General features: G+C 72.0%; 57 protein-coding genes, 3 pseudogenes and 1 riboswitch (2 of these 61 cut by a window edge). Of the genes and pseudogenes, 24 read left to right on the top strand and 36 right to left on the bottom strand.

Going from position 1 to position 54,261, the window contains the following annotated elements; all coding sequences use genetic code 11:
• From fxsT to AB0E91_RS00520, 9 genes are all read right to left on the bottom strand, one after another.
• Nucleotides 1-813, bottom strand: partial view of an FxSxx-COOH system tetratricopeptide repeat protein gene (gene fxsT, locus AB0E91_RS00480; protein ID WP_361772923.1) — the start only. The gene continues 3,084 nt to the left of window position 1, outside the view; only the first 813 of its 3,897 coding nucleotides appear in the window; it begins with the start codon at nt 811-813; the stop codon falls past the left edge of the window.
• On the bottom strand, nt 810-1,787 hold the full coding sequence (locus AB0E91_RS00485; protein WP_361772926.1) for a hypothetical protein: 978 nt from the start codon (nt 1,785-1,787) through the stop codon (nt 810-812). Before AB0E91_RS00485 ends, fxsT begins: the two co-directional genes overlap by 4 nt.
• Nucleotides 1,784-2,827, bottom strand: coding sequence for a MoxR family ATPase (locus AB0E91_RS00490; protein ID WP_361772929.1), 1,044 nt, complete (start codon nt 2,825-2,827; stop codon nt 1,784-1,786). Before AB0E91_RS00490 ends, AB0E91_RS00485 begins: the two co-directional genes overlap by 4 nt.
• Entirely contained in the window at nt 2,827-4,071 is a 1,245-nt protein-coding gene (locus tag AB0E91_RS00495; protein WP_361772932.1) for a toll/interleukin-1 receptor domain-containing protein, read from the bottom strand. The genes AB0E91_RS00490 and AB0E91_RS00495 overlap by 1 nt, the downstream gene beginning before the upstream one ends.
• 22 nt (nt 4,072-4,093) lie before the next feature.
• Entirely contained in the window at nt 4,094-4,984 is an 891-nt protein-coding gene (locus tag AB0E91_RS00500) for a DUF4231 domain-containing protein (RefSeq protein WP_361772935.1), read from the bottom strand.
• A gap of 46 nt (nt 4,985-5,030) precedes the next feature.
• Nucleotides 5,031-6,287: an FxsB family cyclophane-forming radical SAM/SPASM peptide maturase gene (locus AB0E91_RS00505; RefSeq protein WP_361772938.1), complete on the bottom strand. Its 1,257-nt coding sequence runs from the start codon at nt 6,285-6,287 to the stop codon at nt 5,031-5,033.
• 1 nt (nt 6,288) lies between these two features.
• On the bottom strand, nt 6,289-6,492 hold the full coding sequence (locus tag AB0E91_RS00510) for a hypothetical protein (protein WP_361109909.1): 204 nt from the start codon (nt 6,490-6,492) through the stop codon (nt 6,289-6,291).
• A gap of 237 nt (nt 6,493-6,729) precedes the next feature.
• Nucleotides 6,730-7,152, bottom strand: coding sequence for an SRPBCC family protein (locus AB0E91_RS00515; RefSeq protein WP_361772941.1), 423 nt, complete (start codon nt 7,150-7,152; stop codon nt 6,730-6,732).
• Nucleotides 7,153-7,268: 116 nt separating this feature from the next.
• On the bottom strand, nt 7,269-8,279 hold the full coding sequence (locus AB0E91_RS00520) for an aldo/keto reductase (protein ID WP_361772944.1): 1,011 nt from the start codon (nt 8,277-8,279) through the stop codon (nt 7,269-7,271).
• 166 nt (nt 8,280-8,445) lie between these two features.
• On the opposite strand from AB0E91_RS00520, the gene AB0E91_RS00525 reads away from it, so the two are divergent.
• On the top strand, nt 8,446-9,462 hold the full coding sequence (locus AB0E91_RS00525; protein ID WP_361772947.1) for a LysR substrate-binding domain-containing protein: 1,017 nt from the start codon (nt 8,446-8,448) through the stop codon (nt 9,460-9,462).
• Nucleotides 9,463-9,477: 15 nt separating this feature from the next.
• Here AB0E91_RS00525 and AB0E91_RS00530 read toward each other — a convergent pair whose 3' ends face one another.
• Nucleotides 9,478-10,659 (bottom strand): hypothetical protein, encoded by a 1,182-nt coding sequence (locus AB0E91_RS00530; protein WP_361772950.1) that lies wholly within the window; start codon nt 10,657-10,659, stop codon nt 9,478-9,480.
• A 153-nt stretch (nt 10,660-10,812) separates the two neighbouring features.
• On the opposite strand from AB0E91_RS00530, the gene AB0E91_RS00535 reads away from it, so the two are divergent.
• On the top strand, nt 10,813-10,989 hold the full coding sequence (locus AB0E91_RS00535) for a hypothetical protein (RefSeq protein ID WP_361772953.1): 177 nt from the start codon (nt 10,813-10,815) through the stop codon (nt 10,987-10,989).
• A gap of 21 nt (nt 10,990-11,010) precedes the next feature.
• On the opposite strand, the gene AB0E91_RS00540 is transcribed toward AB0E91_RS00535, so the two are convergent.
• From AB0E91_RS00540 to AB0E91_RS00560, 5 genes are all read right to left on the bottom strand, one after another.
• On the bottom strand, nt 11,011-12,207 hold the full coding sequence (locus AB0E91_RS00540) for a histidine kinase (protein WP_361772956.1): 1,197 nt from the start codon (nt 12,205-12,207) through the stop codon (nt 11,011-11,013).
• Between the two features lie 37 nt (nt 12,208-12,244).
• Nucleotides 12,245-13,984: a cation acetate symporter gene (locus AB0E91_RS00545; protein ID WP_361772959.1), complete on the bottom strand. Its 1,740-nt coding sequence runs from the start codon at nt 13,982-13,984 to the stop codon at nt 12,245-12,247.
• Nucleotides 13,981-14,217 carry a hypothetical protein gene (locus AB0E91_RS00550; protein ID WP_361772962.1) on the bottom strand — a complete coding sequence of 79 codons (237 nt, stop codon included), beginning with the start codon at nt 14,215-14,217 and terminating at the stop codon, nt 13,981-13,983. Before AB0E91_RS00550 ends, AB0E91_RS00545 begins: the two co-directional genes overlap by 4 nt.
• 217 nt (nt 14,218-14,434) lie before the next feature.
• Nucleotides 14,435-15,289: a LytTR family DNA-binding domain-containing protein gene (locus AB0E91_RS00555; protein ID WP_361772965.1), complete on the bottom strand. Its 855-nt coding sequence runs from the start codon at nt 15,287-15,289 to the stop codon at nt 14,435-14,437.
• Nucleotides 15,290-15,462: 173 nt separating this feature from the next.
• Entirely contained in the window at nt 15,463-17,361 is a 1,899-nt protein-coding gene (locus AB0E91_RS00560) for an ABC transporter ATP-binding protein (protein ID WP_361775050.1), read from the bottom strand.
• Between the two features lie 251 nt (nt 17,362-17,612).
• Here AB0E91_RS00560 and AB0E91_RS00565 point away from each other — a divergent pair, with 251 nt between their 5' ends.
• The 3 genes from AB0E91_RS00565 to AB0E91_RS00575 all read left to right on the top strand — a co-directional run bounded on the left by AB0E91_RS00565 (nt 17,613) and on the right by AB0E91_RS00575 (nt 20,892).
• Nucleotides 17,613-18,590 carry a lysylphosphatidylglycerol synthase domain-containing protein gene (locus AB0E91_RS00565; protein WP_361775053.1) on the top strand — a complete coding sequence of 326 codons (978 nt, stop codon included), beginning with the start codon at nt 17,613-17,615 and terminating at the stop codon, nt 18,588-18,590.
• A 222-nt stretch (nt 18,591-18,812) separates the two neighbouring features.
• Nucleotides 18,813-19,577 (top strand): crotonase/enoyl-CoA hydratase family protein, encoded by a 765-nt coding sequence (locus AB0E91_RS00570; protein ID WP_361772968.1) that lies wholly within the window; start codon nt 18,813-18,815, stop codon nt 19,575-19,577.
• Between the two features lie 220 nt (nt 19,578-19,797).
• Nucleotides 19,798-20,892, top strand: coding sequence for a mechanosensitive ion channel family protein (locus AB0E91_RS00575; RefSeq protein WP_361775056.1), 1,095 nt, complete (start codon nt 19,798-19,800; stop codon nt 20,890-20,892).
• A 77-nt stretch (nt 20,893-20,969) separates the two neighbouring features.
• Here AB0E91_RS00575 and AB0E91_RS00580 read toward each other — a convergent pair whose 3' ends face one another.
• A complete protein-coding gene (locus AB0E91_RS00580) occupies nt 20,970-21,626 on the bottom strand; it encodes an HD domain-containing protein (RefSeq protein WP_361772971.1) in 657 nt (218 codons plus the stop codon).
• A gap of 59 nt (nt 21,627-21,685) precedes the next feature.
• Here AB0E91_RS00580 and AB0E91_RS00585 point away from each other — a divergent pair, with 59 nt between their 5' ends.
• The 5 genes from AB0E91_RS00585 (at nt 21,686) to AB0E91_RS00605 (ending at nt 27,975) form a co-directional block, all read left to right on the top strand.
• Nucleotides 21,686-22,105, top strand: coding sequence for a DUF4186 domain-containing protein (locus AB0E91_RS00585; protein ID WP_361772974.1), 420 nt, complete (start codon nt 21,686-21,688; stop codon nt 22,103-22,105).
• 89 nt (nt 22,106-22,194) lie between these two features.
• A complete protein-coding gene (locus AB0E91_RS00590) occupies nt 22,195-24,414 on the top strand; it encodes an NADP-dependent isocitrate dehydrogenase (RefSeq protein WP_361772977.1) in 2,220 nt (739 codons plus the stop codon).
• A gap of 224 nt (nt 24,415-24,638) precedes the next feature.
• Nucleotides 24,639-26,000 carry a bifunctional o-acetylhomoserine/o-acetylserine sulfhydrylase gene (locus AB0E91_RS00595; protein WP_361772980.1) on the top strand — a complete coding sequence of 454 codons (1,362 nt, stop codon included), beginning with the start codon at nt 24,639-24,641 and terminating at the stop codon, nt 25,998-26,000.
• On the top strand, nt 25,997-27,181 hold the full coding sequence (locus tag AB0E91_RS00600) for a homoserine O-acetyltransferase (RefSeq protein WP_361775059.1): 1,185 nt from the start codon (nt 25,997-25,999) through the stop codon (nt 27,179-27,181). The genes AB0E91_RS00595 and AB0E91_RS00600 overlap by 4 nt, the downstream gene beginning before the upstream one ends.
• Complete coding sequence (locus AB0E91_RS00605; RefSeq protein WP_361772983.1) at nt 27,178-27,975, top strand: N-formylglutamate amidohydrolase; 798 nt, start codon at nt 27,178-27,180, stop codon at nt 27,973-27,975. The genes AB0E91_RS00600 and AB0E91_RS00605 overlap by 4 nt, the downstream gene beginning before the upstream one ends.
• A gap of 47 nt (nt 27,976-28,022) precedes the next feature.
• Here the strand turns inward: AB0E91_RS00605 and AB0E91_RS00610 are convergent, their stop codons facing one another.
• From AB0E91_RS00610 to AB0E91_RS00650, 9 genes are all read right to left on the bottom strand, one after another.
• Nucleotides 28,023-29,399: an NtaA/DmoA family FMN-dependent monooxygenase gene (locus AB0E91_RS00610; RefSeq protein ID WP_361772986.1), complete on the bottom strand. Its 1,377-nt coding sequence runs from the start codon at nt 29,397-29,399 to the stop codon at nt 28,023-28,025.
• Nucleotides 29,400-29,424: 25 nt separating this feature from the next.
• Nucleotides 29,425-30,633, bottom strand: a complete 1,209-nt coding sequence (locus AB0E91_RS00615; protein WP_361772989.1) for an LLM class flavin-dependent oxidoreductase — start codon at nt 30,631-30,633, stop codon at nt 29,425-29,427.
• A gap of 159 nt (nt 30,634-30,792) precedes the next feature.
• Nucleotides 30,793-31,005, bottom strand: coding sequence for a putative leader peptide (locus tag AB0E91_RS00620; protein ID WP_361775062.1), 213 nt, complete (start codon nt 31,003-31,005; stop codon nt 30,793-30,795).
• Nucleotides 31,006-31,063: 58 nt separating this feature from the next.
• Nucleotides 31,064-32,086 (bottom strand): ABC transporter substrate-binding protein, encoded by a 1,023-nt coding sequence (locus AB0E91_RS00625; RefSeq protein ID WP_361772992.1) that lies wholly within the window; start codon nt 32,084-32,086, stop codon nt 31,064-31,066.
• An 86-nt stretch (nt 32,087-32,172) separates the two neighbouring features.
• Nucleotides 32,173-32,961: an amino acid ABC transporter ATP-binding protein gene (locus AB0E91_RS00630; protein ID WP_361772995.1), complete on the bottom strand. Its 789-nt coding sequence runs from the start codon at nt 32,959-32,961 to the stop codon at nt 32,173-32,175.
• Nucleotides 32,958-33,932 (bottom strand): amino acid ABC transporter permease, encoded by a 975-nt coding sequence (locus tag AB0E91_RS00635; protein ID WP_361772998.1) that lies wholly within the window; start codon nt 33,930-33,932, stop codon nt 32,958-32,960. Before AB0E91_RS00635 ends, AB0E91_RS00630 begins: the two co-directional genes overlap by 4 nt.
• Before the next feature lie 148 nt (nt 33,933-34,080).
• Nucleotides 34,081-34,227, bottom strand: coding sequence for a hypothetical protein (locus AB0E91_RS00640; protein ID WP_361773001.1), 147 nt, complete (start codon nt 34,225-34,227; stop codon nt 34,081-34,083).
• A 35-nt stretch (nt 34,228-34,262) separates the two neighbouring features.
• Nucleotides 34,263-34,372, bottom strand: a riboswitch (SAM riboswitch).
• Between the two features lie 77 nt (nt 34,373-34,449).
• Nucleotides 34,450-35,337 carry a glutathione S-transferase C-terminal domain-containing protein gene (locus AB0E91_RS00645; RefSeq protein ID WP_361775065.1) on the bottom strand — a complete coding sequence of 296 codons (888 nt, stop codon included), beginning with the start codon at nt 35,335-35,337 and terminating at the stop codon, nt 34,450-34,452.
• A 121-nt stretch (nt 35,338-35,458) separates the two neighbouring features.
• A complete protein-coding gene (locus AB0E91_RS00650) occupies nt 35,459-35,599 on the bottom strand; it encodes a putative leader peptide (RefSeq protein ID WP_361773004.1) in 141 nt (46 codons plus the stop codon).
• A gap of 167 nt (nt 35,600-35,766) precedes the next feature.
• On the opposite strand from AB0E91_RS00650, the gene AB0E91_RS00655 reads away from it, so the two are divergent.
• On the top strand, nt 35,767-36,384 hold the full coding sequence (locus AB0E91_RS00655; protein WP_361773007.1) for a LysE family translocator: 618 nt from the start codon (nt 35,767-35,769) through the stop codon (nt 36,382-36,384).
• A gap of 319 nt (nt 36,385-36,703) precedes the next feature.
• Here AB0E91_RS00655 and AB0E91_RS00660 read toward each other — a convergent pair whose 3' ends face one another.
• Nucleotides 36,704-37,057: a VOC family protein gene (locus AB0E91_RS00660; RefSeq protein ID WP_361773010.1), complete on the bottom strand. Its 354-nt coding sequence runs from the start codon at nt 37,055-37,057 to the stop codon at nt 36,704-36,706.
• A 120-nt stretch (nt 37,058-37,177) separates the two neighbouring features.
• On the opposite strand from AB0E91_RS00660, the pseudogene AB0E91_RS00665 reads away from it, so the two are divergent.
• Nucleotides 37,178-37,375, top strand: a pseudogene (locus AB0E91_RS00665) (IS481 family transposase); the annotation flags it as partial.
• Between the two features lie 287 nt (nt 37,376-37,662).
• Here AB0E91_RS00665 and AB0E91_RS00670 read toward each other — a convergent pair.
• Nucleotides 37,663-38,136, bottom strand: a complete 474-nt coding sequence (locus AB0E91_RS00670) for a hypothetical protein (protein ID WP_361773013.1) — start codon at nt 38,134-38,136, stop codon at nt 37,663-37,665.
• Nucleotides 38,137-38,279: 143 nt separating this feature from the next.
• Between AB0E91_RS00670 and AB0E91_RS00675 the strand changes: the two genes are divergently transcribed.
• Nucleotides 38,280-38,480, top strand: a complete 201-nt coding sequence (locus AB0E91_RS00675) for a transposase (protein WP_361773016.1) — start codon at nt 38,280-38,282, stop codon at nt 38,478-38,480.
• Between the two features lie 94 nt (nt 38,481-38,574).
• Here the strand turns inward: AB0E91_RS00675 and AB0E91_RS00680 are convergent, their stop codons facing one another.
• Nucleotides 38,575-38,889 carry a hypothetical protein gene (locus AB0E91_RS00680; RefSeq protein ID WP_361773019.1) on the bottom strand — a complete coding sequence of 105 codons (315 nt, stop codon included), beginning with the start codon at nt 38,887-38,889 and terminating at the stop codon, nt 38,575-38,577.
• A 399-nt stretch (nt 38,890-39,288) separates the two neighbouring features.
• Between AB0E91_RS00680 and AB0E91_RS00685 the strand changes: the two genes are divergently transcribed.
• From AB0E91_RS00685 to AB0E91_RS00695, 3 genes and pseudogenes are all read left to right on the top strand, one after another.
• Nucleotides 39,289-40,299, top strand: coding sequence for an aldo/keto reductase (locus AB0E91_RS00685; RefSeq protein ID WP_361773022.1), 1,011 nt, complete (start codon nt 39,289-39,291; stop codon nt 40,297-40,299).
• Nucleotides 40,300-40,450: 151 nt separating this feature from the next.
• A pseudogene (locus tag AB0E91_RS00690) lies at nt 40,451-40,706 on the top strand (IS5/IS1182 family transposase); the annotation flags it as partial.
• A 125-nt stretch (nt 40,707-40,831) separates the two neighbouring features.
• Nucleotides 40,832-41,454, top strand: a pseudogene (locus AB0E91_RS00695) (IS5 family transposase); the annotation flags it as partial.
• A gap of 51 nt (nt 41,455-41,505) precedes the next feature.
• On the opposite strand, the gene AB0E91_RS00700 reads toward AB0E91_RS00695, so the two are convergent.
• Nucleotides 41,506-41,964, bottom strand: a complete 459-nt coding sequence (locus AB0E91_RS00700; RefSeq protein ID WP_361773025.1) for an Lrp/AsnC family transcriptional regulator — start codon at nt 41,962-41,964, stop codon at nt 41,506-41,508.
• 171 nt (nt 41,965-42,135) lie between these two features.
• Here AB0E91_RS00700 and AB0E91_RS00705 point away from each other — a divergent pair, with 171 nt between their 5' ends.
• The 3 genes from AB0E91_RS00705 to AB0E91_RS00715 all read left to right on the top strand — a co-directional run bounded on the left by AB0E91_RS00705 (nt 42,136) and on the right by AB0E91_RS00715 (nt 44,057).
• Nucleotides 42,136-42,780 carry an AzlC family ABC transporter permease gene (locus AB0E91_RS00705; RefSeq protein ID WP_361775068.1) on the top strand — a complete coding sequence of 215 codons (645 nt, stop codon included), beginning with the start codon at nt 42,136-42,138 and terminating at the stop codon, nt 42,778-42,780.
• Nucleotides 42,773-43,102 carry an AzlD domain-containing protein gene (locus AB0E91_RS00710; protein WP_361773028.1) on the top strand — a complete coding sequence of 110 codons (330 nt, stop codon included), beginning with the start codon at nt 42,773-42,775 and terminating at the stop codon, nt 43,100-43,102. The genes AB0E91_RS00705 and AB0E91_RS00710 overlap by 8 nt, the downstream gene beginning before the upstream one ends.
• A gap of 97 nt (nt 43,103-43,199) precedes the next feature.
• On the top strand, nt 43,200-44,057 hold the full coding sequence (locus AB0E91_RS00715; RefSeq protein WP_361773031.1) for an alpha/beta hydrolase: 858 nt from the start codon (nt 43,200-43,202) through the stop codon (nt 44,055-44,057).
• 36 nt (nt 44,058-44,093) lie between these two features.
• Here the strand turns inward: AB0E91_RS00715 and AB0E91_RS00720 are convergent, their stop codons facing one another.
• The 5 genes from AB0E91_RS00720 to AB0E91_RS00740 form a co-directional block, all read right to left on the bottom strand.
• A complete protein-coding gene (locus AB0E91_RS00720) occupies nt 44,094-44,810 on the bottom strand; it encodes a GvpL/GvpF family gas vesicle protein (RefSeq protein ID WP_361773034.1) in 717 nt (238 codons plus the stop codon).
• 3 nt (nt 44,811-44,813) lie between these two features.
• Nucleotides 44,814-45,071 (bottom strand): hypothetical protein, encoded by a 258-nt coding sequence (locus AB0E91_RS00725; RefSeq protein WP_361773037.1) that lies wholly within the window; start codon nt 45,069-45,071, stop codon nt 44,814-44,816.
• A gap of 352 nt (nt 45,072-45,423) precedes the next feature.
• The gene (locus tag AB0E91_RS00730; RefSeq protein ID WP_361773040.1) at nt 45,424-46,341 is read right to left on the bottom strand and encodes an aminoglycoside phosphotransferase family protein; all 918 of its coding nucleotides are present in this window, start codon (nt 46,339-46,341) and stop codon (nt 45,424-45,426) included.
• A gap of 164 nt (nt 46,342-46,505) precedes the next feature.
• A complete protein-coding gene (locus AB0E91_RS00735; protein ID WP_361773043.1) occupies nt 46,506-48,680 on the bottom strand; it encodes a hypothetical protein in 2,175 nt (724 codons plus the stop codon).
• Nucleotides 48,681-48,793: 113 nt separating this feature from the next.
• Nucleotides 48,794-49,387 carry a TetR/AcrR family transcriptional regulator gene (locus AB0E91_RS00740; RefSeq protein WP_361773046.1) on the bottom strand — a complete coding sequence of 198 codons (594 nt, stop codon included), beginning with the start codon at nt 49,385-49,387 and terminating at the stop codon, nt 48,794-48,796.
• Between the two features lie 54 nt (nt 49,388-49,441).
• On the opposite strand from AB0E91_RS00740, the gene AB0E91_RS00745 reads away from it, so the two are divergent.
• Together AB0E91_RS00745 and AB0E91_RS00750 are read left to right on the top strand one after the other, a co-directional pair.
• Entirely contained in the window at nt 49,442-50,029 is a 588-nt protein-coding gene (locus tag AB0E91_RS00745; RefSeq protein ID WP_361773049.1) for a GNAT family protein, read from the top strand.
• Nucleotides 50,022-50,513: a YbaK/EbsC family protein gene (locus tag AB0E91_RS00750; RefSeq protein ID WP_361773052.1), complete on the top strand. Its 492-nt coding sequence runs from the start codon at nt 50,022-50,024 to the stop codon at nt 50,511-50,513. Before AB0E91_RS00745 ends, AB0E91_RS00750 begins: the two co-directional genes overlap by 8 nt.
• A 4-nt stretch (nt 50,514-50,517) precedes the next feature.
• On the opposite strand, the gene AB0E91_RS00755 is transcribed toward AB0E91_RS00750, so the two are convergent.
• Nucleotides 50,518-51,750, bottom strand: a complete 1,233-nt coding sequence (locus AB0E91_RS00755; protein WP_361773055.1) for an MFS transporter — start codon at nt 51,748-51,750, stop codon at nt 50,518-50,520.
• Between the two features lie 76 nt (nt 51,751-51,826).
• Between AB0E91_RS00755 and AB0E91_RS00760 the strand changes: the two genes are divergently transcribed.
• Complete coding sequence (locus tag AB0E91_RS00760; protein WP_361773058.1) at nt 51,827-52,243, top strand: cytidine deaminase; 417 nt, start codon at nt 51,827-51,829, stop codon at nt 52,241-52,243.
• 22 nt (nt 52,244-52,265) lie between these two features.
• Here AB0E91_RS00760 and AB0E91_RS00765 read toward each other — a convergent pair whose 3' ends face one another.
• Nucleotides 52,266-52,763, bottom strand: coding sequence for an inorganic diphosphatase (locus tag AB0E91_RS00765; RefSeq protein ID WP_361110006.1), 498 nt, complete (start codon nt 52,761-52,763; stop codon nt 52,266-52,268).
• Nucleotides 52,764-53,294: 531 nt separating this feature from the next.
• Between AB0E91_RS00765 and AB0E91_RS00770 the strand changes: the two genes are divergently transcribed.
• The gene (locus AB0E91_RS00770; protein WP_361773061.1) at nt 53,295-53,639 is read left to right on the top strand and encodes a hypothetical protein; all 345 of its coding nucleotides are present in this window, start codon (nt 53,295-53,297) and stop codon (nt 53,637-53,639) included.
• A gap of 507 nt (nt 53,640-54,146) precedes the next feature.
• On the top strand, nt 54,147-54,261 hold the start of the coding sequence (locus tag AB0E91_RS00775) for an inorganic diphosphatase (RefSeq protein ID WP_361773064.1). It continues 377 nt past the right edge of the window; 115 of the gene's 492 nt are visible here — the first part of the coding sequence; its start codon is at nt 54,147-54,149; the stop codon falls past the right edge of the window.

Below are 54,261 nucleotides of genomic sequence, written 5' to 3' on the forward strand. Positions count from 1 at the left end.
GGTGTGCAGCCGGCCCCCGGCGGGACCGACCCACTCCTCGACGGTGGCGTCGCGGCCAACGAGGATGGTCCGTACGGAGTTCGCGGTGACCAGTTCGACCACGCGCGGATCGGTGTCCGGCACCGTGATCGCGAACTGCCCGCTGTCGAAAGGGCTGTCGCTGAGCGTCAGTACGGGCCCGTTCCAGCCGAGGTGGAGCGCGGCCGTCGGCAGCCCGTGCGCGATGACGGCGACATCGGCGAGGGCCAGCCGGTCGGGCCGGGCGCCCTCGGGGGGTTCGGTGGCCAGGCGTACGGCGGAGAGGGTGAGCAACTGCCAAGCCGTGGTGGAGCGTTGGACCCGCTCGGGCAGCGTCTCCCAGGCCTCGGTGAACCAGCGGGCGACGCCGTCGCGTTCCTCCTCGACCAGCGCGCGCAGCGCGGGCCGCAGCGCCTCCTCGATCAGCGGGGCGGCGTCGGGGCGTCCGCTGACGGCCTGCCAGGTGGCGGCCTCCTGGGCGCGCATGGCCGGGGAGGCGCCCGCGCGGACCCGCTCGAAGGTGGGCCACAGCCGGTGGACGGGGTCGTCCTCGCCCGCCCGCGCCAGCCGTTCGGTGAGTTCGGCGCGCAGGTCCGCCAGGAGCGCGGGGTTCAGTACGACGTGGCCGAAGCCCGGGTGGGTGACCAGGTCGCCGAACCAGAGGTCGACCTCCGCCGACACGTCGAGTCCGGGCGCCACGCGCAGCCGTACGGCCCGCATCAGCTCCGGTTCGATCCGGGCGGCGATGCTGAGCAGCACCGCGAGGGTGCGGCCCGGCCGCTCGGCCGCGCTCAACGCCGGGCCCCCAGCGCCTTGCCGACGGTGGTGCCGCGGTCCCAGCTGAGCAGGGGCAGCAGCGAGCGCGCCCAGCGCGGCCAGTACCGCTCGGGCAGCGGGACCAGGGCCACGGGTTCGCAGCCGCGCTGGCGGATGGTGGTGACGGTGGCGCGCCATTCGCGTTCGGTGGCCCGCCAGGGGTTGAGCGGGGGGCCGCCCGCGCCGAGGTCGGAAAGGATCAGTACCCGCCCCCCGGGCCGGGGCGGGCGGTACGGCTGCTGCCAGGTGGACCTCGGTCCGGGGCCCGCGCCGCGCAGGGGCACGTCGGCGAAGCGCAGGACCTGGGTGCCCGCGACCCCGGCGAGCGCGCGGACGTGGGCGATCACGTCCTCCACGTCGCGGGCGAAGGGCTCCATGGCGCGGGAGGTGTCGGCGAGGATCTGCACACCGTGGCGGAGGGTGGACAGCGGCAGCCGGGGTATCGCGGTCAGCGGGCGGGCGCGGGAGAGTTCCTCGGTGGCGCGGTCCACGTCGAGTTCTCCCTCGGGGCTGACCCGGGAGAGGACCATGGTGAGCAGGGCTGCGGTGGAGCGGGGGGCGAGCAGCGGCAGGTGCGGGGGGCGCGGGGCGGGGTCGGCGCGGCCCCGGGGCGGGGGCAGGGCGGGGGTGGTCCAGCCGGGTGCGGGCGGGGCGCTCTCGTCGACGGGGACGAGGAAGGTGACGGTGCCGGCGCGGCCGCCCGTGTCGTCGCGGCCGAAGGGGGGCGGGTCGTCGTCCTCACGGGGCCGGTCGGGGTCGTCGTCCTCGCGGGCGGGGGCCTGCCAGCCGGGGGTGTCCTCGGGCGGCTCCACGTCCGCCGGGGGCCTGGCCTGTTGAGCCGGGGGGCCGCCGAGGCCGAGGAGGGCGGCGATGCGGGCGTAGTCCTCGGGGTCACGGGTGCCCAGGGCCCGGGCGGCGCGGGCCACGTCCGCGAGCCACGCCTCCCCGGTCATGCCGGGTCACCTGCCAGTTGCTGCGGCTTGACCAGGACGTTCCGGGTGAGCATCCGCCACTCGTCGGTGCCGGGGCGGATGCCGAGCGAGCGGCAGGCGCGCAGCGCGTCCAGGTACTCGGCGGTGCTCGGGCGGCGGACGTCCTGCTTGTCGACCTGCTCGCGGACCTCCATCAGCTTGTCGGCGACGGCCTCGGCCAGCTCCTCGTCGGCGGGGGTGACCTCGCCGGGCCAGTCGGCCATGTGCTTCCCGGCGATCCGCACGAGCATGTCCCGGTCGTGCTCGGGGAGGCGGTGGACCACACAGCGGCGCAGCAGGGCCTGGGGCAGTTCGCGTTCCTCGTTGGTGGTCAGCACCACCAGATGGCGGGACCACTGGGCGTGCTCGTCGGCGGCTTCGGCGCCACTGGCAGGAGCGGTCGCGGGCTGCTCGGTGTGGATCTCCTCGCCGATCTCCGAGACCACGAAACGGTGCGAACCCAGCGGCACCAGAAGGCTGTTGGGTACGTCCGGGTCGGCCTTGTCGATCTCGTCGATGAGGACGACCGCGTGATCGCGTTTGCGCCCGGCGTTGACCTTCTCGAAGGGGTCGGGGCAGGGGTCGGTGATCTCGGTGCCCTCGGCCCTGCCGCGCCTGCGGGCCGACTCGGGGGCGAGCGCCCACCACAGCACGCCGGGCTGCACGTAGCTCGCGTCGTCCGGGGTGCCGCCCCGGCGGGCCGCGACCTGGGCGTCGCCGAGCCTGCGGACGCTGTCGAAGCTCCACAGCAGTTCGCGGGGCTGGGTGCGATAGGTGACCACGTGCTCGTAGTACCGCCAGCCCAACTGCCGTGCGATGTAGGGCGCGAGGGAGGACTTTCCGGAGCCGGGCATCCCGCGCAGCAGCAGCGGGCGGCCGGTGGCGCGGGCGACCTTGACCGCGAAGTCCAGTTCGGGCGGCATCACATAGACGCGGCCGTCGCCCCGGTCGGGGGTGTCGAGCCATTCGGCGTCGCCCGGTGTCCCGGACTGCTCTCGCACGGCGGTCTGTTCCTGGCTCATCAGGCCCCCCAGCCGATCGAACCCACGTGCTTGCTCACCCGACGGATGACGGCATTGACCAGAGTCTCATGTCCCGGGCCGAACGGCGGGTCGAGAACCAGCACTTCGTCGGGACTTCCCGGCCAGCTCCCGCGCGCGTCCACCCCCCGCCCGGTGATGACGAGGACGTGCATCCACGGGATGTTCTCGTGCAGCCGCGAGATCACCCGGTGCACCACGGCCAGGTCGCAGCGCTTGGCGTCGAGGAGCAGATAGAAGCGGCCGAAGCTCTCCGGCTCCTCGGGGGTGCCGAGTTCGTCGTACGGCTCCAGGCCGATGGCCTGCTTGACGGCCCGCTCGCACTGGTCGAGCAGATAGTCCTCGGGGTCGTCGTCGCCGGGCGGCCGGCCCGCCGCCTCGGCGATGTAGTAGCTGCGGATGTCGACGCAGAACGCGCGGTCCAGATAGTGCTTGCCGATCAGGGTGTTGTCCACGTTGAGGATGACGACGCGGCGCACCACGCCGTCGGTGTCGCGCACGATGCGCCGGGCGTCGTCGCGGTCGACCCACACCGGCAGGATCATCTTCGCCAGATCGCCCGCGCGGCCGCGCTCCAGTCCGCCCATCAGGGCCGCCAGAACGGTGTTGTGCAACTGCACGATGTCGTGGGAGTCGAGCATCTGCGAGGCGATGAGGAGCGGGGCGAAGCCGGGGATCAGTTCGCCGAACTCGTCGTCCGGTACTTCCAGTTCGCGGGCGAGACGGGCGAAGACCGCGTGTTCGCCGATCTCCCGGAGCTGGATGCAGATGCTCTCCAGCCAGACGCTCATGGAGTCGTCCCAGACCTGCCGCACGTCCGGGAACCGTCCGACGAGCCGGGCGACCTCGTCCGCGCTGCCGGTGACGATCCGCTCCACGTCGTCGGTGGCGAGATAGCCGAGTGCGGACTCCTTCAGCTTCCCGGCGCTGATCCCGTCGACCAGGACGGTGACCAGGACCATGCCGGGGTACAGCGTCTTGCGCCAGTGCAGGATGTTGGTCTCGCGGCGCACCCAGGACGAGCGCAGGGCCGCCTCGTTGACGAGGACGAGGGCCGCGTCGCACTCGCCGAGGAACCTGGCGAGCTTCAACTGCCAGGGACGGCCGGTCTCTTGGATGCGTACGTCGAGGAGCACGGTGTGCTTGGCCTTGTCCAGGCCGGTGGCGAGGGCGTCGCGCAACTGGGCGGCCGGTTCATCCGTGTTGGTGCTGTGACTGATGAACACCCTGACCACCCTCGCCCCGCCTTCAGTCCGCGATCCACTTGGCCATCCAGCCCTCGTTCTGCACCGAGACGACGTGTTCCGTCCGCTCGGCCAGCCGGTCGGCGTCCGCGTCGGTGGCCGGATCGCGCTCGCGCCACCAGCGCAGCAGCGTGTCCAGCTCGCGCGCGGTCCTGTCGAACTCGATCTCCTGCGAGACGAAGCGCGCCGACGCGCCGTACGACACGACGCTCGCGGAGACTGCGGCGACGACAGGTATCCAGGCGGCCGCCTCCTCCGCGGCGAAGGCACCGGCGACGGCGCCGAGCAGTACGGAGATCCCGGCGAGCACCTGGCCCCAGCGTTCGACGAGCCGGGCCCTGGCGGCCATCTCCCGGGCCTTCGGGCGGTAGTAGTGCTCCAGTTGTCTGCGCAGGCGCTGCTCGGCGTAGTCCGCGATGCCGGCGACCGGGGGCAGCGGCCGGACGGCGGGCTCGATGCCCGCGAGGGCGCGGTCGAGTCCGCCGGCGTCGGCGAGGACGGCGTTCGTGCGGGTCCGCAGCTCCGTGTCGCGGGTCCCGGGGGCGCGGTACTGGGCCGCACGCGCGAGGTAGACGTAGACCTGGCTCTTCAGTTCCTCGGAGACCGAGCGCAGGGCCGTCCACTCGCGCACCCGGTCGGGGGAGGCGCCGACGGCGGCGAGCGGGGCGGCGCCCGCGGCGAGCAGCGCGAGGAAGGCGAGGACGCGGCCGGTGACCGGGAAGAACGGCATCAGCTGGGAGGTGGCGGCGCCGAGCACGGCCGCGGCGACCACGGCGCAGAGCGTGGCCGTGCGCGACCGCTCGATCGCCGCCTTGGCGCGGTTGGCCGCCCGCGACCAGACGTTCTGGGCCCGCCAGATCTCCTCGGCCGCGGCCGCTCCCCCGAGTGTGCTCACGACAGGATTCTGACGCGGCTTCACCTCCTATGCAATGGAAAGGGGTTCAATCGGGCAGGAGGGGACCGGAGCGGAGAACCGGTTCGATTCGTCCCGCGATGTGCCGGATGAGCAGGGCGAGATCGGCGCAGTAGACGGAAGGGTTGCGGAAGCCGCTGCCGGGGCGGTAGCGGTGGGCGTAGTGACCGCCGCCGCAGACCCGCATCAACGGGCAGCGCAGACATTCGTCGGAGAGTGCCTCCTCCCCCAACTGCCGTGCCACGATGCCGGGATGCTCCAGCACGTCGTCGAAGCTGTCGTCGAAGACGCTCAGGCCGGTCGAAGGGGCCCTGGAATAGGCGGCCTTGAGGGAGTCCACCTGCTCGATGGCGCCGTCCGTCTCCACCAGCACGGCGGCCACCGGGGAGAGTCCGACGGCCTCGGCGCTGCTCGGGAAGCCGACCAGCAGACCGATGATCTCGGTGAAGATCCTGATCCCGGTGCGGTGCCGGCCGCCGTCGAACCAGCGGTCGAAGACGCGGGCGAGCCACTGCCCGTAGGGCGCGGCACCGGCGCTGGAAGGACCCTTCCCCGGGGGTGGATGCGCCCAATTGGCGTGCGGCAGCAGCAGATCGAGGGCGGCGGGCCGGAACTCCATCAGGGAGTCGTAGATCTCGTCGGGGTCCTGGTCCAGGTCGATGGTGCACAGGATGCCCGCGTACGCCTCGGGGCGCTGGGCGAGCAGGGCGAGGCCCCGGGTGGCGGCGGGCCAGGCGGGGCGGCCCGCGTGGTCGACCCGCCGCTTGTTGTGCTCGGGGCGCCCGCCGTCGAGGCTGACGCCGATGCGGACTCCGGCGTCCGCGAGGCGCCGTACGGTGTCGGCGGTCAGCAGCGTGCCGTTGGTCTGCACGCCGACCCGGACCTCGCAGTCGGCCCCGGCGGCCGCGCGTACGGCGGACCGCACCTCGGAGACCTGCCGGAGCGCGGTGTCGACGCCACCCAACAGGGGTTCCCCGCCGTGCAGTTCGACCCGGATGTCGCGCAGTCCGTGGGCGGCGACGTGCTCACCGATCCGCTCGGCGCTGCGGGCCAGCACCTGCGGGGTGACCCTCGGGGGGCGGTCGCGCCAGGAGGCGTCGGCCGCGTTGTAGACGTAGCAGTACGAACAGAGGAGGTTGCAGCGGCTGTTGAGCTTCAGGACGAACTGGCGCAGCGGGACCGGGGCGGTTCCGGCGCGGCGGAGGGCGGGCACGTCCAGCAGTCGGTGCGGCCAGGGCGCCGAGGCGTGCGGGTCCGCCGTTTCCCCCTCCGGGTGATGGGCCACCTCAGGGACTGTCCTCGTAGTACGCGATCGGCCGGCCCGCCGTGCGCCGGTCGCGCTCCAGCAGTTGGCGCAGCACCTCGGTCAGCACCGGATGGTCCACGCCGTGCGGCAGCGGGCCGTGGCCGCCGCCCGCGCCGGAGCGGAACCGGACGGCCCGGTCGGGGCCGTCGGCCACCGGATGGTCGGCCGGCCGGTGATTCGACACTGCGCTCCCTCCACGAGAGGCCACGTGGACGTGGCTGTGCCGTGGCGCGCCTCGGGCGACACGGCGACGGGCCAATCGTAGAGCCCGACCGCCCGCCTTGGACCCCGCAACGGGCCTTCCACCGCAGGCGAGTCGGGGCCTTGGGCCGGGTGGGGCACGCGTGTGCGGGAGCGGTACGGCACCGGGGTGCGGACGCGACCGTCGTCCCGGTGCCGTACCGTCCCGCGACGGGCGGGGTCAGGCGCCGGTGCGCAGCGTCTGCTCCAGCGCGGCCAGGCCCTCGCGGTAGATGCCCTGGAACAGGGCTTCCGCCTCGGCCGGGGTGACGCCGTCGGGGGTGAAGGTGCCCGACCATTCGATCCGCGCGGCGTCGGGGTCGGCCGTGGCGTGGACGGTCAGGGTGGAGAGGTAGCCGGTGACCGGGAAGGGGGCGTCGAGGATCGCGTAGGTGTAGCTGCGGGCCTCGTCGTCGAAGGCGTGCAGGCGTTCGACGATGGTCTCGCCCTCGGCGTTGGTCAGCCTGCGGACGCGGCCGCCCTCGGTCAGCTCGCTCTGCGGGATGTAGGGGAGCCAGTCGGGCAGCGAGCCGAAGCCGCCGATGAGCCGCCAGACGTGGTCGGGGGTGTGGGGGACGTGGAGGGACGCGCTGGTGCTTGCCATGGTGCTTTCCGGGTGGGGGGTGGGTGGATACGGAGCCGGGCCGTGGGTCCGGGGTGACTCGGACGGTGGGTACGGGCGCGATGCGGATCAGGCCGTGAGTACGGGCCCGGTGCGGGTCAGACCGTCGGCACCGGGGCGTCTGCGGAGATCAGCCCCTCCGCGCGCAGGTCGGACCAGAAGGCGGCCGGGACGTTCTCGCGCAGGGCGGCCGTGTCCTCGGCGATGCGGCTGGGCCGGGTGGCGCCGGGGACCACGGCGGCGGTCGCCGGGTGGGCCAGGGCGAAGCCGAGCGCGGCCGCCTTGACGCTGACGCCGTGCTTCGCGGCGAGGGCCTTGATCCGCTCGACCTTGTCGATGATCGCCTGCGGGGCCTGCTGGTACTCGAAGTGGGTGCCGCCCGCGAGGATGCCGGAGCTGTACGGACCGCCGACGACCATGTCCACGCCCTGCTCGACGGCGGCCGGGAGCAGCCGCTGGAGGGCGCGGTCGTGGTCGAGCAGGGTGTAGCGCCCGGCCAGCAGGAAGGCGTCGGGGCGGGGCTCGTCCAGGTCGAGGGTCAGCTCGATCGGCTCGACCTTGTTGACGCCGAGGCCCCACGCCTTGATGACGCCCTCGTCGCGGAGCTTCTGGAGGACACGGAAGGCGCCGGTGCGGGCGGTCTCGAAGCGGGCGAGCCACTCGTCGCCGTGGAAGTCCTGGGCGATGTCGTGCACCCAGACGATGTCGAGGTGGTCGGTGCGCAGCCGCTTCAGGCTGTCCTCGATGGAGCGCAGGGTGGCGTCGGCGGTGTAGTCGTCGGTCATCCGGTTGGGACGGCCGTGCTCGAAGAGGCCGCCCTTCTCGCCCAGCTCGCGCGCGGCCGGGTCCTCCACGTCGTCGTGGATCACGCGGCCGACCTTGGTGCTCAGCACGTACGCGTCACGCGGGCGGTCGGCCAGGGCCTCGCCGAGGCGCAGCTCGGAGAGCCCGGCGCCGTAGAAGGGGGCGGTGTCGAAGTAGCGGATGCCGTGGTCCCAGGCGGCGGCGACGGTGGCCGCGGCCTCCTCGTCGGGGATGGCGCGGAACATGTTGCCCAGCGGGGCGGTGCCGAAGCCGAGCCGGCCGGGGAGGAGAGACTTGATACCCATGAGTAGCATCGATCCTTTTCGCGTGGGTCTGGCAGCTTTCATCCCGCGTTACGGAGATTTTCGCCGTTCTCGCGGGTTCTGCCGTTCTTGCTCTGTCGAGGTTAGGATCGATGCTTGAGACTGTCCAAGACTTGCTTGGACACACTTGAGTCCCCCGAGGTCTTACATGCTCGATCTGCGCCAGCTCCGGTACTTCGTGACCGTCGCGGAGACGGAACACGTCGGCCGCGCCGCCGAACGCCTGCACATCTCCCAGTCACCGCTCAGCCGGCAGATCGCCCAGCTGGAGAAGACCCTCGGCCTGACCCTGTTCGAGCGCAGCCAGCAGCGCATCCGGCTCACCGCCGACGGCCGGGTCTTCCTCTCCGAGGCACGGGCGCTGCTGCTGCACGCCGACCGCCTGGAGAACCTGGGCCGCAGGCTCGGACGCGGCGAGGAGGGCGGCCTGTGCATCGGGTACGCGACCGACGCCATGCACACCGGGGTCCTCCCGCGCGCGCTCCGGGAACTGCACGACGAGCGCCCGGGCATCCACGTCGCGCTCTACAACCACCCCACGGCCGAGCAGTTCGAGGGGCTGCGCCGCCGCAGTCTGGACATCGCCCTCGTGTCCGAGCCGCCCACCGGGGACGACCCCGATCTGCGCGGCGCGCTGCTCCTCGACGATCCCCTGCTCCTCGCGGTGCCGAGCGGGCACCCGGTGGCGGACCTCGCGGAGATCACGCCCGCCGATCTGGAGGGGCAGCCGTGGATCGCGGTGGAGAACAGCCTCCGCCCGGCCTGGCGGGACGAGTTCATCGCCGCGTGCGCGGCTTCCGGGTTCGCCCCCGACATCCGCCTGGAGGCCGCCGAACCGCTCACCGCGCTCGGCCTGGTGGCCTCCGGGCTCGGCCTCGCGCTGGTCCAGCGGAGCATGGTGCGCGGGGAAGCGGCCGGGGTGACGGTGCGCGAACTGCCCTGGCTGGACATGTCCGTTCGGCTGTGGGCGGTGTGGCACCGGGTCGATCTGCGGGCGGTGGTCGCGTCGTTCCGGGAGACGGTGCTCGCCGCCCGCGAGGGGGCGGGCGGCGAGAAGGGCGACACGTCCGAGACGGTCGGCAGGGCGAAGAGCACGTCCGGGACCGTCGGCAGGGCGAAGGACACGGCCGAGGCGGGCGGCGAGAAGAAGGACATGCCCGCCTGAAGCGCGCGGCCCGGCTCAGTACCGCAGCAGCGCCGCCACCCCGCCCGCCTCCGCCAGCGTGCCGTCGGGCACGAACAGCACATGGGAGTCGGCGGCGATCGCCCGGTCCACCAGCTGTTCCACGATGTCGGTGGCCACGCCGATGGTGTGCGGCGGGGGCGTCACGTCCGGCTTGGGCTCCGGCAGGGTGACCGGCTTGGGCACCTCGGCCAGCTCAAGGACCCGGCCGTCCTCGGTGACGCGGCCCGCGAGGTAGAGCCCCTCCTCCACGATCAGCCGCTGCACCCGCTTGTCCGCGACGGCGGTCCACACCTCCAGCGGCCCGCCCGCGTACTTGCCCTGTCCCCGCGCCTCGTTCAGCTCGCCCACCGCTTCGGCGACCTGCCTGGCACGGAACTCGTCGAGCACGGGCTCCAGGCGCTTCATCAGGTCCTGCGGGCGGTCCTTGTCCATGCCGGTGAGCTGGAGCGTGCCCGCGACCGCGTTGCCGTGCGTGGTCACGTCGCGGAACGCGGAGAGGATCTTGTCGCCGCCGATGACGAACAGCGGCACGTCCCGGTGCTCCTCCAGCGCCTCGCCCAGCTTGCGGTCCACCCGGCGCAGATACTGCTCGACCCGCTCCCGGTGTCCCTCGTAGGGCGCGGAGTGCGGGATCGCGCCGGGGAGCGCGTCCTCGGGCGAGGGGATCTCCGGCGGACAGGGGAAGCCGTGGTGCTCGACCTGCGTCAGGCGCCGGACCGCTCCGTGGTAGAGGCGGCACATCTCCTGGTCGAGGACCAGGACGAGGAAGGGCCGGGAGCGCTGTTCGGCCGCGTCCAGATAGCGCGTCAGGAACGACTCCGCGAACTCGACGCGCGGCTGCACGGGCGCGAGGGAGGTCATCTGCCAGACCTGGACCGGCTCGTCGGCGGCCAGGTAGACGACCATGGCGTCGTCCGGGTGGAAGGGGTCGGCGACGCGCTCGATCACCGCGGGCTCCAGCAGGTGGTCCCGCAGCTCAAGGCGCGTGTCCCGCGCCACCTCGGGGTCGTCCGCGAGGCGGCGCTTGGCCTCGGTCACCAGGTCGCGCAGGAGGATGCGGTCCTTCTCGCTGAAGGGGAAGTCCGGATCGGTCGGCATCACCATCGTGATGGCGGGGTACGCACGGCGCTCGCTCAGAGCGGCACGGATCTCGGGAGTCAGCTCAGAGGTATGCACCAAGTCAGCGTCGCACCGAGCCTTCGGACCCGCACCTCGAAACCCGCCCCTGCCCGCGACCACCCGAACGGCCGCCCGCTCGCCACCCGTACGGGTGCGGCGTACCGTGAATCTAACGAAATTCCGGGTGCCGTCACCCCGAGGAGCCGAGTCATGCGTAAGAACTCTCCGGTCAAGGGACATCACGGCCTCGGCGCGCGCGGCCAGGGCAAGCTGCTCTACTACCACACGCAGATCCCCGAGGCTGCCGCCAAGCAGGCGAAGGGTCAGCCGCACGACAGCCACCACCAGCAGCAGGAGCGCCGCCGCTCCGACGGCCGCTGGACCTGACCCGTCCGCCGCACCGGGCCCTCACGTCCGGCGCGGCGCCGGGCGGAACTTGGGAACCCGTACGGTGATCTTCGTACCGGCGCCGACGCCGGTCTCGACGACCAGGCCGTACGGGTCTCCGTACACCTGGCGCAGTCTGCGGTCCACGTTGCTCAGGCCGATGCCGGTGGCCGGTCCCGCCGTGCCGCGCAGGACGGCGCGGGCCCGCTCGGGTTCCATGCCGACGCCGTCGTCCTCGATGACGACGCGGGCCTCGGTGCCCTCGTCCTCCGCGATGATCGTGATGCGGGCGCGCTCGGCGGACTCGGCGAGGCCGTGCTTGAGCGCGTTCTCCACCAGCGGCTGGAGGCACAGGAACGGCAGGGTGACCGGCAGCACCTCCGGGGCGATGCGCAGGGTCACCGCGAGCCGGCGGCCGAAGCGGGCCCGGGCCAGCTCCAGATACTGCTCGATGGAGCGCAACTCCTCGGCGAGCGTGGTGAAGTCGCCGTCCCTGCGGAACGAGTAGCGCGTGAAGTCCGCGAATTCCAGGAGGAGTTCCCGGGCGCGCTCAGGGTCGGTGCGGACGAACGAGGCGATGCTCGCGAGCGAGTTGTAGATGAAGTGCGGGGAGATCTGGGCGCGCAGGGCGCGGATCTCGGCCTCGATGGCGCTGGAGCGGGCCCGGTCCAGGTCGACCAGTTCGAGCTGCACCGACACCCAGCGGGCGACCTCCCGCGCCGCGCGTACCGGGACGGCGTCCTCGCGGCCGGCGAAGGCGGCGAGTACGCCGGTGACCCGGCCGTCGACGGTCAGCGGGACGAGGACGCCCCGGCGCACGGGGCAGCCGCCGTGCGCGCAGGACAGTTCGACGCTCTGTTCACGGCCGGTGCGTACGACCTGCGCGAGCAGCATCGCCGTCGCCTCGCGGTGGTGGTCGCCCGCGCCGTCCCAGGCGAGCACGGTGCCCTCGTCGGCGAGGGCGAGCGCGACGGTGCCGAGCAGCGGGCGCAGCCGCCGGGCGGCCTTGCGGGCGGTGTCCGGGGTGAGCCCGGCGCGCAGGGGCGGCGCGGCGAGCGAGGCGGTGTGCAGGGTGTGGAAGGTGGCCTGTTCGACGGGGGTGCCGGGACCGGCCGGGTTCGCCTGCTGGCGGCGGACGGCGACATGGCCGAGGGCGGCGCCGAGGACGAACAGCGCGAGTCCGGCGACGGCGAGCAGCAGCACGCCGAGCGCGCTCATGAGGGCCTCCGGGGCGAGGTCGGTGCGATCACTGGTGTCACCCGCCCGCGCCGGACGTCCCGGGCAGGCCGGAGTTCTCCGGCAGATGGAGGCGGGCCATGGTGGCGGCGGTGCCGGGCGGCACCCGGTCGCGGGTGGCCAGGGAGATCAGCACCATCGCGGCGAACCCGACGGGCACCGACCAGACGGCGGGCCAGGCGAGCAGGGTGTGCGGCCAGCCGGAGCGGGCGCCCCCGGCGATGGTCGCGGTGACGGCGGTGAGCGCCGAGCCGCCGCCGAGGAGCAGTCCGGCGATCGCGCCGGGCGGGGTGAGGCCGCGCCACCAGATGCCGAGCACCAGCAGCGGACAGAAGGAGGACGCGGACACGGCGAAGGCAAGGCCCACCGCGTCGGCCACCGGCAGTTCCCCGACGAAGGCACCGGCCGCGGCGGGCACGGCGATGGCGGGGACGACGGCCGCCCTGAAGTGCCTGAGCCCCAGGGCGGGGAGCACGTCCTGCGCGAGCACCCCGGCCACCGACATGGTGAGTCCGGAGGCCGTGGAGAGGAAGGCCGCGCAGGCGCCGCCCGCGAGCAGCGCGCCGAGCAGATCGCCGCCCACCCCGCCGATCAGCCGCTGGGGCAGCACGAGCACCGCGAGGTCGGTGTCGCCGGTGAGCAGCAGGTCGGGGGCGTAGAGCCGGGCGAGCGCACCGTAGAGCGGCATCGGGAGGTAGAAGGCGCCGAGCGCGCCGAGGACGATCAGGGTGGTGCGGCGGGCCGCGCGGCCGTCGGGGTTGGTGTAGAAGCGCACGACGACGTGGGGCAGGCCCATGGTGCCGAGGAAGGTGGCGAGGATCAGTCCGTAGGTGGCGTAGAGGCCGTGCTGTTCGCGGTGCGGGGACTGCGGTTGCGCCCAGCTCGACGGGGCGGCCCCGGCGGTTCCCCCGTCGGGCAGCGGAACGGGGGCGCCCGCCGGGAAACGCAGGTTCGTGTGCGCGCCGATCCGGTGGCGGCCCTCGGTGAGCCGGAGCGTGCCGCCCTTCGGGGTGCGGCCGTCCACGGTCCCGGAGACGCCGGTGACGCGGACCGGCTCGCGCACCGTCACGGTCAGCGCGTGGTCCACGCGGACCTCGGTGGAGCGGTGGAAGACCGGACGGTCGTCCCACACCGGCGCCGGGGCGTGGTCGGAGCGCCAGGCGAGCAGCAGGAACACCACCGGCACCAGCAGGGCGGTGAGTTTCAGCCAGTACTGGAATGCCTGCACGAAGGTGATGCTCCGCATCCCCCCGGCGGCCACCGCGGCCGTCACCACGGCGGCGACGACCAGCCCGCCGAGCCAGCCGGGCGCCCCGGTGAGCAGCCGCAACGTCAGCCCCGCGCCCCGCAGTTGGGGCAGCAGATAGAGCCAGCCGATGCCGACGACGAGGACTCCGGCGATCCGGCGCACGGCCCGCGACTCGAGCCGTGCCTCGGCGAAGTCGGGCAGCGTGTACGCCCCGGAGCGGCGCAACGGAGCGGCGACGTAGGCCAGCAGGACGAGGAACCCGGCCGTGTAGCCGATCGGGAACCAGAGCATGTCCACGCCCTGCGCGAGGACCAGTCCGGCGATGCCGAGGAAGGACGCGGCGGAGAGGTACTCACCGCTCACCGCGAAGGCGTTGAGCCGTGGGGCGACGGTGCGCGAGGCGACGTAGAAGTCCGAGGTGGTCCGCGAGATGCGCAGGCCCAGCGCGCCGACGAGAGCCGTGGCGAGCACCACGGCCGACACCCCGGCGATTCCGTACGTCTGGTTCAACGCCCGGTCACGTCGCCCTCGTTGCGCTCGGCACGGCGGACGTACCAGGCGCCGATGCCGAGCAGGGCGGGGTACGGCGCGACACCGAGGGCGAGCCATACGGCGAGGGGGACGTCCGCACTGTCCGCGGCGGGCAGGAGGCGGAAGAGGACGGGGAGCAGGCCGAGGAAGAGAGCGAGCAGGGCGGTGACGGTGAGCGCGGCACGTATCTGACGACGTATCAACATACGCACGGCGGGGCGGTTTTCGACGACACGCGTGGGCTCCGAAGCGGCGCGCGTCATCGCCTTGCCCGTGATCACCTCACGGCGCGGCGGGACGGGCTCCGCACCCATGACGCACCCCCGAGGCCCCGGTGATCGGCTAGTTGCGGCGAGTGTACGCAGCACGTCAGCGGCGGGGTAGCCACCTGACGCGGTTCGGCACACGGTCGCCACAGGCGGCGCCGGGTCAGCGGGGGCGGTCGGCCGCGCGGGTGGCGCGGCGGGCCAGCAGGTCGCGCAGTTCGCGGGCGTTGCGGCGACTGACGGCGAGGACGCGGTCACCGACGCGGACGGTCAGATTCCCGCCGTCCAGCCGCAGTTCCTCGATGCGGCCGAGGGCCACGAGGTGGCTGCGGTGGATGCGCACGAACCCGTGCGGGCGCCACTGCTCCTCCAGGGTGGACAGCGGAATGCGGACGAGGTGGCTGCCGTACGGGGTGTGCAGCCGGGCGTAGTCGCCCTGCGCCTCGGCATGGACGATATCGGCGACGGGCACGAACCGGGTCACCCCGCCCAGTTCCACGGGGACTTGATCGGAGCCGCCGCCCGACGGCGCTGCGGGCACGGCCGGCCGCGGGCCCTGTCCGGCGCGGGTCAGCTCGGCCACCCGGCGGACCGCCTCCGCGAACCGCTCGGCGCGCAGCGGCTTGAGAAGGTAGTCGACGGCCTTGAGGTCGAAGGCGCGCAGCGCGAAGTCCTCGTGCGCGGTGACGAAGACGATGAGCGGCGGGGCCGCGAACCCGCCCAGCAGCCGGGCGAGTTCGAGTCCGCTGAGGCCCGGCATGTGGATGTCGAGGAAGACGACGTCGATCGCGCCGGTGCCCTCGGGCCCGGCCTCGACGGCCCGGCCGAGCAGGCGCAGCGCCTCGGTGGCGTCGAGGGCGGGCAGGACGTCGCCGACGCGCGGGTCCTCGCCGAGGAGATACAGCAGCTCTTCGAGGGCGGGTTCCTCGTCGTCCACGGCGAGGACGCGCAACGGGGCTGTGTGCGCCGCGAGTTGGGCGGTGGGGTCGGTCTGCCGCGCCCGTTCCGTGGAGCTCATCACCGTTGCTCTCTCCCCCGACGCGCCCGGTGCACCGGGCCTTGCCCGAGGAATGGTGGTCCACTGCGACCGCCGCCGTCGAGACCTGCGACGGCGGCGGTCGTACGGGACGGCCCACGGGCCGGGCTGGACGGCCCACGGGTCGTATGGGACGTACGGGACGGTCCCGCCCGTCAGGCCACCGCCTCCTCCATCCCGTCCCGGCCGTCCCGCCCGTCCCGCCGCGCCGCGAACTGCGTCCGGTACAGCTCGGCGTAACGGCCGTCCGCCGCGAGCAGCTCCTCGTGCGTCCCCCGTTCCACGATCCGTCCCGACTCCACCACCAGGATCTGGTCGGCGGCCCGCACGGTGGAGAGCCGGTGGGCGATCACCACGGCGGTGCGGTCCCGCAGGGCCTCGGTCAGGGCCTCCTGGACGGCCGCCTCGGCGGTGTTGTCCAGATGTGCGGTGGCCTCGTCGAGGATGACGACGCGCTGACGGGCGAGCAGCAGCCGGGCGATGGTCAGGCGCTGGCGTTCGCCGCCGGAGAGTCGGTAGCCGCGTTCACCGACCACGGTGTCCAGGCCGTCGGGCAGCGAGCGTACGACCTCGGCGAGGCGGGCCCGGCCGAGCGCGTCCCACAGGTCGGCGTCGGTGGCGTCCGGGGCCGCGAGGAGCAGGTTGGCGCGGACGGTGTCGTGGAAGAGGTGGCCGTCCTGGGTGACCATGCCGACGGTGGCCCGCAGCGAGGCGCCGGTCAGGTCGCGCACGTCGGTGCCGCCGACACGCACGGCCCCGGCGTCCACGTCGTACAGCCGCGGCAGCAGTTGGGCGATGGTGGACTTGCCCGCGCCGGAGGAGCCGACGAGGGCGACCGTCTCGCCGGGTGCGGCGCGGAAGGAGATGCCGTGCAGGACCTCGGCGCCGCCCCGCCGGTCGAGCGCGGCGACCTCCTCCAGGGAGGCGAGGGAGACCTGGTCGGCGGCCGGGTAGCCGAAGCTCACGTCCTCGAACTCGACCGCGACCGGGCCCTCGGGCACCGGTGCCGCGTCCGGCTTCTCGGTGATGAGGGGCTTCAGGTCGAGCACCTCGAAGACCCGCTCGAAGCTGACCAGCGCGCTCATCACCTCGACGCGGGCTCCGGCGAGCGCGGTCAGCGGGGCGTAGAGCCGGGTGATCAGCAGGGCGAGGGAGACGACGGCGCCCGCCTCCAGGGTGCCGTGCAGCGCGAACCAGCCGCCGAGCCCGTAGACCAGCGCGAGGGCCAGGGCGGAGACGAGGGTGAGGGCGGTGATGAACACCGACTGCGCGGTGGCGGTGCGCACCCCGATGTCGCGGACCCGGCGGGCGCGCGCCGCGAACTGCGCCGACTCCTCCTCCGGCCGGCCGAACAGCTTCACCAGCGTGGCGCCGGGTGCCGAGAAGCGCTCGGTCATGCGGGTGCCCATGGCCGCGTTGAGCGTCGCGGCCTCGCGCTGCATCAGGGCCATGCGGCGGCCCATGCGGCGGGCGGGCAGCACGAACACCGGGAGCAGGGCGAGGGCGAGCAGGGTGATCTGCCAGGACAGGCCGAGCATGACCGCGAGGGTGAGCAGCAGGGTGACCAGGTTGGTGACCACGCCGGACAGGGTGCCGGCGAAGGCGCGCTGGGCGCCGATCACGTCGTTGTTGAGTCGGCTGACGAGCGCTCCCGTACGCGTACGTGTGAAGAAGGCGACGGGCATCCGCTGCACATGATCGAAGACAGCGGTGCGCAGATCGAGGATGAGGCCCTCCCCCAGGGTCGCCGACAGCCGTCGGACCAGGATGCCGAGTCCGGCCTCCGCGACGGCGACGAGTGCGATCAGCAGGGCGAGCCGTACCACCGTGCCCGAGTCGTGGCCCGCCACGATGGCGTCGACGACCCGCCCGGCGAGCACCGGCGTGGCCACCGCGAGCAGCGCGGAGCCGATCCCGAGCAGCACGAAGCGGGCGATGCCCGCGCGGTGCGGGCGGGCGAAGGCGGCGATGCGGCGCAGTGTGGCGCGGGCGAGGGGGCGGTGCTCCTGGGCGTTCAGCACGCTGTGGAGCTGTGTCCACGCGGTGGTCTCCATGCTCATGAACAACACCGTAGAACCTCAAGTTTTATTGAGGTCAAAGTTCGCGTCTTCCCACCCGTTCCACCGTCCCCGTGCCACTCCCCATGCCACTCCCCACGAAGCTCCCGCGAAGGCTGCCCCCCATGACCGCTCCCGTGACCGCACCCGTCACCGCTCCCGCTCCCGCCCGTCCGCTGCCCGACCGCCGGCCGCCGTCCGCCCCGCCGACACCCGCCGTTGGGACACCGGGGGAAGGCTCCCCGGGTGTGACGGCGCTGACCTCTCCTCCCCCGCGGCCGCTGCGGCGCGTCCGTGTCCACGTCCTCGTCCGCCGCGTGCTGTGTCTCGTGCCGCTCGTGCTGGTCGCCGTGGTCGCGGTGCGACACCGCTCGGTGCTGGCCGAGGGGTTCGGGCAGGTGCGCACCGCGTCCTGGCCGTGGCTGCTGGTGGCGGGCGCGGCGACCTGTCTGACCTGGGTCGCGGCCGCGTGCACCCGGCAGGGCGCGGTGCTGCGGCCACTGCCGAAGCGGCGGCTGCTCGCGACCCAGTTCGCGGCGGGCGCGGCCAACCATCTGCTGCCGACCGGGCTCGGCGCGAGCGCGGTGAACCTGCGCTTCATGACCGTGTGCGGGGTGCCGCTCGCCCGCTCCTCGGCCGCGCTCGCGCTGTATCTGCTGGCGGAGAGCGTGGGGCGGCTCGGTCTGCTGGCCGCGCTCCTGATCGCGTTCCCGGACGCGCTGCGCCTGCGTCCCGTCCTGCCCGACGGCTCGGCCCTGCCCCTGCTGCTGGCCGGTGCGGCCCTGGCGACGGCGGCGGGTGCCGCCCTGTTCCTGGTACGGCGGCTGCGCTCGGCCGTCGCCCGGTTCCTGCGGGAGGCCCTCGGCGAGGCACGCTCGGTGCACCGGCGCCCGGCGCGGGCGCTGGCCCTGTGGGGCGGCGCGCTGGCCTTCCCCGCGCTCCAGGCGGCCGGGCTTGTGGCAGTGGGCCGTGCGCTGGACCTGCCGGTCGCGGCCCCGCACGCGGCCCTGGCCTATCTCGCCGCGACCACGGCGGTGGCCCTCGTGCCCACCCCGGGCGGCATCGGCTCGGTGGAGGCCGCTCTGGTGGTGGCCCTGGTCGCGGCGGGCGGCCCGGCGGCCCTGGCGACGGCGGTGGTCCTGGCCTACCGCATGATCACCGTGTGGCTCCCCCTGGTGCCGGGCGCGCTGACGCTGGGGGCGCTGGTGCGGCTGCGGGTGATCTGACCCGGGGGCCCAGGGTCGCGGGCCGCGCGCGATCCGACCTGGCAGGGGGCCGCAAGTCGTGGGCCGCGCGCGATCCGACCCGGGAGGCAGCAGATCGCGGGCCGCGCGTGATCCGACCCGGGAGGCAGCAGATCGCGGGCCGCGCGTGATCCAAAACGCTCCGCGCCGCCCCCGGCGTGCGGCACAGTGGCCCTCCCGGTCCCCGCGAGGAGGAGAACAGCCATGTCGGTCCGTGTGGAGCGCAAGGGGTTCGTCACCACCGTCGTCCTGTCCCGGCCCGGGGCCCGCAACGCCGTGGACGGGCCGACGGCCGCCGAACTGGCCGACGCCTTCCGGGCGTTCGAGGCGGACGACGGCGCGCGGGTGGCGGTGCTGTGGGGGGAGGGCGGCACGTTCTGCGCGGGCGCGGACCTCAAGGGGATCGGCACGCCGCGCGGCAACCGGGTCGAGGAGGACGGGGACGGGCCGATGGGCCCGACCCGGCTGCGGTTGTCCAAGCCGGTCGTCGCGGCCGTCGCCGGGCACGCCGTGGCGGGCGGGCTGGAGCTGGCGCTGTGGTGCGATCTCCGGGTCGCCGAGGAGGACGCGGTGTTCGGGGTGTTCTGCCGCCGCTGGGGCGTGCCACTGATCGACGGCGGCACGGTACGGCTGCCCCGGCTGATCGGCACCGGACGGGCGCTGGACATGATCCTGACCGGGCGCCCGGTGGAGGCCGCCGAGGCGCACGCGATCGGCCTTGCGGACCGCGTCGTACCGAGGGGTCGGGCCCGTGCGGCTGCCGAGGAGTTGGCCGCCGTCATCGCCCGTTTCCCGCAGGACTGTCTGCGTGCCGACCGGGCCTCGGTGCTCGACCAGGAGGGACGCCCGGAGGAGGCGGCGATGCGGGCCGAACTGCTCGGCGGGCGGGACGTGTTGGGCGAGGCGCTGCACGGGGCGCGGCGGTTCGCGGAGGGTGCCGGACGGCACGGTGCGTACACCGACCTCTGAGCGGTGGCGAGTTACCCCGGGTAAGTGATCATGCTCCGCCCTCCCGGTGCGGAACGCCCTCCGGGATACGGCAGGATGACGGGCGAACGCGCCCGCCGGTGAACGGCGTGCGGCGCGCCACGGCACATCCCGGACTTCGAGCAGGTGACAACGTGACGAGACTTCACTTCAGGCTCCACGCGGCCGTGTCGGCCCTGGGAGGCGGCCGGTGAACCATGTGCTGACCCGTGACGCGACGCTGGACGACCTCGTACTCGCCGGGATCGCCCTGGCGGCCGGTGTGGTGCTGGCCTTCCTGTCCCGTACCGTCCTGCGCTGGCTCGCCAAGCACGCCAAGCGGACCAAGTGGAGCGGCGACGACGTCATCGTGGACGCGCTGCGCACGGTGGTGCCGTGGGCGGCGATAGCGGGCGGCGCGGCGACGGCCGCGGCGGTGCTGCCGCTGACCAAGACCACGCAGCACAACGTGAACCAGGCCCTCGAGGTCTGGATCATCTTCGTGGTGACCCTGTCCGCGGCGCGGGTGATCGCGAACCTCGTGCACGCCGTCACCCAGTCCCGCTCGGGCGTGGCGGGTTCGGCCACGATCTTCGTCAACATCACCCGGGTCCTGGTCCTCGCCATCGGCTTCCTGGTGGTGCTCCAGACGCTCGGTATCTCCATCGCGCCCCTGCTCACCGCCCTGGGTGTCGGTGGTCTGGCCGTCGCGCTGGCCCTCCAGGACACGCTGGCCAACCTGTTCGCGGGCATCCACATCCTCGCCTCCAAGACCGTCCAGCCGGGCGACTACATCCGGCTCAGCAGCGGCGAGGAGGGCTACGTCGTCGACATCAACTGGCGTCAGACGACGGTCCGCCAGCTCTCCAACAACCTCGTGGTCATCCCCAACGGCCAACTGGCCAAGACCAACATGACCAACTTCACCCGCCCCGAGCAGCAGCTCACGATGCTGGTCCAGGTGGGCGTGGGCTACGACTCCGACCTCGAGTTCGTCGAGCGCGTGACCGCCGACGTCGTGGACGAGGTCATGACCGAGATCACCGGCGCGCTCCCCGAGCACGAGGCGGCCATCCGCTTCCACACCTTCGGCGAGTCCCGCATCGACTTCACGGTCATCCTCGGCGTCGGCGAGTTCAGCGACCAGTTCCGCATCAAGCACGAGTTCATCAAGCGCCTCCACCGCCGCTACCGCGAGGAGGGCATCTCGATCCCGGTCCCGGCCCGCACGGTGACGCTCCAGCAGGGGTCGCCTTTGATCCCGCATCAGCGGAGCGCCGCCGACGTGTCCGCCGGCCCGGCCCTGGCCGACCAGTGAGCGAGGTGGCGGCGCCCCGTCGACCGGGCGCCGCCACCGGACCGCTCAGCCACCGGACGGCTCAGCCCTCAAACCGCTCAGCCCTCGGACCGCTCACTCCGCGACCAGCCCCGCCGCTCGCCCTCGTCGATGAGGTGGCGGCCCGCCGTCCACAGTGAGGCGGAAGCCTCTCCGATCACCGCCTTGCGGGCCCGGACGTCGTCGGCGGTGACGCCGGGAGTGCGCCAGGTGCCGCCGCGGGCCATCCAGTTGAGCAGGAGCGGCTGGAGCCGGTCCATCGCCTTGGCGAACCTGGCCTCGGGAGTGGCGCGCTCCTCGAACTCGTCCCACAGGGCCCGCATCCGCCGGGCCTGGTCCTCCGGGAGCAGCCGGAAGAGTTCGTCGGCCGCGACCGCCTCCCGCTCCTGCTGGCCGACGCCCCCGGCACTGTCGTACAGCGGGGTGTCACCGGCGTAGATCTCCACGAGGTCGTGCAGCAGCACCAGTTCGACGGTGTGGCCCACGTCGATGGGCTCGTCGGAGTGCTCGGCGAGGACCGCGACCATCATCGCCAGATGCCACGAGTGCTCGGCGTCGTTCTCGCGGCGGTCCGCCGCGGCCAGGGGCGACTGGCGCAGCACGGTCTTGAGCTGGTCCACCTCCACCAGGAAGGTGAGCTGGGCCCGCAGCCGCTCCTCGATGCCATCGGGCAGGGGCGTCTTGTCCACGAGCAGGTTCCGGCGTTCATCACTCACCGGCTCATCGTGGCACGCCCCGCCACCGGCGCACACCACCGAGTTAAGCTCGAAATAGTATGACTTCTTCGCATGATTCCGACCCCGACCCCCAGCCCTTCACCCCGCCCTCCCCCGCCGCCCTGGACGCCCGGCTCGACTCGATCACCCGGCAGCCGTTCCGCGCCAAATTCCACCTCCGCGGCCGGGACCGGGCGACCGCCGAGCTGAAGGGTCCGGCCACCATCCGCTGGCACGCGTACGACCTGATCGCCAAGCGGCTCGCGCCCGCGCAGCCGTACAAGGACGGCAAGCAGACCCCGTACAAGGGGCACCCCGTCTTCGTCGCGCAGCACGCCACCGGCACCTGCTGCCGCACCTGCCTGCTGCGCTGCCACGGGATCGGGAAGGGGCGGGATCTCACGCGGGCCGAGCACGTGTACGTCGTCGAGGTGATCTGCCGCTGGATCGAGCGGGAGATGACCGGGACCGGCCGCTGAGCGGTCGCCGCCGGACCCCTGTCGAAGCGCGTGCGGTCACGAGATATCTTGATGTCGAGCAATGTTGCAGACGTGGAGCGGAGCACCCGGTGACTGACTCGACCATCATCTACACCTACACGGACGAAGCGCCGGCCCTGGCGACCCATTCGTTCCTGCCGGTGATCCAGGCGTACGCCGCTCAGGCCGGTGTGCCCGTGGACACCCGCGACATCTCTCTGGCCGGGCGCATCATCGCCGTCTTCCCGGAGTACCTGGCCGAGGACCAGCGCATCCCGGACGCGCTGGCCGAGCTCGGCGACCTGGCCAAGACCCCCTCGGCCAACATCGTCAAGCTGCCGAACGTCTCGGCGTCCATCCCGCAGCTCAAGGCCGCCGTCGCCGAGCTGCAGGCCAAGGGCTACGCCCTGCCGGACTACCCCGAGGACCCGAAGACCGACGAGGAGCGCGACGTCCGCGCCCGCTACGACAAGATCAAGGGTTCCGCCGTGAACCCGGTCCTGCGTGAGGGCAACTCCGACCGCCGCGCCCCCGCCTCGGTGAAGAACTACGCCAAGACCCACCCGCACCGCATGGGCGCCTGGACCCCCGAGTCCAGGACTAACGTCGCCACCATGGGTGAGAACGACTTCCGCTCCACCGAGAAGTCCGTGATCATCGCCGAGGACGGCACGCTCCGTATCGAGCTGGTCGCCGAGGACGGCACCACCACCGTGCTGAAGGAGTCCGTACCCGTCCTCAAGGACGAGGTCGTCGACGCCTCCGTCATGCACGTCGCCGAGCTGGAGAAGTTCCTCGCCGCGCAGGTCGCCCGCGCCAAGGAGGAGGGCGTCCTCTTCTCGGTGCACCTCAAGGCCACGATGATGAAGGTCTCCGACCCGATCATCTTCGGTCACGTGGTGCGCACGTTCTTCCCGAAGACGTTCGCGAAGTACGGCGAGACGCTCAAGGCGGCCGGCCTGTCCGCGAACGACGGCCTCGGCGGCATCCTCAAGGGCCTGGAGAGCCTGCCCGAGGGCGCCGAGATCAAGGCGTCCTTCGACGCCGAGCTGGCCGAGGGCCCGGCCCTCGCCATGGTCGACTCCGACAAGGGCATCACCAACCTGCACGTCCCCTCGGACGTCATCGTCGACGCCTCCATGCCCGCGATGATCCGCACCTCCGGCCACATGTGGGGCGCGGACGGCCAGGAGCACGACACCCTCGCGGTGATCCCGGACTCGTCCTACGCCGGTGTCTACCAGGCCGTCATCGACGACTGCCGTGCGAACGGCGCCTACGACCCGTCCACCATGGGCACGGTCCCGAACGTCGGCCTGATGGCGCAGAAGGCCGAGGAGTACGGCTCCCACGACAAGACCTTCGAGGTCCCGGTCGCGGGCACCGTCCGCGTGGTCGACGCCGCCGGCGACGTCCTCATCGAGCAGCCGGTCGCCGCGGGCGACATCTTCCGCGCCTGCCAGACCAAGGACGCCCCGATCCGCGACTGGGTCAAGCTGGCCGTCACCCGCGCCCGCGCCACCGGCGACCCGGCCGTGTTCTGGCTGGACGCCGAGCGCGCCCACGACGCCAACCTGATCGCCAAGGTCGAGCAGTACCTCCAGGACCACGACACCGAGGGCCTGGACATCCGGATCCTCGCCCCGGTCGAGGCCGCCAAGCTGTCGGTGGAGCGCATCCGCCGCGGCGAGGACACCATCTCGGTCACCGGCAACGTGCTGCGTGACTACAACACCGACCTCTTCCCGATCCTGGAGCTGGGCACCAGCGCCAAGATGCTGTCGGTCGTCCCGCTGATGGCGGGCGGCGGCCTGTTCGAGACGGGCGCGGGCGGCTCCGCCCCCAAGCACGTCCAGCAGCTCGTCAAGGAGAACTACCTGCGCTGGGACTCCCTCGGCGAGTTCTTCGCGCTCGTCCCGGCCCTGGAGCAGTACGCGGCGACCACCGGCAACACCCGCGCCAAGGTCCTCGCCGACACCCTCGACCGCGCCACGGCGACCTTCCTCGACGAGGACAAGTCCCCGACCCGTCGCGTCGGCGGCATCGACAACCGCGGCAGCCACTTCTACCTGTCCCTGTACTGGGCGCAGGAGCTGGCCAAGCAGACCGAGGACGCCGACCTGGCGAAGGCGTTCGCCCCGTTCGCCGAGGCCCTCGCGGCCGACGAGCAGAAGATCGTCGAGGAGCTGCTCGCCGTGCAGGGCTCCGCGGCCGACATCGGCGGCTACTACAAGCCGGACGCGGCCAAGGCGGACGCGGTCATGCGCCCGTCGGCCACCTGGAACGCGACGCTCGCGTCCCTGAGCTGATCCAGGCGTAGGTCCATCGTGCCCCGGCCGGGCTCTCCGGCCGGGGCACGGTCGTACCTGTCGGCAGTGCTTATCTGTCGGCGGTGCTTCTCCGGCATTGCCCCGTGTTGCGGCGCTGTGACGGACATGAAGTCCTCGTGTCACGGTTCACGCCGGACTGTCCGGCGCGAACCGCCCGTGCTTGTCTCGTCGCGAGTCCGCGCCCGACCCGCACGAGGAGCACCATGAGCCAGCCCATCGACTCGGTCACCGCAGGCCACACCCCCGACGAGACGCCCGCAGGACCCGACACCTCGGCCTGGTCCTTCGAGACCCGGCAGATCCACGCCGGGGCGGCGCCCGACCCGGCGACCGGGGCGCGGGCCACGCCGATCTACCAGACGACGTCCTTCGTCTTCGAGGACACCCGGCACGCGGCCGACCTGTTCTCGCTCGCGGAGCCCGGCAACATCTACACCCGCATCCACAACCCCACCCAGGACGTCCTGGAGCAGCGCGTGGCCGCCCTGGAGGGCGGGGTCGCCGCCGTCGCGCTGGCGTCGGGGCAGGCCGCCGAGACCCTGGCGATCCTGACCCTGGCGGGCGCGGGCGACCACCTCGTCTCCAGCACCTCGCTGTACGGCGGCACCTACAACCTCTTCCGGCACACCCTGCCGAGGCTCGGCATCGAGGTGTCGTTCGTGGACGACCCCGACGACCTGGACGCCTGGCGGGCGGCGGTCCGGCCGAACACCAAGGCCCTGTTCGCGGAGACGCTGGGCAATCCGCGCGGCAACGTGCTCGACGTACGCGGGGTCGCGGACGTGGCGCACGACGCAGGCGTGCCGCTGATCGTGGACAACACGGTGCCGACCCCCTATCTGCTCCGGCCGATCGAGCACGGCGCGGACATCGTGGTCCACTCCGCGACCAAGTTCCTCGGCGGGCACGGCACGACCATCGCGGGCGTGGTGGTGGACGGCGGAACCTTCGACTTCGGCGCGCACCCGGAGCGGTTCCCGGACTTCACCGAGCCCGACCCCAGCTACCACGGGCTGCGCTACTGGCCCGCGCTCGGACCCGGCGCCTTCGCGGTCAAGCTGCGCGTGCAGCTGCTGCGCGACCTCGGCCCGGCGCTCTCCCCGCACTCGGCGTTCCTGCTGCTCCAGGGCGTGGAGACGCTGAGCCTGCGCCTCGAACGGCACTCCGCGAACGCGCTCGCGCTGGCCGAGTGGCTGGAGAGCCGCGACGAGGTGGCCGCCGTCCACTACCCGGGTCTCGAGTCCAGCCGGTGGTACGAGGCGGGGCGGACGTACCTGCCGCGCGGCTCCGGTGCCGTCGTCTCCTTCGAGCTGCGGGACGGCGTGGAGGCGGGCAAGCGGTTCGTGGACGCGGTGGAGCTGTTCAGCCATCTCGCCAACATCGGTGACGTACGCAGCCTGATCATCCACCCCGCCTCCACCACCCACAGCCAGCTGGACGAGGAGCAGCTCGCGGCGACGGGCACCTCGCCGGGTCTGGTGCGGCTTTCGGTGGGCCTGGAGAGCGTGGCCGACCTCAAGGCGGACCTGGAGGCCGGGTTCCGCGCGGCCAAGGGCGCCTCCTGAGCACGGTCCCGGCGACGCCGGACCACGCCCTCCCGTCGGCCGCCACCGGCGCCTGGCGGGAGGGCGATCCGGCCGGACGGCGGCAGTGGTACGCGGCCAGGGCGCCGCTGCCGTTGGAGGCGGGCGGTGAACTGCCCGGCGTCCGGCTCGCGTTCGAGACCTGGGGGCGGCTCGCCCCGGACCGCTCCAACGCCGTGCTGGTGCTGCACGCGCTGACCGGGGACAGCCATGTGGCAGGCCCGGCGCAGCCCGGGCATCCCTCCCCGGGCTGGTGGGACGCGCTGGTCGGTCCCGGCCGGGCGCTGGACACCGGCCGCTGGTTCGTCGTCGCGCCGAACGTGCTCGGCGGCTGCCAGGGCAGCACCGGCCCGGCCTCCGCACGGCCCGGCACCGGGCGGCCCTGGGGCGGCGCGTTCCCGTTCCTGACCCAGCGGGACCAGGTGGCGGCGGAGACCGGCCTCGCGGACGCGCTCGGGATCGAGCGGTGGGCGCTGGTCGTCGGCGGCTCGATGGGCGGGATGCGCGCCGTGGAGTGGGCGGTGTCACACCCGGAGCGCACGGGCGCCCTGCTGCTGCTCGCCACCTCGGCGGAGGCGAGCGCGGAGCACATGGCCTGGGCCGACATCCAGCTCCGGGCCATCCGCGACGACCCGCACTGGCAGGGCGGCGACTACCACGACACCGGGCGCGGCCCGCTCGCCGGACTCGGCCTCGCCCGCCGTGTCGCCCATGTCACCTACCGCACCGAACCGGAACTCCAGGCCCGCTTCGGACGGCTCGCCCAGGGCGCGGAGGACCCCTTCCACGGCGGCCGCTACCAGGTGGCGTCCTACCTGGACCACCACGCCGACAAGCTGAACCGCCGCTTCGACGCGGCCAGTTACGTCGTGCTGACCGAGGCGATGAACGCCCACGACGTAGGTAGGGGACGGGGTGGTACGCGCGTCGCGCTCGCCCGGGTGACCGCGCCCACCCTGGTCGCCGGGGTGGACTCCGACCGGCTCTATCCCCTGGCCCAGCAGGAGCGGCTGGCCGAGCTGATCCCCTCGGCGGACCGGGTCCGGGTGGTCGAGTCGGCGTACGGGCACGACGGCTTTCTGATCGAGACGGAGCAAGTCGGCAGAATGGTGAGTGAGTTGCTCGACCGCCATCCGCCGCCCCGTTCCGGGAGTGATCCGTGACCCCACGCTCGTTCGACCCGCTGCCCGGCGCCGCCGGATCGCCCGTGCTGCTCCATGTCCCGCACGCGGCGCGGGCGATACCGGACGACGTACGCGCGGGAATCGTCCTCGACGACGCGGCGCTGGCGCGGGAGCTGGACCACATCACCGACGCCCACACCGACACCCTCGCGGAACGGGCCGCCGAACTGGCGGGGCAGCGGCCCTGGCGGTTCGTCAACCGGCTCTCCCGGCTGGTCGTGGACCCGGAGCGGTTCCCGGACGAGCGGGAGGAGATGCTCGCCGTGGGCATGGGCGCGGTGTACACCCGGACCACGCACCGGGAGCCGCTGCGCCCCGAGCCCGCCGACGCCGGCCCGCTGGTCGGGCGGTACTTCGAGCCGTACGCGGAGGCGATGACCCGGGCGGTGGCCGGGCGCCTCGCCGCCACCGGCCGGGCCGTCGTCATCGACGTGCACTCCTATCCGGCGAAGCCGCTCCCCTACGAGCTGCACCAGGACGGTCCGCGCCCCGCCGTCTGCCTCGGCACGGACCCCTTCCACACCCCGCCGGAGCTGACCGAGGCGGCCCGGGCCGCGTTCGCGCGCTGCGGCGACGTCGGCCTGGACAGCCCGTTCAGCGGGACCTACGTACCGCTCGCGCACTACGGCGTGGACCGGCGGGTGAGCGCCCTGATGGTCGAGATCCGCCGGGACACCTACATGACCGAACCGGGCGGCCCGGCCGGACCGGACCTGGAGCAACTGGCCGACGCCCTGGCGGAACTGGTGGACACGGTGGGCGGCGGCGCCTGACCTCGGTCATGGCACCGCCCACCTGGCCGCATCCCACAAGGCACCGCTCAGGACGCGGCCCGCTCCGCCCCGGCTCCCGCGTCGGGGCGGGCCAGTCCCAGGTGCTCGCGCAGGGTCGTCCCCTCGTACTCGGTGCGGAACACACCCCGCTCCTGGAGCAGCGGGACCACCCGGTCCGCGAACGGGTCGAGCCCGCCCGGGGTGATGTGCGGGACGAGGATGAAGCCGTCGGAGGCGTCCGCCTGCACGAACTCGTCGATGGTGCGGGCCACGGTGGCCGGGGAGCCCACGAAGGTCTGCCGGTTGCCGGTGTTGATCACCAGGTCGCGGATGGACCAGCCGTTGGTCTCGGCCAGCTCGCGCCACTCGCGGGCGATGGCCACCGGGTCGCGGTACATCCGCACCTGGGCCCGCCCCCGGGATATGTGCTCCTCGCTCACCACCGGGTCCACGTCGGGCAGCGGGCCCTCCGGGTCGTAGGACGACAGGTCGCGGTTCCAGACGAACTCCAGGTGCTTGAGGGCGGTGGCCCCGCTGACCTGCTGCCTGCGCACCTCGCGGGCCAGCTCGGCGGCCTCCTCGTCGGTGTCGCCGAGGACGAAGGTCGCCGCGGGCAGGATGAGCAACTGGTCCGGGGTGCGGCCGTACTTGGCGAGGCGGCCCTTGACGTCGGCGTAGAAGCGGCGACCCTCCTCCAGGGTGGCGTACCGGCTGAAGATGGCGTCGGCGTCGGAGGCGGCGAACTCGCGGCCCTCGTCGGAGTCGCCCGCCTGGAAGATGACGGGGCGGCCCTGCGGGGAGCGCGGGACGTTGAAGCGGCCGTGGATGTCGAAGTGCTGCCCCTGGTGGGTGAAGGCACCTGCCTTGGCGTCCCGGAGGAAGGCGCCGGTGGCCCGGTCGGCCAGGATCTCGTCGCCGTGCCAGGAGTCGAAGAGTTCGTTCGCGGTGGCCAGGAACTCCTTGGCGCGCGAGTAGCGCTCCTCCTGCGGCAGGAAGCCGCCCCGGCGGAAGTTCTCGCCGGTGAAGGCGTCCCAGGAGGTGACCACGTTCCAGGCGGCACGGCCCCCGGAGAGGTGGTCGAGGGAGGCGAACTGGCGGGCCACCTCGTACGGCTCGTTGAAGGTGGAGTTGATGGTGCCGGTCAGACCGAGCCGGTCGGTGACGGCGGCGAGCGCGGCGAGGACGGTGAAGGTGTCGGGGCGGCCCACCACGTCCAAGTCGTATATCTCGCCGCCCTGTTCACGCAGCCGCAGCCCTTCCGCGAGGAAGAGGAAGTCGAACTTGGCGCGTTCGGCGGTGCGGGCGAAGTGCGCGAAGGAGCTGAACTCGATGTGGCTGCCGGCCTCCGGGTCGCTCCACACGGTGGTGTTGTTGACCCCGGGAAAGTGCGCGGCGAGATGCACCTGCTTCTTGGGCTTGCTCATGGTGTCGGGTCTCCTCTCCGGCAGCTCAGGCGGCGTAACGGTTGGCGGGGCGGTCCAGGCCGAGGAGACCGCGCAGGGTGCGTGCCTCGTAGGCCGTGCGGAAGCGGCCCCGGCGTTGCAGCTCGGGCACCAGGTCGCGGCTGATCCGGAGCAGGTCGTGCCCGGTGACGGCGGGCCGCAGCCGGAACCCGGTGAGCCCGCTCCGGGCCAGCTCCTCCAGCAGATCGGCCAGTTGGGCGGCCGTCCCGGTGAAGACGCGGGCGTCGCTGGTGTACGGCTCGCCCGCCAGCTCGTCGAGTCGGCCGCGCCGGGCCTGCGCCCCGGCGGTCGTGTCGTCGAGGAAGACCACGAGGTCGCCGAAGACGTGCAGGGGCTCGCCGGCCCGGCCCGCCGCGTCCTGTTCGGCGCGTATCTCGGCGACTATGGCACGGGCGTCGGCCGCGCCGTACGGGGTGACGTAGCCGATGTCGGCCTGGCGGGCGACCAGCCGGTAGGGCCCGGTCTGGTGGGCCAGGGCCGTGACCAGGGGCTGGCCCTGGGGCGGGCGCGGGGTGATGGAGGGGCCCTTGACGCTGAAGTGGCGGCCCTCGAAGTCGATGTGGTGCAGCTTCTCGCGGTCGACGAAGCGGCCGGTGGCGGCATCCCGGATCTCCGCGTCGTCCTCCCAGCTGTCCCAGAGCCTGCGGATCACCTCCACGTGGTCGGCGGTCTCCTCCAGCAGGCCGGTCACCGTCTCCTGGGCGACCGGACTGTCGTAGGCGTCGATGGGGGCGATGACGCGGCGGCCGAAGTGCGCGGCCTCGTCGGGGCGGCCGCTGATCCGCACCCGGACGCCCGCGCGGCCGGTGCTGACGTAGTCGAGCGTGGCGATCGCCTTGGAGATGTGGAACGGCTCCGTGTGCGTGACCACCACCGTCGGGACCAGACCTATGTGCTGGGTGAGCGGGGCGACGCGCGCGGCGACGAGGACGGCGTCGAGCCTGCCGCGGACCTGGTCGGTGCGGTCGTCGGGCTGGAGGGGGTGCGCGGACTGCGGGGCGAGGCCGTCCTCGATGGTGACGAAGTCGAGCAGCCCGGCCTCGGCCTCGGCGACCTGGTCGGCCCAGTGGGCGGCGGTGAACAGCTCGTCGGGGCGGGCGGCCGGGTCGCGCCAGGAGGCGGGATGCCAGCCGGTGCCGTCTAGGGCGACGGCGAGATGCAGTCGGGAATCAGGGGATGCGGAAGCAGAGGGCACGAGGAACGCCTTCCTTGAGGGTCCTTGCGTGGGCGACATGAGAAGTGCGGGGGGGGCGGCGCGGGCGGGCGCGGGACGCACCGACCCTCGCGCGCGGAGGTGCGCGGCCGAGACGGAGGTCGGGAGATGCGCGGTGGAACGGAGGTCGGGAGATGCGCGTCAGGCGCGACAGAGCGCGCCGGCCACCCGCTGCAGGTCTATGTGCGGCCGGGAGTGCAGCAGAACGGAACGGCCGGTCCTCAGAAGGCGCGGGCACGGCACGCGGTCGAGCACCTGCGGCATGTCCCCCACCCCCTCCGGCCCTTGCACTTCGCGTCTCGTCATGAGGGCCAACGCGCGGCCGCCGGAACGTGTTCCCGACACGCCGAACATCACCCGTTCGCTTTTCCGCCGCAGGTCAGCAGCCTGTCAGCAGTGAGTCAGCAGTGGGTCAGGAGTTGTCCAGCGGCAGCCCGGGCGGGTTGATCTCCGCCTTGGTGACGGACTCGTCGGAGAGGTTGTAGGCGGCGAGCCACTTGGCGTACCGCCCCGAGTCGATCAGGTGGTCGAGGGCGTCCGCGAGGGGCTTGGCGAGCCCGCTGTCCTTCTTCGTGGTGGCCGCGATCAGCCCCTGGAGCCGGGCGCCCGCGCCGGAGAACGTGCCCGCGCTGCGGGTCGGGAAGGGCGACCCGGCGGTCTGCTTCACGTGGTAGGCGATGCCGGGGTTGGGCGCGAAGTAGGCGTCGATCCGGCCGCCGGTGAGCGCGAGGTAGGTGGCGTTCTTGCTGGCGAAGTTCTTGACGGTGAGGGTCCTGCCCTCCTTCTTCAGCTTGTCCCGCCATTCGAGGAGGATCTTCTCCTGGTTGGTGCCGTTGTCCACGGCGACCGTCTTCCCCGCGAGATTGCGGTAGTTCCCGCCGAAGTTCCAGCCGCTCTTCTTCAGCACCTCGAAGCCGACGTTGTCCTTGCGGTAGGAGGCGAAGTCGTACTTCCGCTTGCGTTCCTCGGTGTCGGTGATGTTGGCGAAGCCGACGTCGGCCTTGCCGCTGTCGATGCCGACGAACATGTTCTCCCAGGTGTAGTTGCGGATCTCGGGCCGCAGCCCGAGCACGGCGGCGACCAGCCGGGCGAGATCGGGCTCGGCGCCGGTCAGGGTCTTCTGGTCGGAGCCGACGAACGCGAGCGGCGGGAACCCGTCGGGCAGCGCGCCGACCGCGACCTTCAGCGTGCCGTCCTTCCGTACGGCGGCGGGGAGTTCGGCGCTGATGGACTTCACCTCGGCGACCTCGAGCCGGGTCTCGGTCGCGGCGCCGTTGGACACCTTCCCCACGGTGACCGTGCCCCGGGCGTCGGTCGTGGTCGCGGCGTCGCTCTCCCCGCCGCAGGCGGTGAGCAGGGTGGCGAGGAGGGCGGCGGCGGTCGCCGCGACGGTACCGCGCACCGCGCGGCGCCGGGTGATGAGGTCACGGGGCATGGCTGTCCTTGTCGTTCGTACGGGAGGGCGTTCGTACGGGAGGGCGTGGGGACGGGAGACCGGACGGTCTGCGAAAGAGGAGGAGTTCAGAGCACCTTGCTCAGGAAGTCACGTGTGCGTTCGTGCTGCGGTTTGTCCAACACCTCGGCGGGCGGCCCCTGTTCGACGATCCGGCCCTCGTCGATGAAGACGATCCGGTCGGCGACCTCGCGCGCGAAGCCGATCTCGTGAGTGACGATGACGAGCGTGGTGCCGCTGGAGGCCAAGTCCTTGATGACGGCCAGCACTTCGCCCACGAGTTCGGGGTCGAGTGCGGAGGTCGGCTCGTCGAAGAGGATGATGCCGGGCCGCAGCGCGAGGGCGCGCGCGATGGCCACGCGCTGCTGCTGGCCTCCGGACAGCTGGCGCGGATAGGCGCCGGTGCGGTCCGCGAGCCCGACCCGGCCGAGGAGTTCGTGGGCGAGTTCCCTCGCCTCGGGCTTGCCGAGGCGGCCGGTGGCCACGGGCGCGGCGGCGACGTTGCCGAGGGCGGTCAGATGCGGGAAGAGGTTGAAGTTCTGGAAGACGAACCCGATCCGGCCGCGCTGCGCGAGGATCGCCCGCTCGCTCAACTCCCGTAGCCTGCCCCGGTTTCCGCGTCGTACGCCGATCAGCTCGCCGCCGACGCTCACGTGGCCGATCTCGGGTTTCTCCAGGTGGTTGACGACGCGCAGCAGCGTGGACTTGCCCGAGCCGGAGGGGCCGAGGATGACGGTCACCTCACCGGGCCGCACGGTCAAGTCGATACCGTCGAGGACCTGTTGGGCCCCGTACCACTTGTGCACGCCGTGGATCTCCAGCGCGGCGGGGGCGGCCTCGTGGGCGGTGGGGGTCATACGGCGCTCTCCTCACGCAGCCGGGCGCGGAGTCCGGCGAGGGCGTTGCGGGCCCTCCGCAGCGGGGTCGGGGGCAGCGCGCGGGTGGCCCCGCGCGCGAAGTACCGCTCGACGTAGTACTGCACGACGGACACGGCGCTGGTCAGGATCAGGTACCAGACCGTGGCGACGAGCAGCAGCGGCACGATGTCGCCGGGGTAGGTACTGCCCATGCTCTGCACGGTGCCGAACAGGTCGAGCAGCGAGACGTAGAAGACGAGGGACGTGCTCTTGACGAGGCCGATGAGCTGGTTGACGTAGTTCGGCACGATGGAGCGGAGGGCCTGCGGGAGGACGATCCGCGTGAACCGGTAGCGCCGGGGCAGGCCCAGGGCGGCGGCCGCCTCGTGCTGGCCCTGGTCGACGGAGAGCAGTCCCCCACGGACGACCTCGGCGGCGTAGGCGGCCTCGTTCAGGGCGAGGCCGATCACGGCGACCGTCATGTCGGTGGCGAGCCGGGACTCGTCGAAGGTGACGAACGCGGGCCCGAAGGGGACGCCGAGGCTCACCGTGCGGTACAGCGCGCTGAAGTTGTAGAGAAAGATCAGGACGACGATCAGCGGCACCGAGCGGAACAGCCAGACGTACGTCCAGCTCACCACGCGCAGCACCGGGCTCCCGGAGAGCCGTCCGAGAGCGAGCACGATGCCGCCCAACAGCCCCAGCACGGCGGCCAGTCCGGCCACTTCGAGGGTGACCAGGAGTCCGTCGAGGACGGCGGGCCGCAGGAACCAGTAGCGGAATCGGTCCCATTGGTAGAAGGGGTTGGTGGCCAGACCGTGCCCGATCTGGGCGACCAGCACAAGGACGACGGCGGTGGCGATCCAGCGTCCGGGCCTGAACAGAGGCTGAACTCGCTGAGCTTGCAGTTTTTTTGATGTGACGTCAGATATGGGCGCGGCGGTGACGACGGCGCCTGGTGGTTCGCTCATGGGAGGGCTGCTCCGGCGGATTCGGGTGTCCCGGGGGTGCGCGGGGCCGTACCGCGGTCACGACGACGGCGTACGGCACACGGCGAGGCGGACGGCACACCGGTGAGCGGGGTGCGTCACGCAGAAACGCGGAAGAAAAGGCGGGCTGTCAGTCCTGACAGCGGCCCGGCGCCGTACACAGCGCGCTGCTGACCCGGAGCAGATCGACGGCGCGGTCGGCGACGAGGAGCCCGGCGTACGCAGGGACGCGACGGCCGTGGGAGCGGCCGTGGGCCGTCCTGGGGGTCGCGTTCATGGCGTCACCTGTTCACTGTCCAGGCCCCGCGGGGCCCCTCGCGCTTACCGAAGTCGTCGTCGGTCCGGTCGTCACCTGGGGCACCCCACCGCGATGCGAGGGTTGCCGGTCAGCGAGCCAGGGCTTGGCGCTGACGCTCATGACCGTTCTGTGCGGCAAGTAAGGCATTCGGCCGTTCGAATGTCAACGGTCGTCCGGCAGTTGGACGCTGCCGGACCGTTCTCACCTGCGCGGAGTGCGCGGGAGGTCGGCGGAGTGGGCGGCCCAGTCCAGGATCTGGACAGCGGCGCCGGCCGCTTCGAGACCCTGGCAGTGGCCGTGGTGCCTGCGGGCGATGCCGTCGAGGTCGAGGTGGGTGCCGAAGGCGGGGTGGGCGGCGAGCCGACGGGCGTACGACCAGAGGGCCGGGTGGTCCGCGATGCGGTGGACGGCGGAGGCGTCGAGGTGGCAGCGGTGCACGGTGTCGAGCTGGACCAGGCAGACCCAGAGGTGGATGTCGGCGGCCGTGATCCGCCCGTCGACCAGGTATTCCTCGCCGGTCAGCCAGCGCTCGAGGCGCCCGAGGGCATCCAGCAGGCCGTCGAGGGCAGCGGCACGTGCGGCGGGGTCGGTGTCGGCGGCGCCCGCGTACTGCGCGGTCTGCTCGATCTCCTCGGCGCAGAGGCGTTCGACGGCCCCGATGGTGGACTCCCAGCCGGTGGGGTGGAGGGGGTCGCCGTGGTGCGGGAGGCGGTCGAGGTCGCGCAGGATGTCGGGGGCGTGGGCGCTGACGATGCGGCCGGACCAGCCGTCGCTGAGCACGGGGTCGTGGGCGGGGCCGGTGTAGCGGTGCGCGCTGGCGTCGTACAGCGGGCGCAGTGCCGCGTGGCCGCCGCCGGGACAGTCGGGGACGGCGGGCAGGAGGGTGACCGGACAGGCGTCGCCGAGGCCGAGGAGGCTGTGGCCGATGGCGAGCCGGAGGCCGTCGGCACAGGCGGTGGAGAGGTGGAGCCGGTAGCGGTGCGGGGCGGCGTAGTGGCCGCTGCGCGCGTCCCGGCCGATGCGGCCCCGGAAGGGGGCGGCGGCGGTGCGGTGCGCGGACGGGGCAGCGGCGAGCGGGGTGGAGGACAGCGGAGTGGAGGACAGCGGAGTGATGGACATACGTCTCCCCTGGGTGGATGGGCACGCGGAGATGCGCGCGACGGCGGAAACGGCGTCGGTGGGGGCGTCGTCGCCCCGGTGGGGAAAGGCGTCAGACCAGGCTGATCGCGCTGGACACGCGCAGGAGGTCGATGTGCCGACGGGAGGTGAGCAGGGGGGAGTCGACGATCCGGAGGGGCACGCACGACGCCCTGCGGCCCATCGGGCCGGAGACCGTCACCAGGCGCACCATGTTTCCCTACCTGTTCACTAGGCTTCCCTAGGGGGAGTGTCGGGGCGGTCCGGCGCGGCGTCAAGAGGGCGTTCACGCCCGATGGCCTCTTTCCGCTCTGTTCAGCGGGCCGCCGGGGGTGTTGGGTGGCCCCGGGACTCTCCGGAAGGGCGACCACTGTGTGGATCATGGGTTTTCTGGCGGCCGCCCTGCTGGTCGCGCTGACTCCTGGAGCCAACAATCTCCTGGCCCTGCGCCATGGCATGGCACGCGGTTTCCTCGCCTCGATGACCGGTGTCTGCGGCCGTCTCGTCGCCTTCGCCGTCCTGGTCCTCGCGGTCGTGGCCGGTCTCGGCCCGCTGCTGTCGGCCTCGGAGTGGGCGCTGACGGCCATCAAGTGGGCGGGCGTCGCCTACCTCCTCTACCTGGGCGTCACCATCCTCTGGACGAGCTTCCGCCAGGGCGGCGGCCGCCCTCTCGATCCGCCCACCGGCGACCGGCCGCCGCTGAAGTCCCTGGCCCGCAAGGAGTTTTTGGTCGCCATCACCAACCCGAAGGCCATCCTGGTCTTCACCGCCTTCGTCCCCCAGTTCGTCACCCCCGCCCACGGCTCCGTCACCGCCCAACTGGCCACCCTCGGCGCCGCCTACCTCGCCGCCGAGGCGACCGCCGCGGCCGTCTTCGCGGCGGCGGGCACGGCGATGGGAGCGATCCGCCTGAGCCGCCGCGCCCACCGCCGCCTGGACCGGGCGACGGGCGGGGTGCTGCTGGGGATGGCGGGGGTACTGGCGGCGGAGTCGGCGTGAATGGGGCGGGCGCTCGTTGCCGGTGGTCCAGCCCGTGTCCGCAAAGTGGCGCCTGGCTCGCGGCGTCCGGCACTCCCCCAAGCTCTGCGAGCAGGGGGTGCCCCCACTCGCCGCGTTGTCGGGATCACCCGCCAGTCGTGACGGCCGGACTCGCACCGCGCCTCCCAGCGTGAGGCGAGCTCGACCGCGAGAGCGCCCAGGTGCTCCTCCGACAGGCCGCAGCAGGCGTAGTGGGACATGGTTGCGCGGGCCTGACCAAGGTTCACGCCTCGACAACACAGTGATCCACCCGCACGTCACAGCCTGCGTCAGGATGCGGTCAGGCGGGCTGCCACAGCTCGACCCGATTGCCCTCAGGATCGGTGACCCAGCCGAACCGGCCGACACCCTCCATGTCCTGGATGTCCTCGGACACGTCCGCTCCCTTGGTACGCAGTTGTGCGAGCATCGCATCCAGGTCGTGGACCCGGAAGTTGAGCATGGAGCGCTGATCGCGGGACCCGAAGTAGTCGGTCTCGGACTCGAACGTCGCGAACACCGTCGGCCCGGCTGCCTGACGCCACAGGCCGTGCTCGTCAGAGTCCAGGCCCAGGCAGTCGCGATACCAAGTGGTCAGGGCCTCCGGGTCGGCAGCCCGCATGAAGTATCCGCCGATTCCAAGTACACGTTCCATGCCGCCATCCTGTCAGGACGGCGATCGGGCGGGCCTGGCACCACACCATCACCCGCTTCACCCCCGTGTCCATCACGGGGAACTCGTCATTCGTCTCCATCACGGGGAACTCGTCATTGATCCGCCCGCCGGATCACCCTTGAACTCGCGAGCCAAGGTGTGCGGCTCAGCGAGCGCACCGTAGGCCGGTGGCCGGCGCGCCTGGGCATCAACCAGCGCCGCTTCCTCGACTCCGACGGCGGTGGGTGGCGAGCCCACGGACGCGGCTCCGAGCAGGCCAGAGCCGCACTGCGCGCAAAGACCAGTGGAGTCAAGGCGTCCACTACGACTACCACCGGCCTCACGCCTCACGCCTCCACGTGAGCGTCACCAACGTCCTGGCGGCAACACCTGGTGGTGGCATGAGGCCGGCGTCTTCGAGACGCCGCACGGCATCCTGCTCGCCGAGTTGCACGCGGCCGACGCCCTGGACTGGACCGGGCCTGCGTGGATGCCTCCCACATCCGCGCGAAAAAGGGGGCGAGGCGACCGGCCCGTCACCGGTCGACCGCGGGAAGAGAAGAGCTGCTCGCCCGGCGGCATCTTGAAGCGGTCGGGAGATCCGTTCAGCCGACGGTGAAGCGCTGGTTCTGGGCGCCTCGGTCGCAGCGGGCAGTGCGGTAGTAGCCGTTGTCCTGCTGGTAGAGGCAGCGGCCCGTGCCGACGCTTTGGAGCATGATGGCGCTGCGGGCGGCGGGCTGGACGGTGCGCCACTTCTGGTATGAGCCGCCGTTACAACGCTGGGGGTAGACGTCGCCCCGGTCATTGCTGTCGAGGCAGCGGCCCCAGAAGTTGTTCTTAAGAGTGGTGCTGGTGTTGAGGCGGCCGTTCCACTGCCACCGGAGGCTGCCGCGTCCGGTAGTGCAACGGTCGCCCTTGAGGCCGGTTTCGGAGTTCTCGCGCAGGCAGTCACCGTAGCGGTAGTTCGCGAAGCGGCTGGTGGCGGTGGCAGCCGAGGCAGATGTGGGGGTGAGAAGGGGGAGGGCGAGGCCGACTGCGGCGATGAGGGCGGCGAAGGCTTTCCGGGTCGGGCGGCGCACTGAGGGTCTCCTTACGGTGGTTTTCAGAGGTACCTCAACAGGATCCCCCGAACACCATCGCCTACGCCTGACAAATGGGGAAAACACGCTGAAGACCGGGTCAGGCAGGACTTTCTAAGCGAAACAGATATTAAGAACTCGTAATGCGATCTTGTGAATGGGTGTTGGTCGAGCCGTTGCTGCCGCCGTGGCCGCGGAAGGCTCCCGGCCCGAGGCCCGTGGATGACCGGCGGTGCCCGCAGGGCGTCCCGTACGTGCTCTACAACGACGCCAGTCGGCAACTGCTGCCGCTGGAGCTGGGGTTCGGCTCCGGACAGACGTGCCGGCGTCGGCTAGTGCTCTGACCGCATTGGTTCACCGGGATGCGGGTCATGCATTTTGGCGTGGAGGCGTCCGCTCCATCGGATGCCCATCTACGGAGCCTTTCCGGGCGAAGGACTACTTTTCGCGCAGGCTGGCAATCTCGGCGGCCAGCACAGCCATGTCGCGGACGTGCGTGTAGTACTCGGCCGCGTACTCGTCGTCGATCGCCGGGAGGACCCTCGCGAACACCGTCGTCAGCCGCGTCAAGCCTGCCCGGTGCTGCTCGCCGAGTGGGCCTTCACGAACGACGGCTGCATAGCCATAGATGTCCGCGTCGAGCAACACCATGTCCTGGCCCTGGACGTCCAGGCCGCGGAAGCCGGACGGGAACGGCCTGGCCATGTGCTCGGCCATCACTTGGGCAAGCGTGTCGAGCTTTTCTTCAAGCATGTGGGAGATCCTGCCAGGCACGGGCTCGCGGCTTTGGACCGGATGCTCCGGCAGGCCCTAAATACACGCGCGCCCAACCCGGCGGACTTAGAGATTCCGCGGGTAGGGGCGCCGTCGCGAGCGCCGCGATACCGCCGACCGGACCAGCGGAATCTCTTAGTGATCGAGCGATGCTCGGTCGTGGCGACGGACCCGCGAGGGCGGTTTGCCGTCGGGGGGTTGAGTAGTGCCCCACGCGCTCGGCCGAGAATTGACAGTTTGTTACTCGCTACCACTGGGTTCTCTGATACTCCTGGCCGAAACGGTCGAAACCTGACAGGGCGCGCATGCCCCACGCCTCCGAATTCCAGACCGAGACGTATTGCGTTAGAGCGCACTCCAATTCCTAGGTTCGGAAGCATGCGCTACATCAAACTCGGAACGACCGGACTGGAAGTCTCCGCCATCACCCTCGGCTGTATGAGCTTCGGCGAGCCGGACCGGGGCGGCGAGCCCTGGTCGCTGGGCGCGGACGCCAGCCGGGACATCATCAAGCAGGCCCTCGAGGGCGGCGTCAACTTCCTCGACACGGCCAATGGGTACAGCGCCGGAATCAGCGAGGAGATCGTCGGCCAGGCGGTCAAGGACTTCACCCGGCGCGAGGAGGTCGTTCTCTCGACCAAGGTCTGGATGCGGATGCGCCCCGGCCCGAACGGCGCCGGGCTGTCCCGCAAGGCGATCTTCGCCGAGCTCGACGCCTCCCTGAAGCGACTGGGGACCGACTACATCGACCTGTACCAGATCCACCGCTGGGACTACGACACCCCGATCGAGGAAACCCTTGAGGCGCTGCACGACGTGGTCAAGTCCGGGAAGGTCCGCTACATCGGAGCCTCTTCCATGTACGCCTGGCAGTTCGCCAAGGCCCTGTACGTGGCTGACCTGAACGGCTGGACCCGGTTCGTGTCGATGCAGGACCACTACAACCTCATCCACCGGGAGGCAGAGCGGGAGATGCTCCCGCTCTGCGCCGACCAGGGCATCGGCGTGATCCCGTGGAGCCCGCTGGCGCGGGGCAGGCTGACGCGGGTCCGGGACACTGCCACGGCGCGTGCCGAGACCGACGAGGGCGGCAAGATCCTCTACCGCGACGGGGACCAGGCGGTGGCCGAGCGCGTCCACGAGATCGCAGGCAAGCGGGGTCTGTCCGCGGCCCAGGTCGCCCTGGCCTGGGTCATGCGCAACCCGGCGGTGACCTCGCCCATCGTCGGGGTCACCAAGCCGGCCCAGTTGGCCGACGCGGTCGCCGCGGTGGATGTCGAACTCGACGAAGACGAGGCCGCCTACTTGGAGGAGCCCTACCAGCCGCACGAGGCCGCCTACCTGGAGGAGTCCTTCTACAAGTCGCGGCCCGTGGCGGGCTCCCGGTAGTCCGGGCTACCGTCGGGCCTTCGACGAGTCCTTGGCCTCGGCCTTCACAGCCCTGTGGTCGGCCCGGCGGTGCTTGCGGGCGGTCGCGCGCAACTGCATGATCCGCGCGCTGCCCGCCAGCGCAGTGAGCAGGATGTCCGTTACCGCGGTTGACGCGGGCTACGACTCCACGGTCACCCGCAAACTGCTGACCTGCCTCGGCTGCGAGTGGCGGATCCAGCCCAAGGGCGTCGTGACCCCGATCAACCACACTCGCCGCTGGGTCGTCGAGCGCACCAACTCCTGGTACAGCCGCGGCTTCAACTTCACCCTGTCCTGCACGGAACGTCGAGCGGTCGTCATCAACGCACTGATCGCGTTGATGACCGCGATCATCGTGATCCGACGCCTCATCCGCGAAGCCTGGACCAGCCAACGCTGGGACACACGGCCAGCCCGCCGACCATGACGCCTTGTCCTCTACCTGCGGAATCTCTTATGCGGTCAGAGCACTAGGCCATTTCTTTCAGATCATCGGATCGTTGGTTGATGTGTGTCGTTGACTGACGCCCAGTGGGCGCGGATCGAGCCGTTGTTGCCGGACCGGGCTTCGAAGCGGGGTGGGCGGTGGAGGGATCACCGGGAGGTGATCGACGCGATCGCGTTCAAGTACCGCACCGGGACGCCGTGGACGGACCTGCCCGAGCACTTCGGGTCGTGGAAGGGCGCTCACAACCGCCTGCGCATGCGGGCCGTCGACGGCACCTGGGAGAAGGTCTTCACCGCGCCGCTCGCCCAGGCCGACGCCGAGGGCGACCTCGACTGGGTCGTCGCGGTCGACTCCACGATCGTCCGTGCCCACCAGCACGCCGCCGGGGCCCGTCAAAAGGGGCCCCGGCCGGCGAGCCGGACGACCATGCCCTCGGACGCCCCCGCGGTGGACCGACCACCAAGATCCACCTCGCCGCGGACAGCCGCGGCCGCCCACCGGCCTTCGTCCTCACGCCCGGCCAGGCAGGTGACGCACCCGCGTTCACCCAAGTCATGACCCGCTTACGGGTACCCCGGCCGGTCGGCCGCCCCAGGACCACGCCCGACGTGGTCCTGACCGACCAGGCGTACTCGTCCCGCGCGTTCCGAACACATCTCCGCCGACGCGGTATCCGTGCGGTGATGACGCTGCGAGGCCCGCCCTCCGGGCGGACGACAGGACTTTGCGGACACGGCCTAGCCGTTGGCCTTGATCTCCTTCATGGTCAGATGGGATTCGAGCCGCCGGACCGCGGGCAGGCCACTGAGCTTGCCGGTGAGAAAGGCTTCGTAGGCGGCGTGGTCGGCGACGGCGACGCGGATGAAGTAATCGGGGCGCCCGTACATGCGACGAAACTCGATGACCTCCTCGTAGGAGGCCACGGTGTTCTCGAACTCCTCGAAGCTCTTGCGGTCCTGGGCATAGATCTCGACATCGATGAGGACCTCCAGGCCGCGCCCCAGGGCCTCGGGACTGATGACAGCCCGGTATCCGGTGATGACACCGGCCTCTTCCAGCCGCTTGACCCGGCGCAGGCAGGGCGGCGGAGTCAGCCCGACCCGTTTCGCCAGTTCGACGTTGGTCAGTCGCCCGTCCCGACTCAAGTGGAACAGAATGTCGCGATCCACGGCATCGAGGCCCGTTTCATTGCTCATATGGCGAGCGTAGCGCCATAACTGGCAACCATATTAGGTGAATAAATTCCTAGAATTGCGCACATGGGAACACCTTCTGCCATCAACCGAGATCGGCCTCGGCCCGCGCCACGGGAACCCGAGTCCGTGACGCCGTCCCACGCGCGTGCGGCGTTCAAGGACTCTCTCGGCGTGGGCCTGGCGTTCCTCCCCCTCGGACTCGCCTTCGGGGCGCTGGTGACGCAGTCGGACCTGCCGTGGTGGTGGGCGGGGCTGTCGGCGGTACTCGTCTTCGGCGGATCGTTCGAGTTCCTGCTCATCGGAATGGTCACGACCGCTGTCCCTTTGGCAGCCATCGCACTGTCCGCCTTCATGGTCAACGTCCGGCACGTCTTCTACGCGCTGTCCTTCCCCCTGCATCGCGTGCACAGCCGGCTCGGCAAGGCGTACAGCAGCTACGCCCTCTGCGACGAGGCCTACGCGCTGGCCACCAGGGAGCGGGCACGCGGCTGGTCCGGTCGACGCGTCCTGTGGCTCCAGCTCTTCCTGCACTTGTACTGGACGGCCAGCTCCACCGCCGGAGCCCTGCTGGGCACCCTCATCCCCCATGGCGTCACCGGTCTTGACTTCGCGCTGACGGCCTTGTTCACCGTGCTGGCCCTCGACGCCGTACGGAACCTGCGCGGCGACCTGCCCACCCCGGCGCTGGCCCTGCTCAGCGCCCTGGCCGCCCGGCTTCTCTTCCCGGACCAGATGCTTCTGACCGCCTTCGCCCTCTTCACCGCGGGCCTCATGGCCCGTCACCTCATGACCCGCAGGAAGCCAAGTCATGCCTGACATCCCTTACGTCGTCGCTGCCGTTCTCGTCGCCGCCGCCGTCACCTGGGCGCTGCGCGCCCTGCCCTTCGCCGTCCTCACCCCACTGCGCGACAGCGGGGCCGTCCAATACCTCAGCACCCGCATGCCCGCCGGGGTCATGCTGATCCTGGTCGTCTACTGCCTGCCCGACCTCTCTCTGCCACACGCGCGTTCCCTGACCTCGCTGACCGCCCTCGCCGTCACCGTCGGCCTCCATCTCTGGCGCCGCAACGCACTGCTGAGCATCCTCGGCGGCACAGCCGTCCACGTAGCTCTGGCCAGCACCGTCTTCGCCCACTGAGCCGGCCCGCCGAGTCGCCCGGACCAAAGCTCGGGCCGTCCTCGGCGAACGCTCATCGCACGCGCTCCGGCCCCGGACGCTTACGTAACATCGCCCCATGAGCCAAGTCCTCACCATCGCCCGCCCGCCCGGCGTCCAGGGAGTCCGACTGGAGACCGGGCGGGGCGTCTTCGCCGCGCTCGCCGCCGTGCCGACGGGCTCCGCGCGACGCGGTACCGCGCTGCTCGTGCCGGGGTTCAACGGCAGCAAGGAGGACTTCCTGCCGCTGCTGCCGGGGCTGAGCGAGGCGGGGTACGCGGTGTACGCCGTGGATCAGCGCGGGCAGTACGAGACGGGTCCGGCGTCCGTCGCCCCGGCCTACGACAGCGACTCCGCCGCGGCGGACGCGGTGTCGCTCGCCGAGGCGCTCGACGCGGGTCCTGTGCATCTGGTGGGACACTCCTACGGCGGACTCGTGTCCCGCCTCGCCGTACTCAACAGCGTTGCCCCCGAGGCCACTTGGGCCTCCCTCACGCTGATGAACTTCGGCCCGGCGGAGGTCGGGACACCCACGCGGGAGCGGCTGGAGCTGCTCCTCGACGCCCTCGGCAGCATGGCCGTACCCGACCTGTGGCCGTATCTCCGCCCCGCAGAGGACGGCATCCCCGCGGACGTCCTGGCCTTCCTCTCCGACCGCTGGGCGCGCAACGAGCCCGAGGCGCTGCGACTCGCCGCCCGGCAGTTGCTGACCGAGCCGGACCGCACAACCGATCTCAAGGGCAAGGGAGTTCCACTCTCGGTCGTCTTCGGCACCCCGGACGACACCTGGTCGGAGCAGGAGGCCGAGGCCATGGCGGAGGCTCTCGGCGCGCCGTTCACGAAGATCCCCGAGGGGGGCCACTCCCCCAACGTCCAGCGCCCGGCGGCGGTGATCGAGGCGCTGACGGGCTTCTGGTCGTCGCCCGCGTCCGGATGAGACACCGCTGACGCGCCTTCCGGCTGTCGGCACACCTCAGACGAAGCTGTACGGAGGCAGCGGGCCGTGGAGGCGGAAGTCGAGGTCGTCGCCGAGCTGGTGCGCGACGCTCAGTTCCGTGGTCAGGAACGTCTCCTCCTGGTCCTCGGGCACCAGGAACGACACGCTGAGGAAGTCCGCCCCGGTCGGCCGGGTGGAGTCCACGCCCCGGGCGAACGGGCGCAGCGCCTCGATCACCCCCATGGCCAGCGCCTCCTGCCGCGCCCGCACCTCACGGGCGACCAGCTCGCCGAGCCGGAGCGGGGCACCGTCGGCCGCGACACCGGCCCGGATGTTCTCGCTGAGATGCCGTGCCGTGCTCGACTCCGCGAGGATCCGGCGCAGCAGGATCTCCTCGTCCTGCGCCGCGTTCAGGTGGTACTCCTCGCTGCCCGCGAGCGTGCTCAGCAGTTCCGTCCAGGCGACGGCGTGCTCTTTCAGTACGGCCCGTACGGCGTCGTCGTCACCCGTCACGAGCCCGAACCTCAGGGGCAGCACGGCCCCGTCGGCCATGAGCCGCACCTGCACCGCGTGATGCGCCTCGATGTCGGCGCGCCCGGGGCGCAGGCCGTCCGGCGCGTCCCCGACCACGGCACACAGTGGCCCCGCGGTCACCCCGCGCAGTACGGACTCCGGGGCCTCGCCGACCCCGCGCAGGCCGTCGAGGCGGCGCGGGTGCTCCGCGCCGACGACGGAGTAGACATAGACGGCCATGGCTCAGTCTTCCCCCTGGTCCGCGCCACGCTCCGGTCCCCCCGAGTCCCCGCCGAGCCGGTCGCAGGCCGCCGCGAGACGCAGATGGGCGTCGGCTCCGGCCGTGACCGCACGAGTGTCGCCCTCCGGCACCTCGGGCACGGGCAGCCGGGTGAAGGCGTCCACCATGAGCCCTCGGTCGAGGACGAGCTCCAGTACGTCGTCGAGACCGTCACCACCACCCTGAGTGACCGCGCTCCTGTTCTGTGACACCAAGCTCATGGCGCTCCCTTCACCGGCCGACCGCCCTCCGGTGGTGGGGCCGCATCGCCCCGCCACTCCCTTTCGGGCACCAGCCCGGCTCCGAGTACCTCGCTCCCGGCCTCCCATCCGTACGGGACGGATTTCTCTCCCGGGGAGGGCCGGTCGCCCGCCCGAGCAGCCCTTCCCGCGCCCGTCGGCACACACTTCGTCGCCGGAACGGCACGGAAAGTCACCCGATCGACCCCACCGCCGCTTCCCCCACGGTGACCGGAGCACCGCCGGCACGGCAAATGCCGGCAATCAGTCACGCGTGGGACGCACTACCCCGCTTCATGATCGGCCGGACGAGTCCTGGCCGGCAAAGACAGGCTCACCGGCGCACCACCGCGGTGAGGCGTTCCAACGACGCCCGCCCCGGAGGCCCCCAGCTCGGCTTGCCTCCAGGACGCCCCTCGTCGCCCGCGTGTCCGATGTGGAGGCAGGCCAGTGCGCGCAGCACGGCCCAGCCGCGGGCGCGGCGGAGGGTAGCGGGGTCCGGGGTCGGCTGGTACGTGGCGTGGAAGAGGTCGGTCGTGCCGTCCGGGAGGAGGATCCAGGAGGCGGCGAGGTCGAAGGCGGGGTCGCCCGCGAAGAGGTCGCCGAAGTCGATGACGCCGCAGAAGGTGCCGTCGGCGGTGAGGACGTTGGCCGGGTGGAGGTCGCCGTGGAGCCAGAGGCGGGGGCCGGTCCAGGCGGGCGCGGCGGCGGCGTCCTCCCAGACCTCGCGGAGGGCGGACGGGTCGCGGATCAGGCCCAGGTCGGCGGCGGAGGCGAGCGCCCGGGTGAAGGATTCGGCGGTCTCGGCCAACCGGCCGCCCCGGTCACGGCCCGAGGGCGCGCGGTCGGGGGCCGGGCGGTGAAGTGCGGTCAGAAAGGCGGCCAGGGCGACCGCCGCCTCGGCGGGGTGCGTCGCGGGGACGCGATCGGCGGGCTCGCCCGGTACCCAGGTGGTGACGAGCCAGGGGCGTGGGAACCGTTCCGAGGGCTCACCGAGCCGCTGCGGTACGGGAATCGGCAGCGGAAGCCGCGGGGCGAGCCCCGGCAACCAGGCGTGCTCCTTGCGCAGCAGCGCGTCCGCCGACTCCGTCGCCCACGGCATCCGGACCGCGAGGTCGTCGCCCAGCCGCCACACCTGGTTGTCCCAGCCGAGCGCTCCGAGCTTCAGGGGGCGATCCGCGAGGTCGGGACACTGCTCGCGCAGCAGCTCCCGGATCAGCTCCTCGGTGATGTCCATCTGGGTCGCTGTCATGCGGAGCAACCGTAGCGGGGCGGCGGCCGGTCCGGGCTTCGCCCTCGGCCGCCACGCGCACGCACACCTGCCGGAAAAGTCGAGGACGAGGAAAGCGAAAGGGCTGGTTCATTGAAAGTGAGAAGGAAGCCCCTTCATGGCCTCGTCTCCGGCGACTCTAGCAGTCACACCGGAATCAAGTCGCGCAGATTTTCCGGGGTGATGACCAGCGAGTCCGGGTGCAGCCCCTCCGGGCGCTCCAGGCCGATGTACGTGACGGGCCCGGCCGGAGGCACCGTATCGCCGTCCCACAGCGTGACGTCCGTGGCGCGATCGGACACCAGGTCCATCACATGACGCACCGTCAACTGTTCACGCTCGACGATGCCCCGCAACAGCAGCGCCGCCGACACCCGGTTCTCCTCCACCCGGTTGAACCCCGGGCTCCCCTTGAGATACAGGTGCAGCCACTTCGCCCGCCAACTCCCGTCCTCCGCCCGCACGAACGCCAGCGGCAGCGCCACCCGCCCCGGCCCGCGCAGCTCCGACTTCATCCGCACCGTACGCGGCTCGAACGGACGCCCCGCCTGCTCGGCATCCCGCAGCATGAACCCGAAGAAGGACTCCTCGACCTCCTCGAACCCCTCCCCGGAGTAGATGTTGACCTGCGGCACGATGAAGTCGCCGCGCACCGCACCCAACCGCAGGTTGATGAACTCCGAGGCCCCTTCGGGCGCGTCGGTGATGTCGCCGGAGTGCTCGCCCTCGACCTCCTTGAGTGAGGTGTAGGACAGCCAAGTGACCGCTTCGTAGTCGGAGTTCAGCAGCAGGGCCGAAAGGTCGTAGTCCGTGGTGTTCCGCGCCTGCTTCCAGTACACGAAGAAGCGCAGAAGGTCCCCCTCCACCGCCGAGAGGGAACCGCGCGGAAGCACCCCGAGACCTGCGGTGGTCGCCCTGCCGCTGAGCGGGAGCGCCACGTCGAGGACGGCCGGGTCGACGAGCAGATGCCCCGGGTCGGGCAGCCGGCGGCGCGTCTCGGCGTCCAGGACGGCGAGCAGGCGGTCGCGCGTGGACGCGGGCAGCGCGGGCCGGGTGTCGGCCTCGGCCCAGGCACCGCCGTGCCGGTTGACGAACACCCGCTGCGCGAACGCCTTTTCACGGTTGCCCAAGTGTTCACGCACCGACAGCAGGACCCGGCCGGAGACCGCCGAAGCGGCCGACTCGGCGGCAGCCACCACCGCTTCCAGTTCGTCCGGTGTCGCGGCCGTACGCAGCAGACGGTCCAGGGCGCGGAACAGCCTGCCCGGAGCCGACCCCAACAGCCGTGCCGCGCCGCTGACATCGCCCGCACCGAGCAGCTCCTCGACGCGGCTGTCGAAGGACGGCGCCTCCTTCTCTCCCCGCGCGACGGCGAACACCTCGGCGGCGTACGGCCACCGCTCCGCGTACTCGTGGGCGTGCAACCGCTCCCCGAGCCGCTTCCACCGCTCCCGGTGCGCGTTCACGTCCGCGAGCTTGGCGGGGCTCGCCGCCACCACCGAGTCGAGCGCCGCGAGCAGGGTGCGCCGCACGGGCCGGGACGGCGAGCGGAACCGGGTCGGCTCGACCAGGGTCACGTCTCCGCCCGACAGCGCGCACGCCAGGCGGAGCACATCGGTGACGGTGTCCACGGCGAGATCAGCCCCCGCCTTCAGCCGGGCCCGGTTGACGACGGCACGGTTCTCACGGACGGGTATCTCCTCGGGCTGCGGTCCCGTCGCGCAGCGCCCGGCGAGGGTCACGAGGTCGCGCAGGCCGTCGTCGCCCAGCGGTGTGGTGCTGCCCGCGAGGGCGAGGTAGAGCGCCGTGACCTCCTCGTCCAGCGGGGCGCCGAGATGCAGGACGGTCATGCGGTCGCCCGCCGCGGCGATCAGTTCGTCGTGGGCGGCGAGCATCTCGGCGTACGAGTGGCGGTAGTTGCCGTACGCCGGGAGGGTCAGCAGGTCGACCACGCCGGTGCGGAGCTGCGCGAGGGTGCGCTCACGGAAGGTGCCGTCGCTCAGTGCGTCGGTGATGCAGCGGGTCCAGAAGTCGTACGTGTCCGGCACGTTGGCCGGGAAGTCGACGAAGTAGACGTTGTGCCGGACGTGGTCGCCGACCATCTCGCGGACGGTGCCCAGCGTGCGCCGCGCGATCGCGGTGACCGCCTTCGGTTCCAGTTCCGACAGTCGCGCCAGCAGCTCGGCCGAGAGCTTGAAGCCCACGGACATCAGCACGGCGTCGAACTGCCGCGCCACGACGTCCCCTTGTCCGGCCGGGCCGGAGGTAACCGGGAGTCGGAGGGTGTGCCGGACGACCAGGGATTCGAGGCGGTGGATCATCGGAGCATCTTCGCAGCGCACCCCGGGCCGGGTCATCGGAGTTTTCCGGTACGGACACCGCCACCGGCACCGGCACCAGCACCAGCACCGAGATCGGCACCACCCCCGCCGGGTCAGGCCGCCGCGAGAGAGGCGAGGAAGTCGTCCAGCATCGCGGTCTGAACGCCCTCCGAGAACCGGCCGGGGTCGAACAGGGCCTGGACGACCAGCCCATGAGCGAACGCGACGGCGGTGGCGGCGAGTTGGTCAGGATCGGCGCCGGCGGGGACTTCTCCCAGGTCGCGGGCCGCTTCGAAGTGCGGGCTCATGGTCGCGCGCAACCGTGCGTAGCGTTCGGCCTGTTCGGCGGCGAGGGCGTCGTCGGCCAGCGACAGGTCCCACGAGCTGACCCAGACGCGGTTGCGGGCGGTGTCGTCGGGGGTCAGCGGCAGGATGTCGAGGAGCATGGCCCGGACGGTGGCGAGCCCGGGGGCGGGGTGTTCGCGGCGGGGCCGCCCCGCCGTGTTGCTCTCCAGCAGACTCAGGGCGTGCGCGATCAGAGCGCGCTTGGTCGGGAAGTAGTGCATGAGCATCCCCGTCGAGACGCCCATCGCGGCGGCGACGGCACGCAGGGTCAGTGCGCCGAACCCCTTCTCGGCGAGCACCTGCCACACGGCACGGCTCACGTCCTCGCGGCGGGATTCATGGTCGACGGGTGCGGGCGGCATACTGCTACCTTACATACCGAACGTTTGTTACGTACCCAGGGAACGAGGTACCCCGTGTTCGCTCTGCCGCTCGGTGACCAGGCTCAGCTCCGCCCACTGGAGCCCTGGCAGGCCCAGGAGTTCCTGGAGCACATCGACCGCGCGCGGCCCACGGTGGACCCGTGGATACCCTGGGCGACCTTCAGCACGGACCTCGAATCCGCCACCGCCACCCTCCAGCGGTACGCCGACCGCCAGGCCCAGGACTCCGGCCGGATCTACGGCATCTGGCTGGAGGGCACCCTGGTCGGCGGTGTCATGTTCACCCACTTCGACAGCGCCTCCGGGGTGTGCGAGATCGGCTGCTGGCTGGAGGCCGCCGGTGAGGGGCGCGGCCTGGTGAACCGGGCCTCCCGGGTCCTGATCGACTGGGCCTTCCACGAGCGCGGGATGAACCGCGTCGAGTGGATGGCCGCGTCGGGCAACACCCGCAGCACCGAGGCCGCGCGCCGTCTCGGCCTGAGCCGCGAGGGCGTGCTGCGGCAGCGCTATCCGTACCGGGGGGTGCGGCTCAACAAGGAGGTATGGTCGGTCCTCGCCGAGGAGTGGCCCCCTGCGGCGGCCGACACGACCGGAGCACCGGAGGGAGTCACCCGTGCGTGAACGAGTGGAACGCGTCCAGGCGGCCCTGCGCGCCTACGGCAGCACCGCCGACGTGGTGGAACTGCCGGTCCCCGCGCCGACGGCGGCGGCCGCGGCCGCCCAGCTCGGCTGTCCCGTGGGTGCCATCGCCAACAGCCTGGTCTTCACCGCCGCCGGCGAGCCCCTGCTCGTGCTCACCAGCGGCGCCCACCGCGTGGACACCCGCCGCGTCGCCCGTCTCCTCGATGTGAGCCGGAACAGGATCCGCCGCGCCGACCCCGACTACGTCCTCACCGTGACGGGCCAGGAGGTCGGCGGGGTGGCCCCGGTGGGTCACCCGGGTCCCGTACGCACCCTGATCGACACCACTCTGGCCGAGTACGACCATGTCTGGGCGGGTGCCGGGATGCCGCACACCGTATTCCGCACCACGTTCGCGGAGTTGGTGAGCATCACGGGTGGTGAACCGGCCGTGGTCGCGGACGAACGGGACACCCCGGCCTGATCGTTCAGGCAGCGCGGGCCACCTCCACCCCCCGGTCCGAGCGCAGATTGCGTACGCCCGGCACGAGGGCCGTACCGGCGCAGACGACGGCGACCAGGACGGCCGAGGCCGCGAACGGCACGCGTGCACCCCAGAGATGCAGGGCGATGGGGGCGACGATCACGCCGAGCGGCTGCGCGGCGAGCGAGAGCAGCCAGTCGTAGGAGCTGACCCGGGCGAGCACGTGGTGCGGGATGGCCTCCTGGACCGTGGTCTGCCAGGTGGGGCTGAGGAAGCCGAGGCCCGCCATGGCGATGCCGTATCCGGCAACCAGCAGCGGAACGGGGGCACTTGTCGCGAAGAGCGCCAGCGGCAGGGCGTAGGTCGCCAGAACGAGGTTTCCGGCGAGCACCGGGCGCCGTGGGCGGGCCCGTCCGGCCAGCAGTGATCCGGCGAGCAGACCGATGCCGCCCGCCTGGGTCACGGCGATCCAGGCGTTCTGGCCGCCGAGCCGGGTGACGGCGACGAGCGGGCCGAGGGTGAGCAGCACGTTGGCGACGAGGTTCCACGCGGCGTGGGCGACGAGGCTGGTCCAGTACCAGTCCCGGGCCCTCACCTCGGCCCAGCCCTCGACCAGCCCGGCGCGGATGGCGCGACGGGCAGGCGCCGAACTCGCCTTCTGATGAAGCCGGATGAACGGCATCAGGAACGCACTGGCCGCGAAGGCGGCGGAGTCGAGCACGAAGACCCAACCGATGCCGACCGCCCAGATCAGCAGGCCCGCGAGGGCGGGACCGGCGAGCAGCGAGACGCTTTTCGCCACCCCCATCAGCGAGTTGGCCTTCTGCCGCGCAGGACCGGCGACCGGCGCCACCCGTACGAGAAGCGGCGCGAGGTTGGACAGGCTGACGGCGGAGGCCGCGCCCGCCACCGCCTGGGCCGCGGCGATCACCGCGATCGAGGCATGGCCGGTGAGGAGTTGGCGGGCCACGACGGCCTGGGTGAGGACGCGGGTCGCGTCGGCGCCGAGGGCGACCCAGCGGGGGTTGTAGTGATCGGCCAGCACTCCGGCAACGGGCAGCAGGAGCAGCCGGGTTCCGAGAGCGCAGCCGAGCACCAGCGCGAGGGCGGTCGCCGATCCGGTGAGCTGGACGACGGCGAGGCTCAGGGCGGTCGGCACCAGGGCGTCGCTCAGGGTGGACAGGGTGCGGCTGATCAGAAGCAGACGGAAGCCCGGCAGACGGAGGGGATGCGTCACGCCCGCATACTATGTGGGCCCCGCCGCCCGGCGGCGACCCGCTCTGACCAGCGAAACGACCCCCAGAGGTGGAGAGTTGACCATGCAGAGTCCCGGCGTCGACCACGAACTCGTCCAGGCCGCGACCCATCTCGTCCGCACCCGCGCCCACGGCGACAACCACACCGTCGCCGCCGCGGGCCGCGCCCCGGACGGCCGGATCGTCACCGCGCTCAACGCCTACCACTTCACAGGCGGCCCCTGCGCCGAACTCGTCCTGATCGGCACGGCGGCCGCCCAGGGCATCTACGACCTGGACACCGTCGTCGCGGTGGGCGACCGCGAACGCGGCGTGATTCCCCCCTGCGGCCGCTGCCGCCAGGCCCTCCTCGACTACTTCCCCACCTCGCACGTCGTCGTCGGCACCGGAGACCAGCTGCGCACCCTCCCCATCACCGCCCTGCTCCCCGAAAGCTACGTCTGGTCCGACCACCAGCTCGACGCCGCCGACTGAATGCGTCGGCCACGCGGCCCGGTCAGGTGCCCTGGTGCGCCGGTTCGGCGGCGCGGGCGCGGGAGGCGGCGATCTCCGCGTACGCCTGCTCGCGGCCCTCCCAGTGCGAGCCCTCGACGGACTTGCCCGGCTCCAGGTCCTTGTAGACCTCGAAGAAGTGGGTGATCTCCATCCGGTCGAAGTCGGGGATGTCACCGATGTCCTGCACGTCGGCGTAGCGCGGATCGTGCGCGGGGACGCAGAGGATCTTCTCGTCGGGACCGTGCTCGTCCCGCATGACGAACATGCCGACCGCCCGGCACTCGACGACACAGCCGGGGAACGTCGGCTCACCGGTCAGCACGAGCGCGTCCAGCGGGTCGCCGTCACCGCCGAGGGTGCCGTCGATGTAGCCGTAGTCGGCCGGGTACTGCGTGGAGGTGAACAGCATCCGGTCCAGCCGGATGCGGTGCAGTTCGTGGTCCATCTCGTACTTGTTGCGCGAGCCCTGGGGGATCTCCACGGTCACGTCGAGTTCCATCGTTTCCTCCTGGTGGCGGGTGCGGTCGCCCGGCGCGTGCGGGTGTGGACGTACGGCGTGGGTGAGTGGCCGGGCGTGGGGGGGGCGGGCCGTACGGCGCGGGCGGAAGGCGGCCGCGGCGGGGAGTCTCGCCGGAGGCCGGCGGAGCGGCGGGTGGCGAAGCGGCGAGGGACGGAGTGGCGGGTGCGGGCATGATTCCTCCTGGTCGCTTCGTTGGACCAGGGACCGTCAGCGGCGGATGCCGCGGTTCACGGTGAGCCCCATCACCGGCGCGCTCGGCGCATTCGTAGTATGCCCGGCGCTGTGCCGTGGCAGGCATCCAGCGTACGCCGAACGGGGCGTGTCGGCCGGATGCCCCGGACGTCCCCGGTCGCGGCCCGCTCCCCCCGGCCGTACCCCCGGCGTACGCTCGACAGTGCGCGAGGCGCTCGGCGCTGGACCCCGCCGAGACCACCCGCACCCCGGGTGGCCGACCCGCCGTACCGGCCGATGGCTCCTGTTCACCGCACCCGTGAGGACCGGGAGGACACCATGACCGGCGTCGCCCACAGCTCGCACGACAGCACCCGACTCACCGTCTCCACCGGCCTGTTCACGCCCGCGTGGCTGCCGCCGGGCGGCCGGGACAACGGCCTGCGCGCCACGTCGTGGGCGCCGATCGCCGACCTCCCCGCCAAACACGTCGACACCGTGCTCGACGCCCTGCGGCAGGCGAACGTACCGGCGCACGCCGCCCCCGCCCCGCGCTCCGTACGGGTCGTGACCCCGGACCGGCGGCACCCGGCCGACCCGAAGTGGCGACTGCGGGTGGGCTCGACCTCGTACGCCCGGGCGGAGGACCTCCTCATGCGACTCCTGCGCACCCTGGACGACTGACCTCGTCAGATCGTCGAGCCGCACCACACCGCACCGCGAGGTGCGGTACGGGCCGATCTCGTGCGCGGTGCGGGCGGGCGCGGCGGCCGTCGTGGTGGTGGCGGGCTCGAGTCCGGCGTGGTTCCGGTCGACGAGGGAGATCCGGACGGTACCGCCGGGGCGGGGGCTGCCCTCGTCGGGCTTCTTCCGCTCGCCGGGATCGGCTCGGCGGAGTGCACGCGAACCCAGCCGACTCCGGCGACGTCAGCCCGGGCGGGACCAGCTGGGCGACCTCGGCCCGTACGGAATCAGCTCGGCGAGGTCCGTCCGGACAGGTCCGGCGCCAGGACCGACTCCACGAAATCCGCTCCGTAAGGTCCGCTTCGCGCGGTTGATCCCCGCCTCCGTGCGGGAAGAATGGTGGTGCCGGGGGCGATGGGGCTCGCCCTGTGACCGCATGGCGACCGTGCTTCGACCGTGCTGATGGCCTCTGCGTGGATGGTGTGCGCTTCACGGGAGGTGGCTGCGATGGAGTTCCTGGTCACGGTGGACGCGACGATCGGCTCGCCGTTCGCCCCGCCCGACGGCTCGGACGGGCACGACCTGATGAGCGTGGGCTCGACGCGGGTGACCGGATACCCGG

The organism is Streptomyces sp. NPDC026659 (assembly GCF_040638245.1).
In the GTDB taxonomy this organism is placed as follows: Bacteria; Actinomycetota; Actinomycetes; order Streptomycetales; family Streptomycetaceae; genus Streptomyces.

What these genes read in the sequence shown, in the direction of transcription:
- AB0E91_RS00485 (WP_361772926.1), bottom strand. Translation starts at nt 1,787, where the DNA reads ATGACCGGGGAGGCGTGGCTCGCGGACGTGGCCCGCGCCGCCCGGGCC.
- AB0E91_RS00490 (WP_361772929.1), bottom strand. Translation starts at nt 2,827, where the DNA reads ATGAGCCAGGAACAGACCGCCGTGCGAGAGCAGTCCGGGACACCGGGC.
- AB0E91_RS00515 (WP_361772941.1), bottom strand. Translation starts at nt 7,152, where the DNA reads ATGGCAAGCACCAGCGCGTCCCTCCACGTCCCCCACACCCCCGACCAC.
- AB0E91_RS00520 (WP_361772944.1), bottom strand. Translation starts at nt 8,279, where the DNA reads ATGGGTATCAAGTCTCTCCTCCCCGGCCGGCTCGGCTTCGGCACCGCC.
- AB0E91_RS00525 (WP_361772947.1), top strand. Translation starts at nt 8,446, where the DNA reads ATGCTCGATCTGCGCCAGCTCCGGTACTTCGTGACCGTCGCGGAGACG.
- AB0E91_RS00535 (WP_361772953.1), top strand. Translation starts at nt 10,813, where the DNA reads ATGCGTAAGAACTCTCCGGTCAAGGGACATCACGGCCTCGGCGCGCGC.
- AB0E91_RS00540 (WP_361772956.1), bottom strand. Translation starts at nt 12,207, where the DNA reads ATGAGCGCGCTCGGCGTGCTGCTGCTCGCCGTCGCCGGACTCGCGCTG.
- AB0E91_RS00555 (WP_361772965.1), bottom strand. Translation starts at nt 15,289, where the DNA reads ATGAGCTCCACGGAACGGGCGCGGCAGACCGACCCCACCGCCCAACTC.
- AB0E91_RS00560 (WP_361775050.1), bottom strand. Translation starts at nt 17,361, where the DNA reads ATGGAGACCACCGCGTGGACACAGCTCCACAGCGTGCTGAACGCCCAG.
- AB0E91_RS00570 (WP_361772968.1), top strand. Translation starts at nt 18,813, where the DNA reads ATGTCGGTCCGTGTGGAGCGCAAGGGGTTCGTCACCACCGTCGTCCTG.
- AB0E91_RS00585 (WP_361772974.1), top strand. Translation starts at nt 21,686, where the DNA reads ATGACTTCTTCGCATGATTCCGACCCCGACCCCCAGCCCTTCACCCCG.
- AB0E91_RS00595 (WP_361772980.1), top strand. Translation starts at nt 24,639, where the DNA reads ATGAGCCAGCCCATCGACTCGGTCACCGCAGGCCACACCCCCGACGAG.
- AB0E91_RS00610 (WP_361772986.1), bottom strand. Translation starts at nt 29,399, where the DNA reads ATGAGCAAGCCCAAGAAGCAGGTGCATCTCGCCGCGCACTTTCCCGGG.
- AB0E91_RS00620 (WP_361775062.1), bottom strand. Translation starts at nt 31,005, where the DNA reads ATGTTCGGCGTGTCGGGAACACGTTCCGGCGGCCGCGCGTTGGCCCTC.
- AB0E91_RS00625 (WP_361772992.1), bottom strand. Translation starts at nt 32,086, where the DNA reads ATGCCCCGTGACCTCATCACCCGGCGCCGCGCGGTGCGCGGTACCGTC.
- AB0E91_RS00630 (WP_361772995.1), bottom strand. Translation starts at nt 32,961, where the DNA reads ATGACCCCCACCGCCCACGAGGCCGCCCCCGCCGCGCTGGAGATCCAC.
- AB0E91_RS00635 (WP_361772998.1), bottom strand. Translation starts at nt 33,932, where the DNA reads ATGAGCGAACCACCAGGCGCCGTCGTCACCGCCGCGCCCATATCTGAC.
- AB0E91_RS00640 (WP_361773001.1), bottom strand. Translation starts at nt 34,227, where the DNA reads ATGAACGCGACCCCCAGGACGGCCCACGGCCGCTCCCACGGCCGTCGC.
- AB0E91_RS00650 (WP_361773004.1), bottom strand. Translation starts at nt 35,599, where the DNA reads ATGGTGCGCCTGGTGACGGTCTCCGGCCCGATGGGCCGCAGGGCGTCG.
- AB0E91_RS00655 (WP_361773007.1), top strand. Translation starts at nt 35,767, where the DNA reads ATGGGTTTTCTGGCGGCCGCCCTGCTGGTCGCGCTGACTCCTGGAGCC.
- AB0E91_RS00660 (WP_361773010.1), bottom strand. Translation starts at nt 37,057, where the DNA reads ATGGAACGTGTACTTGGAATCGGCGGATACTTCATGCGGGCTGCCGAC.
- AB0E91_RS00675 (WP_361773016.1), top strand. Translation starts at nt 38,280, where the DNA reads ATGCGATCTTGTGAATGGGTGTTGGTCGAGCCGTTGCTGCCGCCGTGG.
- AB0E91_RS00680 (WP_361773019.1), bottom strand. Translation starts at nt 38,889, where the DNA reads ATGCTTGAAGAAAAGCTCGACACGCTTGCCCAAGTGATGGCCGAGCAC.
- AB0E91_RS00685 (WP_361773022.1), top strand. Translation starts at nt 39,289, where the DNA reads ATGCGCTACATCAAACTCGGAACGACCGGACTGGAAGTCTCCGCCATC.
- AB0E91_RS00700 (WP_361773025.1), bottom strand. Translation starts at nt 41,964, where the DNA reads ATGAGCAATGAAACGGGCCTCGATGCCGTGGATCGCGACATTCTGTTC.
- AB0E91_RS00710 (WP_361773028.1), top strand. Translation starts at nt 42,773, where the DNA reads ATGCCTGACATCCCTTACGTCGTCGCTGCCGTTCTCGTCGCCGCCGCC.
- AB0E91_RS00715 (WP_361773031.1), top strand. Translation starts at nt 43,200, where the DNA reads ATGAGCCAAGTCCTCACCATCGCCCGCCCGCCCGGCGTCCAGGGAGTC.
- AB0E91_RS00720 (WP_361773034.1), bottom strand. Translation starts at nt 44,810, where the DNA reads ATGGCCGTCTATGTCTACTCCGTCGTCGGCGCGGAGCACCCGCGCCGC.
- AB0E91_RS00725 (WP_361773037.1), bottom strand. Translation starts at nt 45,071, where the DNA reads ATGAGCTTGGTGTCACAGAACAGGAGCGCGGTCACTCAGGGTGGTGGT.
- AB0E91_RS00730 (WP_361773040.1), bottom strand. Translation starts at nt 46,341, where the DNA reads ATGACAGCGACCCAGATGGACATCACCGAGGAGCTGATCCGGGAGCTG.
- AB0E91_RS00735 (WP_361773043.1), bottom strand. Translation starts at nt 48,680, where the DNA reads ATGATCCACCGCCTCGAATCCCTGGTCGTCCGGCACACCCTCCGACTC.
- AB0E91_RS00740 (WP_361773046.1), bottom strand. Translation starts at nt 49,387, where the DNA reads ATGCCGCCCGCACCCGTCGACCATGAATCCCGCCGCGAGGACGTGAGC.
- AB0E91_RS00765 (WP_361110006.1), bottom strand. Translation starts at nt 52,763, where the DNA reads ATGGAACTCGACGTGACCGTGGAGATCCCCCAGGGCTCGCGCAACAAG.
- AB0E91_RS00770 (WP_361773061.1), top strand. Translation starts at nt 53,295, where the DNA reads ATGACCGGCGTCGCCCACAGCTCGCACGACAGCACCCGACTCACCGTC.